The organism is Holdemania sp. 1001095H_141210_F2 (assembly GCF_015558105.1).
In the GTDB taxonomy this organism is placed as follows: Bacteria; Bacillota_I; Bacilli_A; order Erysipelotrichales; family Erysipelotrichaceae; genus Holdemania.
Map to the genome: position 1 here is coordinate 1 of NZ_JADNPO010000003.1, position 57,671 is coordinate 57,671.

Genomic DNA, 57,671 nt, shown 5'->3' on the forward strand with positions numbered 1-57,671 from the left:
TCACCCACTCCAACGTCGTATCGGAGCTGAGCGATCACCGGGTAGTTCTCAACGAAGGACAGCTGAAGGATATTCAATAAACAAGGCCGGGGAAATCCCCGGCTTTGTACTGTAATAAAATTGAAAGGAATTCCATAACCAGGAAGTCAGACTTCTGTGATACCATGAAGCCTGTAAGAGAAGCATGGCAAAATCACCATGCGGGAAAGGAGACACACGATGAATTTTTTTACACGCGCGATCAAGAATATAACGCGGCGCATGTCGAAATCAATCCTGTTGGCGATCACCTTCTTTTTGATCGGTAATTTAGTCATTATCGGATTGGGCATCAACAACGCTTCGGAACAGGCAAAGATCGAAACCCGGCGGAAGATGCGGGCCGTCGTTTCGTATGAAACGGATTACAACGCTTTCCGTGAGTATACCGAGGGGTTAGATGAAGAAGCGCAGAAGGAAGCCTATAAAAATGCTCCATCAGTAAAAATTGAAGATATTAAAAACCTGATGAGCGATGAACGGGTCAAAACCGTCAATGTCGTCAATTCGATGATGCTTTATTCCAACGGCTTTGAAACAGTGCCGCTGAACAATGAACGGGAAAACAGCGGCGGCGGAGGCTCGGTCACGTATGAGGACGGAACGACGGTGGAATATGTGGAACCGGATCTGAAATTACAGATGAACTATTTTCCGAATATGATCGAGCTGGAAGATAAGATGTATGAAATTGTGGAGGGGCGGTTCTACAATCAGGAAGAAGTGGACGAAGGCAAAATGGTCTGCCTGATCACCGATAAACTGGCCAGCCATAACAATCTGCGTGTCGGCGATGTGATTACAATCGATCTGATCAGTAAAAATGATATGCAATATTTTGAACAGACCGGCGTCACCGATGAGGATATCCACATGAATCTGGAAATCATCGGGATCTATCACAATAACGAGGAACTGGATGAGAATTCCAATGAATACAAATGGATGAGCCGCTATGATTCGCCGGACAATACGATCCTTGCCCCTACGTTAGCCTATGGCAACGCCTATTACAATCTGGGCATTAAACAGTATGAATATTCCAAAGCGCAAAATCCGGAATACTATGTCGATACGGAAACGCCAACCCCGGAAAGCTATACGTATGTCAATAAAGCGGTCTTCCTGTTAAACGATCCGCTGAATGTCGATCAGTTCGTGGCGGATCATCAGTCTGATTTGAAAGAGTTCATGAAGATTGACGCGAATAACGATACGTTTAAGAAACTGGCGCGGCCGCTGGATACGCTGTCGCTGTTCTCCAACATCATCGTTTGGATCGTCGCAATCAATGCCGTCGTCATCATCACGCTCGTTACAGCCTTAACGCTGAAAACCCGCGAGTATGAGATCGGCGTACTGTTGTCAATGGGCGTATCCAAGATGAAGATTGTGGCGCAGTTCTTTGTTGAATTGATCATCGTCGCACTGATCGGCTTCACCCTGTCAGTCGTCAGCGGTTCGTTAGTCGCCAAACAGGTTGGCAAGATGGTGATGGATTATCAGGTTGATACAGAAAGCCAATATGGAACGCTGGACGATCAGAACAACGGCACAATCTATTGGGGGGAGACGAACTACTTTACGGAAATCAGTCAGGATGACCTGTTATCGGAATATGAAGTGCAGATCAATCCGATGATCATTGGAGAAATCTATATTCTGGGCATCGGCGTCGTCTTCATCTCAATCCTGATTCCGTCGTTTATGATCATGCGGTTCAATCCGAAGAAGATCTTGATGAATCAGAATTAAGGAGGGCAGAGAATATGACAACGATATTAAAGTTAGAAAATCTGAACTATGGCTATGAAGACGGCGGTTACAAACGTCAGATTCTGAAAGATCTGTCCTATGAGTTTGAACAGGGGCAGTTCTACACGATCCTCGGTCCGTCCGGCAGCGGCAAAACGACGCTGTTGTCGATCATCGCAGGACTGGACAAGCAGGAAAGCGGGAAGATCTTTTACGAAGGCGACGATCTGGACAAGATCGGACTGTACAAGTACCGCCGCAATAAGATCGGCATCGTGTTCCAGCAATACAACCTGATCAGCTATCTGACCGGGCTGGAGAACATCGAGCTGGCGATGACGGAAACGGACAATGCCATTCCGAAGAATCAGAAGGAAGTAGCGTATGCGCTGCTGGAGAAATTCGGCATTGTGAAATCAAAAGCAGACCGTCTGGTGACGAAGCTGTCCGGCGGCGAGCAGCAGCGGGTGGCGATTGCACGGGCGATCGCGTCCAATGTCGATTTAATCTTTGCGGACGAACCGACAGGCAACCTGGACACGGCGACGGAACAGGAGATCATCAAGATCTTCCGGATGTTGACAGAGGAATTCGGGAAGACGGTTATCGTCGTCACCCACTCCAACGTCGTATCCGAACTGAGCGATCACCGGGTAGTTCTCAACGAAGGACAGCTGAAGGATAGGGAATAAAGATCAGTCAGCGCCGTTTCACCGGTATGGCGATATAAGATAAAAAAGAAGGGATCAGGGAAACCTGATCCTGTTTTGTTGAAAATTTTCAATAAAATCCGAGAAAATTGTCATGATTTTCAGAAACAGACGGCGAAACTTGCCCCGCAAGCCTGTTTTTTATGATATCCTATAATCATTCAGCGTGCCGGCGGCCGGTTTGAGCCGGAACTATCCGGCAATCAGAAACAGCTGGAAGCCAAAGCGCATGATTGACATGAAGCAGAAGCGTGGAAAGTGGGGGAAGTTCGGAAATGAGAATGTGGAAAATGACAAGACTCGTTTCCTGGATGGCCTGACGGCGGGTAATATCAGGTCATAGGAAAAAAGAAAGCGAGGAATACTCATGCAGGAGATTCAATTATTAAAAGCGATCGAACAGGATGCCCGGATATCCGTTACCGATCTTGCCGATATTTTAAACTCAACTCCACAACAGGTAGACGGCGAAATGAAGAAGCTGGCCGAGGAAAAGGTCATCTGCGGATATCACACCGTCATCAACTGGGATAAGACGAATCAGGATCACGTTATGGCGCTGATTGAGGTCAACGCTTCGCCGGAGCGCGACTGCGGCTATGATAAAGTCGCGGAGAAAATTTACCGTTACCCTGAGGTCAGCAACATGTATCTGATTTCCGGCCGGTCCGAATTCATCGTGATCGTCAAGGGCCGGACGATGCGCGAAGTTGCCGATTTTGTCGGTCAGAAGCTGGCTCCGATTGAGGGGGTCAAGGGCACGGCCACTTACTTTGTTTTAAAACAGTATAAAGTCGAAGGTGTGATCATTGATCAGCAGGAAGATGATCAGGAACGACTGCTGGTGACCCCATGAACCCCAAGTCATTGTTAAACGACGTCATCGGGACGATCCCGCCGTCAGGCATCCGCAAGTTTTTTGATCTGGCCAGTTCGATGGAAGGCGTTATTTCACTGGGCGTCGGCGAACCGGATTTTGATACTCCGTGGCATATCCGCGAGGAAGCGATCTATGCGATTGAAAAGGGGCGGACATTTTATTCCGCCAATGCCGGACTGCCGGAATTGCGCAAGGAGATCTGCCGTTATCTGAAACGGAGATTCCAGCTGGAGTATGCGTGGAACAGCGATATTCTGGTTACGGTCGGCGGCAGCGAAGCGATTGATATCGCCTTCCGCTCGTTATTGAATCCGGGAGATGAAGTGATCGTGCTGTCTCCGGGTTATGTCGCCTATGAACCATGCGTGCGTCTGGCGGGCGGTGTTCCAGTGATCGTGGAATTAAAAGAAGAAGATAAATTCAAACTGAAAAAGGAACAGCTTAAACAGGCGCTGTCCCCGAAGACCAAAGCGATTTTAATGAATTTCCCGGGAAATCCTACCGGCGGCATCATGACAAAGGAAGACTTCAGCGAGATTGTGCCGTTGATTCAGGAATCCGGGATCGCGGTGGTTACGGATGAAATTTACGCTGAGTTGACCTACAGCGGCAAGCATTGCTCAATTGCTTCCTTTAATGAGATCAAGGATCAGGTGATTTTGATCAGCGGTTTCTCCAAAGCCTATTCGATGACCGGCTGGCGGTTAGGCTATATCGCCGCTCATCGGGATTTGATCGCCGCAATGAATAAGGTTCATCAGTACGCGATCATGTGTGCACCGACAATCAGCCAGTATGCCGGCATTGAAGCGATGGCCAAGGGCGATGGGGATGTTGAAATGATGAAGGATTCGTTTGAACGCCGCCGCAATTTTATCGTCAACGGCTTAAACCGGATGGGATTGCAATGCCCAATGCCGCAGGGGGCATTCTATGTGTTCCCTTCGATCAAGCATACCGGGATGACCTCGGAAGAATTCTGCGAGAAGCTGCTGGAAAAAGAAAAGGTTGCGGTCGTACCGGGCAACGCCTTCGGCGCCAGCGGCGAAGGCTTCGTGCGGATCTCTTACGCTTACAGCATTGATGAAATCAAAGGTGCGCTAAAACGCATCGCCCATTTCCTTGAAACATGTTAAATTATAGAATTACAAAGCTCTGAATTCCTCGGTGAAGTTCAGAGCTTTGTTTTTCCTGCAGGCTTGTTCAGAACGTTGGGGGAAATAAGCAGCGAAGGCTGCGGCAGATGAAAGGTCAGGACTGCCACCAGGATGTTGGCGGCTGCTTTGTCATCAGACCTTCAATGATCCAGTCGGAAATTGAGTCTCCGTCATGATGCGTCTGACGGCGGCACCACAGCCAGCCTGTCGAGGTTCCTTTTTTCAACTGGGACATACCGGGATCCTCAACCGTGAATTGCAGCTGGAAGCAAGCCTGCTCCCGCTGAATTTGCCGCGCCGTGATTTCACAGTCGGCAATTTTGACCGTACTCCAGAACAGGAGTCCGTTGGGATCCGCAGGCACGTTATAAAGCGCGGCGAGCCGGGTGTAATCCTGAGAAAGAACCGCTTCCTGATACGCTTTGGCAAGCTGATCAGCACTTTCAACCGGACCGCGCCGGGTTTGATCGTTCGCCATCCAGCGCATCTGATCGACAAGCCAGGTCTGATCTTCGTTGACCAACGTTAAAACAAGCGCATAAGCCGCAGGCGTGTCCCCATAAGAAGCCTTGATCTGAGCCAAAACCGTGTTGTCGCTGATCGTCAGGATTTCGCAGCTTTCCAGCTTGCCTAACCGGGTCAGGCCATAATCCGTTCCGCTGACGGCTTGATTGGCAATGATAAACCGTTCGCGGCAGGCTTCGGTCAAATGGGAAGCTAAACCTTCACCTGCACGCTGAAAGCGCAGTTTGACCACATCGTTGACCAAAGCGGCGATGACTTCCGGGTTTTGTTCTGCGAATTCCGGATTTTTCTGATTTTCAGCATGCTGCTTCTGATAAACGGCAGAGACAGTGGTCAGACCGATTTCCGCAGGCTGATGCTGGCAGCCGATCAATAAAAGCAGGATCGAAAAGGCGATCCATCCCTTTCGGTATGATTTCATAACGACGCTCCTTTTTTCTAACTTTATTATATAGGAAACGTCAGGGAAAAGGCAGTTGAATACCGTAAAATCGAGGATTGCAAAGGAAAATCAGGCCGGAATGACAGGCTTATTTCAAAAATAAAATAACAAAAAAACATGTTTACTTTCGCTGGGGAGTTTGCTATACTAGATAAACGGGTAGATATAAAAAATATTTACTCCTTGCTTATCCGCCAAGCGATAAGCCAATAGACCATAAGGAGGTGTGCTACATGAAAAAGTATGAAGTCATGTACATCGTAAACGCATCCCTGGATGATGCAGCTCGTCAGCAGGTTATCGACGGACTGCACGCCATCATCACCGACAACGGAGGAAAAATCCTGAAGGTAGATGACTGGGGAGTCAAAGAGTTTGCGTATCGTATCGAAGACATGACCAAAGGTTACTACATGGTTGTAACTTTTGAAGCTGACAATGCAACGGTTAAAGAATTTGATCGTCTGTCCCGCATCAATGCGAACATTGTCCGTTACATGATCATCAAACAGGACGAAAAATAAGCGATAAAGTACTGAAGGAGGAACTGTCATGATTAATCGTGTCATTTTAGTCGGGCGTTTAACCCGCGATCCAATGCTGAGAAAGACCCAGAGCGGACTTTCTGTCGCAACCTTCACCGTCGCCTGCGACCGTCGGTTCTCCGGCGGCAACGGGCAGGACCGGCAGACTGATTTCATCAGCTGCGTGGCCTGGCGGCAATCTGCGGATTTCCTCGGCCAGTATGCGCACAAAGGGGCGCTGGTCGGCGTTGACGGACGGATCCAGACACGGAACTATGACAATGCTTCCGGTCAGAAAGTGTACGTCACAGAAGTGGTCTGTGACAGCGTACAGCTGCTGGAATCGAAATCAGCATCCGAGAATCGTTCCGCTTCGATGGGCTATCAGCCGCAGAACGCCGGCTATGCCCAGGCCAACCCGTTTGGGGACGCTGCGGCGAACGATGGATTCGATGATTTCAGCGCTGGTCCGACACTGGATATTTCCAGCGATGACTTACCATTTTAATTGAAAGGAGATCGACTATGGCATTCAAAAAACAGCGTATGGGACGCAAAAAGGTTTGCTATTTCACAAAGAACAATATCACTTCGATCGACTATAAAGATGTTGAACTGCTGAAGCGGTTTGTTTCTGCCAACGGCAAGATCATTCCACGGCGGGTTACCGGCACGCGTGCGAAGTATCAGCGCATGCTGGCGACTGCGATTAAACGCGCACGCCAGATGGCTTTGCTGCCTTACGTTAACGACTAAGTTATGAAAAAGCCTCCATCAGTGATCTGGTGGAGGTTTTTGCCATTCACAGGAGGGACAACATGAATAATAGTGTAAGAAAAATAACCGACGGCGCAATGATGGTCGCCCTGATCGGTCTGTTTCTGTTTATAAACCGGCAGCTGGCCGGGCTTTTGGATTTGTATGCCGCGTGGCTGGTGCCGCTGCCGATGGTGATGTACGCGGTGAAATACGGATGGAAAAGCGCGCTGGTTCCGTTTGTTTCCGTTATTTTTCTTTCATTTATTATCGCCGGTCCGCAAACCTGGTTTTACGTCATTACAGCCTGCGTTTGCGGCGTAGTGTATGGTCAGGGAGTGAAAAGCGGATGGAATAATCTGCGCCTGATGCTGACGACGATGATCTTTACCATTCTTTCAAATTTAATCACAACGGTTTTATTTGCGTCCTTTTTCGGTTATGATATAGCTATGGAAATTTCCGAAATGGGCAAAATGATGACGCAGATGTCGGAAAATTTCAATGTGCAGCTGCCGGCGAGTCTGGATATCACGGGATTTCTTAAAATGATCTTCGTTTTGTCAGCGGTGCTGACTGGCGTGATGGAAGGCATCATCGTCCATCTGCTTTCGAATTTCATGCTCAAGCGGATGAAGATTAAAGTCGCGCCGCCCAAGCCGTTAAGCGAGATCATGATCCCGAAGGCGCTGGCCTACGTCTGCTTTCTTCTGTTTATCGCCAGTAATTTTACCAGCCAGCTGGCAACGCTGCCGTCCTGGGCGACGGAGCTGATCCTGATCGGCGGGGTGTTGGGTGCGCTGGTACTGGTCTTTTTCGGGTATATCTGCTGCCTGGTTTACGGGGCGGTCCGCTACCATAAAAACGTCGCGCTGTTCGTCATTCTTATCACGTTCTTGATGCTGCCGATCATGCTGCCGCTGCTGGCGATCGTCGGCTTCCTGTATGTCACTACCGATATGCGGGAGAAAATTCTAAGGAGGTAACGTTTGTGTCTGAAAAAATTGGAAAGATCAAAACGCTGCTGCTGATCCTGATTGTTGTCGAAGTGCTGGGCTTAGTCTGCCTGTATTTCCTGTTCGATCTGGATATCAAGCTCGCCGCTTTATACTTCATCATCAATACCCTGACGGTGTATTTCCTCGTGCAGTATTTTCAAGAGGACAGCCAGAACCGGATGTTCGGCGTTTCCCGAATTCTGGGCAGCGAAGCCAAGGATGCTTTCCAGTTTGGTCAGATTGGAATTCTGACGTATGATGAAAACTACACGATCACCTGGATGAGCGAATTGTTCGCTGATCGCGGCATCAACCGCATCTCCAAAAAGCTGACGATGTGGCTGCCGGAGGTCAACGATCTGATTCAGGGGGATGTGGAAAAAGTCCAGGTTCAGATCGACGACCGGACCTATGAAATTGCGCGCAAGGAAGACGCCCGGATTTTGTTTTTCCAGGATGTCACCGAGCAGCAGCAGCTGGAGAAAGCGTATCAGGAAGAACAGGTCGTCGTCGGTCTGATTCATCTCGATAACTATGAAGAATCCACGCAGTATGAAGAAGAACAAGAGATCGCGATGATCAACAACAATATCCGCCAGCCGGTCGTCGAATGGGCGAAGAATCACGGCATGCTTCTGCGGCGGTTAAAGTCCGACCGGTTCCTCGTCGTTTTAAACGAGCGGATTTTCAAGCAGATCGTGGACGAGCGTTTCAGCATTCTGGCGCAGACTCGCAAAGCATCCCAGCAGCTCGACGTGGCGATCACCCTGTCGATGGGCTTTGCCCGCGGAAGCAGCGACGTGGCGCAGCTGGATGAAATGGTCAATCAACTGCTGGAACTGGCGCAGAGCCGGGGCGGCGACCAGGTGGCGATCCGCCGTCAGGGCGAGGACGTCAAATATTTCGGCGGCAGCAGCGAAGCGCAGGAAAAGCGCAGCCGCGTGCGCGTGCGGATCATGGCGCATACGCTCCGCGATCTGATCAAGAAAAGCACGAACGTTATTTTATTAGGTCATAAGGAAGCTGATTTTGACTGTCTCGGTTCGCTGATGTGCTTAAGCCGGATCGTTCAGGCATATGACAAGCCATGCTGCATCATTTCCAAATCCGGCGGGATGGAGGAAAAGCTCAGCGGCGCGATGAATCTGTATAAGAAGGAACTGGAACCGCGTCATAAATTTGTCACGGAAAACGAAGCGCTGAACCAGCTGCGGGACGGAACGCTGGTCATCATGGCCGATCACCATCACCCAAGCCAGTCCAACGGCGCGCAGGTATTGGAAAAAGCCAAGAAGATCGCGATTTTCGATCATCACCGCCGCCGTACCGATCTGGATATCAACCCGATTCTTGTCTACATCGAACCGAGCGCATCCAGCGCTTGCGAATTGATCTCGGAATTTGTGCCGTATCAGACGGGAAAAGTCGACTTTATCAGCGAGGAAGCGACGATCATGCTGACAGGGATGATGATCGACACCAACCGCTTTAAAGTCCGCACCGGCACCCGCACGTTTGAAGCCGCGGCGATGATTCGCCGCTGGGGTGCGGATCCGCAGGAAGCCGATAATTTATTAAAGGATGAATATTCTGAATTTGAAACGAAAACAAAGGTTTTAAAATTCTGTGAAAAAAGAGATAATGGTATTGTCATTTCCGCAGTGACGGACAATGAGATTCTTTCCCGCGCGATGCTGTCGCAGGTTGCCGATACGATTTTGATGATTAAAGGCGTGGAAGCCGCTTTTGTCATCGCCAGGATCAGCGATTCCCAGACGGCGATCAGTGCGCGCAGCCGCGGCCATGTCAACGTGCAGGTGATTATGGAACGGATGCACGGCGGAGGGCATTTGAGCGCCGCCGCGCTGCAGCGGGAAAATACGAGCGTGGAAGATTTACGAACCGAGTTGATCGCCACGCTGGACGAAGTAATGAAGGAGGAATAAACGATGAAAGTCATTTTATTAAGCGATGTCAGCAAGGTAGGCAAGAAAGGCGCGATCGTGGAGGTTGCCGACGGATATGCCCGCAACTTTCTGATCCGCAACCGTCTGGCTGTTCAGGCTACGGCCAAGAGTCTGGAAATTCTGGACGAACAGAAGGTTCAGGCGAAGCTGAACGAAAAGGAAATGGAAGCTCAGGCCCGCGAAACGGCGGCGAAGCTGGAAAAGATCATGCTTCAGTTCTCGGTTAAGAGCGGCAAGGAAGGCCGCGTCTTCGGTTCCGTATCGACGAAGCAGATTGCCCAGGAATTAGAGCGCAAACACGGCATTCATATCGACAAACGCAAGATTCTCGATACCGCGCCGATCCAGAGCCTCGGCGTCACCAATGTCCGGATTGAACTGTATAAGGACGTGATCGGGACGATCCGCGTCCAGGTTACAGGAAAAGAGTAATCGCGTATGCGGCAGATGCCCAGCAGTATTGACGCCGAACAGTCGTTGTTGGGTTCGCTCTTCATCTATCCCAACAGCGTCCGCATCGCGTCTGAAGAAGGACTGCGCAGTGAAGAATTCTTTTTAGAAGCACATCGCAAAATCTACGCCGCCGTGGAAACACTCAACGGCGAAGGCAAACCGGTCGACGCCGTATCGGTAGCCAGTCTTCTGACCGATCAGGGACTGTTGGCTTCAGTCGGCGGTCTGGAATACATCATGCAGCTGGCGGACAGTTCCGTAACCTCCGCCAGTACGAAATACTATATCGAGCTGATCCAGTCCAAAGCGTTATTGCGCAATTTAATTGAAACCGCGCAGAATATCGCCGAGGAAGGGATGCAGAATGCCGGCGACATGGAAACGATGATGGACATGGCGGAAAAGCAGATCCTCGACGTGACGCGCCGGCGCAAGACGACCGATTTTAAATCCAGCAACGAAGTCGTAAACGAGGTCATTGAAAATATCCATAAAATGAGCGCGCAGAAATCCGGCGTGACCGGCGTGGCGACGGGGTACCGCGATCTGGACAACACGACCAACGGGTTCCAGCGCGGCGACCTGATCATCCTGGCGGCCCGACCTTCGATGGGCAAGACTGCCTTCGCGTTAAACGTCGCAATGCAGATCGCGCAGCTCAACCATCAGGCCGCGGCGATCTTTTCTCTGGAAATGCCTGCCGAGCAGCTGATCTCCCGTATGCTTTCCGCCAAAAGCCGGGTTCCGGGCGGCCAGCTGCGCACCGGCTTTCTCAACAACAACGAATGGAACCAGCTTAACGAAGCCGCTGCCGATTTGAAGGCGACGAAGATCTTCATTGACGATTCTCCGAACGTGCGGGTTTCCGAGATTCATTCCAAATGCCGCAAGCTTCAGGCGGAGCACGGTCTGGCCGTCATCCTGATCGACTACATTCAGCTGATCACCGGCAGCGGCCGCAATCCCGATAACCGCCAGCAGGAAGTTTCGGAGATTTCCCGCGGTCTCAAAGGGCTGGCGCGTGAGCTGCAGGTGCCGGTCATCGCTTTGTCGCAGCTGTCCCGATCTGTTGAAAAACGTGAGGACAAGCGGCCGATGCTGTCCGACCTGCGTGAATCCGGAGCCCTGGAACAGGATGCCGACATCGTTATGTTCTTATACCGCGATGAATACTATCAGCGGGAAAAGAGCGAGGAAGGCACGGAAAAAACAGAAATTAACATCGCCAAGCATCGTAACGGTCCGACCCGTCAGATCGAGCTGGCGTTTGAACGCAACATCAACGCCTTTTACAACTATGAGAATCAGAATGGGTAACGACCCCGAAAGGGAGGATTGAATGAAAAAATGGATACCGATTGCCGCCGCGCTGGTTTTAAGCGCGCTGATCGCCGGGCTGTGGCCATCCCTCTCCCGGGCGAATCAGGTTGTCGCGGCACAGGGAAAGGTGGAAGAAAGTTTGCTTCCCCAGCAGGTTGTAAGTCTTTCCGCTCAGCCGCAGACGGTAAAAAAAATCTATAACGCCGGAAAACTGGTCGGCGTCGTCAACGATTACGCGAAAGTCGAAGCACTGTTGGATGAAGTCTACCACAGCGTTTATGAGGATGATTTTCCCAATACCCGTCTGGAGCTGGGGGAAGATCTGATCGTGACCGACGAGCTGAGCTACACCCGGTACGAGAATATCGACGCGGCGATTTGCGCGTACTTGAAGGAAAACGATCTGTTTTCCGTCGAAACCAACCGGATTGACTTTTCGGATGAAAACGACGTGTACGCGACGATCTACGTTAAGAATCTCCAGGATTTTTATGACGCCCGGGATCAATACCTGTTGAATTTCGTGTCCAAAGAGACGCTGGATACAGTGCGGATGGGACAATCCACACCGGAGCTGAAGACCTACGGCACCCGCGAGGTCAGCATCGACGTGCTTGAGAAAATGACCGTTACCAATGGCCGGGCTTCATCTTCCAATATTCTGAAAGACAAGCAGGAAATCCTGCACTATTTAAGCTATGGGGCCGACCCGAATCTGGAAATGAAATACTACACGGTTGTCGAAGGCGATATGATCGACGGCGTCGGCACGAAGAACGGGCTGTCCGCCCAGCAGGTCGTGTCGATCAACAGCGATCAGCTGGACAATGTCGATCAGCTGATCCAGCCGGGCATGGTGCTCAACGTCACCAATTTCCAATCTCCGATTACGATCAAGGTTACCAAGGAGCGCGTCGCCAAAGAAGAAGTTTATCCGGAGGATCCGATTTACAAGGAAGATCCGAATATGAAGGAAGGCTCCTCCGTCATTGACGTGCATGCTCAAAATGGTTCACGCAACGCGTTCTATGAGGAAGTCTGGATTAATGGCGAGAATACCGGCGGTACGCTGGTGTCCTCGATTATCACCCGCCAGCCGGTCCGCGAAGAAACGCGCGTCGGCACGAAGGTCATCCCGGGCTATGGCACCGGTACATTCCGCTGGCCGGTTGACAATCCGTCGATTACCTGCCGCTGGGGCTGTTACAGAGGGCATCAGGCGATCGACATCAAGAACTCCTATAACCGCTATGGTAATCTGTATGCGGCTGACCGCGGCACGATCGTAGAAGCCAGCTACAGCCCGATTAACGGCTACTATCAGATCATTGACCACAATAACGGCTATAAGACCTATTACGGCCACATGAATCAACCTGCCTTCTTCAAAGTCGGACAGAACGTCGAAAAAGGCGAGATTATCGGCCAGATCGGCATGACCGGCCGGGCGACCGGGCCGCACGTTCATTTCTTCATCATGAAAAACGGCGTGCGTCAGAATCCGTGCAACGGGTGGCTGCCATGTTAGGCTCGATGGAATTTTACCTGTTGGCGAGCGGTTCCAAGGGTAACTGTTTTGTGTTAAAAACCGCCGCCACGCAGATCGTGATCGACTGCGGCACGACCAGGACTTATTTAACACGCAGTTTTCACATGATCGGTGTAGACTATCTGAACACAGAAGCACTGTTGGTCACCCATGGTCACCGCGACCATACAAGCCAGCTCAAGATGTTTTCCGGTGTTGAAGCCTATGCGGCTTTCAGTCTGGAAAACCGTGCGGATCAGCACTGGATCAAGCCCTATACGCCATTTCAGGTGGGCGATCTCAGAGTGACGCCGCTGCCGCTGTCCCACGATGCTGAAAATACCGTTGGCTTCGTTTTGGAAACGGCGCAGGAAAAGCTGGTGTACATTACCGATACCGGATATGTCCGGGAGGAATGCGTGCCGTTGATCGCCGATGCGGACTATTACGTGATGGAAAGCAATCACGATGTGGGAATGCTGATGCAGACCCGCCGTCCCTATCCGATCAAAATGCGCATTCTTTCCGACAGTGGACATCTGTGCAACGAGGACTGTGCCCATCTGCTGACGCGCTTAGTCACGCCGCGGACTCGTTCGATCTTCTTGGCGCATCTCAGCGAAGAAGCGAACCAGCCGCAGCTGGCCCGGCAGGTCAGCGCCGACGCTTTGAAACAATGCGCCTGCCGAAAGGATCTGGTGCTGAAAGCCGCGGGACAGTATGAAATACTCATGGGAGGATGCCGATATGAAGAAAGGCTTGATTCTGCTTACCGCCCTGCTGGCGTGCTGGAACTTGGTTCTGACCGTTGAGCTGTGGCAGGTAAAAAAAGAGAAGTCACAGGAACCGCCGACGCAGGATCCGCAGCAGTCGACGCGCCCGGTTTCGGTCGTTACCTCGGATATCACCAAGATCGTGGAGCGCAGCGAAGCGAAGGTGACCGGCGTGTCGGTTCTGGATGAGACTGGCGAAGATCTGATCGCCAGCGGCAGCGGCACGATTTACAGTACGACCAGCGAGGCCGTGTATATCATAACCAATCAGCATGTCATCACTTCCGGCGGCCCGATCCACGTATCGTTTGCCAATGGCGAACAGCTGCCGGCGGAGTTAGTCGGAGCCGATCCCTATACCGATCTGGCCTTGCTGAAGGTGATTCCCGATTTCCGGGCCGAAGCCTTCGATCAGGGCGATTCGTCGCTGTGCAAAAAAGGCGAGTGGGTCATGGCGATCGGACATTCGATGGGGGCGGAAGCCGACGGCAGCGTGACGGTCGGCGTGATTTCCTCCAAAGACCGCACGATTTCAATGGATGTGGATAAAGACGGAACGGACGATTGGGACATGCTTGTGCTGCAGACCGACGCGGCCATCAATGCCGGCAACAGCGGCGGCCCGTTGATCAATATGAACGGCGAGCTGATCGGCATTACGACGATGAAGCTGCAGGGGAATTCTACCGAGGGCATCAGCTTCGCGATTCCGATCAACGAAGTCACGACGATTGTGGAACAGCTGAAGGCCAGCGGCAAGGTCAACCGGCCGTTTGTCGGCATCAGCGGCAAGGACGTCAGCGCTCTGACCAGCTATCAGAAAAGCTATATGGGCATCAGTCTGGATCAGACCGAAGGTCTTTTGGTCACCAAGATTGCTGAGGAATGCCCGGCTGAAAAAGCCGGCGTGCATGTCAACGACATCCTGATCCGTTTCGACGGATCGCCGGTGGACAGCTATAAAACCTTCCGCAAGCTGCTGTATGGCAAAACGATCGGCGATCCGGCTGAGCTGGTCGTTCTGCGCAACAATCAGGAAGTCAAGCTGAGCGTGACGATTGAATGATCCGGGTGATCGCCGTCGGGCGCATTAAGGAAAAACCGATGCAGCAGTGCATCCAGGAATACCTGAAACGGCTGCAGCCGTATTGTAAGACGGAGATTGTTGAAGTCGACGACATCGCCGCGCCGCAATCCAATTCCCCAGCGCAGAACGAGCAGGTGAAGCAGAGGGAAGGCGAACGGATTCTGGCGAAGCTGAAAAAAGAAGAAACCGTGGTTCTGCTCGATTTAAAAGGCAAGTCCTATACTTCCGAGCAGCTGGCAGAGCAGATCCAGCAGATTTTCAGCTACCAGGGCAGTCAGATCGCTTTCGTCATCGGCGGCTCGCTGGGCGTCAGTCCGGAAGTGATCGCCCGGGCCGATCTGCGCTGGAAGCTTTCGGATCTGACATTTCCCCATCAGCTGTGCCGTTTGTTGGTTCTTGAACAAATTTATCGAAGTTTCAGGATTTTAAATCACGAACCTTATCACAAATGAAAGCGGTGACTGAAAGCCCTATCGTTTCTTCACTTTCTTCTTGTAACACGTTCAAAAATGAGTTAAAATGAATTCAGGTAGAGCAGGAGGTAAAAAACAAAATGAAACAGATTTCTGTATTGGTTATTGATCCAGTTGGCTTACATGCACGTCCGGCAACGGTTGCAGTCAACGCTGCCAGCAAGTTTAAGAGCGAAGTGAAGGTTGCTTATAAAGGACGTTCTGTCAACATGAAATCCATCATGGGTGTTATGTCCCTGGGCATTCCGACACAGTCCGAAGTGACGGTAACCTGTGAAGGCGAAGACGAAGAAGTCGCAATCACAACAATCGAAGAAGTTCTGCGTGCACAGAAAGTAATTGCATAAGTTGGATTGAATAAGAAGATGCGCGGCATCTTCTTTTTTTTCCAAGGGCTATGTAAGCGCAAACATTGTCGAAATTGATCATCAAGGGAGGAAAAACTATGATCGAAGAATTGTATCAGCGGTGGCTGAATCATCCGCACATCGACCCGCAGCTGAAAAAAGAGCTGGCGGGCATGAGTGAGAAAGAAAAGCAGGATGCGTTCTATACGAATATTGAATTTGGTACGGCGGGCATGCGCGGTCTGTTAGGCGCGGGCACCAACCGCATCAACATCCACACGATCCGCAAGGCGAACGAGGGCTTTGCCCGCTACATCGTCGGCTGCGGCGAGGAAGCGATGCGCCGGGGCGTGGCGATTGGTTACGATAACCGCCACATGTCCAGCGAGTTCGCACGGGAATCCGCGGCGGTCTTAGCGAGCCATGGGATTACCAGCTATGTTTTTGAAACACTGCGGCCAACGCCGGAGCTGTCCTTCGCTGTTCGGAATCTGAACTGTTTTGGCGGCATCATGATCACCGCTTCGCACAATCCGCGGGAATACAACGGTTATAAGCTGTATGATGAAACCGGCTGTCAGTTAGTGCCGGATTTAGCCCAGCAGGTCATCGATCAGGTCAACGCCGTCGAGGATGAACTGGCGATCGATCCGCAGCTCACATCCGCGCAGCAGGAGCTGATCCACATGATCGGCAAAGACGTCGATGAAGCTTATTATGAAAACGTGCTTTCGATTCAGTTAAATCCGGACGTCAATCGCGATCTGGTGGAAATCGTCTTCTCACCGGAACATGGCACCGCCAACATTCCGGTCCGCGAAGTCTTTACCCGCGCCGGTTATCATTTCACGCCGGTTGAGGAACAGTGCACGCCGGATCCGGATTTCTCCTGCACCAAGACTCCGAACCCGGAAGAAAAGGGGGCTTACGAGCTGGCGTTAAAGCTGGCTGAAGAAAAGAAGGCCGATATCATTCTGGTCTGCGACCCGGATGCCGACCGGATGGGCGTCGGCGTGCTGCATGAGGGCGAGTATGTGCTGCTCAGCGGCAACCAGAGTGGTTCCGTTTTGATCGAATACATCCTTTCTCAGCTGCAGGCGAAAGGCAAGATGCCGCAGAATCCGGTGATGTTCAATACGATCGTTACCAGCGATCTGGGTGAAAAAATTGCTTCCAAATACGGTGTGGAAACGGAAAAGACGCTGACCGGCTTCAAATTCATCGGCGAAAAAGTCGCCAAGTATGAAAAGACGCAGGCCAAGAACTATGTGTTCGGGTATGAGGAAAGCTACGGTTCTCTGATCAAACCGTTTGTCCGCGATAAAGACGCGCCGCAGGCTTGTCTGATGCTGGCGGAAGCAGCTTGCTTCTATAAGGCTCAGGGCAAGACGCTGGTCGACGTGCTGAACGGTCTGTACGCCGAACTGGGCTATTACAAGGAGAGCCAGACCTCGCTGACGTTGAAGGGTCAGAAGGGTGCGCTGCGGATCAAAGAGATTCTGGACACGCTGCGCAAGGACAAGCCGGCGCAGATCGGCGGTACTGCGGTTGCCGCGATTGAAGACTATCAGGAAGCAACCCGCGAGGAAAACGGCGTGATCGCTGCTCTGGAGGGCTTCTCCAGAAGCAACGTGCTGAAATACTATCTGGCCGACGGTTCCTGGATAGCGATCCGTCCAAGCGGCACTGAACCGAAATGCAAGTTCTATTACTGCATCAAGGGAACCAGCGCGCAGGATGCCGAAGCCAAGACGGAAGTCATGCAGAAAGCGATTGCCGATTTAGTCGCATAAGTGAAGAATAAAAGAAATCAGATCCCGATAGTCAGGATCTGATTTTCTTTTTCAGCAGTTCTTTGACTTGTTTTCGCTGTTCGTTTTTGTCTTCAACCCGAGTGAGGACTCCGATCAAAGAGGTGAATTCATCCATACCGAGCATATCGACGGCATGTTCATCTCGTTCGCTCAGGTCCATCCGCTGACTCAGGACAACCTTGATCAACGCTCGCTGACCCGCTTCCCAACCCTTGTGGAAACTTTCTTCGCTTGCCCTTTCCAAGCGGCGCTGCTCGTCGACTTTATCAAACTGCGCGCGCATGCAGGCGATTGCCATCCGGGTGTTACTCAAATAATCGGCCCGGCTTTCTTTCTTTTCCTGATCGGATTTCTCAGGCTGCGGATTCAAGCGCCGCCGACTGACGAGCGCTTCGATTTGTTTTCGCAGATCTTTGCCATCTTCAAGGCTGTCCAAAATTTGCACTAAGGCGGCAATGTCGTCTTCTTCAAGCAGAAAGATCAGACGTATCTCACTTTCCGTTAACGCCATCCGCTGTTGGACAAGGTCTGTGAATAAAGCCCGCCGGCCTTCGATCAACCCTTCCGCTTTGCCCGCTTTCCAACCGTTATCCCATGCTTCTTCTTTATTGCCGCCAAGCACTAACCACTCGTCAATGTCATTAAAATAATCCCGGATCCGGCAAAGCAGCGAGTCCGTATCCTGCAAAAAGTCCAATTCCTCTTCAGTCATCTGCCAATCGCTCCTTTTATTATTAATTCATTTGAGTTTATTATAACTCAAAAAGGTTTTTGAAGCAAGCGCCTGAAAATGATTTCCTACCTGAAGCGTTGATTCTTACAGTTACAGGTGATGATGAAAACAGATTATCTGAATCCTCCCATCTGCTTTCCCGGGATTGGAGTATAAATTCCGAAAAAAATTCTTGAACTGAAAAAAGCCTTCCTGTATAATACTTCCGTTGAACGAAGGGGTTCATGAAAAGTCAGCTTTTCATGTCCCCTTTTCTTGTTGAAATTGAGGTGAAGCCGATGCTGAAAAATAAGCAAATTTCCTTCCATCCAGTTCAGGAACACGAGGTCCGGTTTAACCGGCTGATCTTTGGCGGATTGCCTGAAGAAATGTCGGGACCGGCGATGAGACGGGGATATATCCGCTGTCCGCTGTCCACACTAACAGAGGAAAGACAGGCGAAACTCAATGTTAACTGTATTGTTGGTGAATAATGCGCTGAGCGCACAGACGCGCTTAACGAGTTTAATCCGCCGCTTCGGCGGACAAATCATGGGGCAGGTCAGCACTTTGACGGCAATGTTTCCGCTTTTGAAGCAGCAGCCGATTTCGCTGGTCCTGATCGATTTGCCAACCCAGGAAGCGGCGTCGCTGTCCCGTTTGCTTCAGCAGGCGGCAAGTTATCCGGACACCTTGTTTTTATTTTGGATTGCAGCGGGAATGCAGCCTGTTTCCCCAATAGATAACGTGTTGTTCTGCCAACGGCCGGTGCGGCTGGATCCCGTGCTGAATCAAATTGTGAGTGAAGCTCCGGGTCTGCTTCAGCGAAGTTCGGCATTGAAGGCGCTGGCAGCGCAAAGCGGACAGATCCGGCGGGCGAAGCAGGTGCTGATGGAAACGGGCATGAACGAAGACGAAGCCCATCACGCGTTGGAAAAGATGGCGATGAATTTACGGATCAGCCGTGGTGAAGCGGCCCGGCAGATCTTAACTGAGAACGAACAAAAGTGAGGAGATCAAAGCAATGAAATATATTTTTGTAACCGGCGGCGTCGTATCGGGTTTAGGAAAAGGTATTACCGCCGCCTCGTTAGGACGTCTGTTAAAATCCCGGGGATTAAAAGTTGCATCCCAGAAACTGGATCCCTATATCAATGTCGATCCGGGCACGATGAGTCCTTACCAGCATGGCGAAGTGTTCGTCACTGAAGACGGGGCGGAAACCGATCTGGATCTGGGGCATTACGAACGATTTATCGACGAAGACCTGAACCGGTTTTCCAACCTGACGACCGGCAAGGTCTATTGGAACGTTTTAAATAAGGAACGCCGGGGTGAATATCTGGGGGAAACCGTGCAGGTGATTCCGCACATCACCAATGAGATCAAAAAATTTATTTATTCTGTCGGCGAATCCTCCAACGCGGACGTCGTCATCACGGAGATCGGCGGCACAATCGGCGATATCGAAAGCCAGCCGTTTATCGAGGCGATCCGTCAGATTTCATTAGAGGTGAAAAAGGAAAACTGTCTGTTCATTCATGTGACCTTGATTCCCTACATTGAAGGCAGCGGCGAACTGAAATCCAAGCCGACCCAGCATTCCGTCCGCGAGCTGCGCGCCAACGGCATCACGCCTGACATCATCGTCTGCCGCTGCGACCAGCCGCTGCCCTCCGTGCTGAAAGAAAAGATCAGTCTGTTCTGCAATGTCCAGCCGGACTGCGTGATTGAAAACCGCACTGTTCCGGTGCTCTACGAAGCGCCGCTCATGCTTCAAAAGCAGCATTTATCCGATAAGGTGTGCGAGCTGCTTCATCTGGATTGTCCGGATTGCGATCTGCGCGAATGGAATCAAATGCTCGATCGGATCCGTCAGAGCCGCAATCAGGTGACGATCGGTTTAGTCGGGAAATACGTGAAGCTGCGCGATGCTTATCTGTCAGTGGCCGAAGCGCTGCGCCACGGCGGTTATGCCAACGGAGCCCAGGTGGAAATTCGCTGGATTGAAGCGGAAACCGTCACGGAGGAAAGTGCGGAAGCGATCCTGGGGGACTGCGATGGAATTCTGGTTCCCGGCGGCTTTGGCGACCGCGGCGTCGAAGGCAAGATCATGGCGGCGCATTACGCCCGGAAGCATCAGATTCCTTACCTGGGGATCTGTCTGGGCATGCAGACGGCGGCGATAGAATTTGCCCGGTATGCGCTGGGCTATGCCGGCGCGCACTCCCAGGAATTTGATCCGGCCAGTCCGCATAAAATCATCGCTTTCATGGCTGATCAATCGGATGAACTTGAGAAGGGCGGCACAATGCGTTTAGGCGCCTATCCCTGCCTTATTCAGCCGCACTCGCGCTTAGCTTCACTCTATGGCTGCGCCCAGATCCAGGAACGTCACCGCCACCGTTATGAGTTCAACAACGCGTACCGCGAGGAATTTGAAGCACACGGAATGCGGATCAGCGGAACCTCGCCGGACGGCCATCTCGTTGAAGCAATCGAACTGGCAGATCATCCGTATTTCGTTGCGGTGCAGTATCATCCGGAATTCAAGAGCCGTCCCAACAAGGCACATCCGTTATTCTCCGGTCTGATCGCAGCGGCGCTGAAACGTCGCAACCCAAAGAACGGACAGGACTGAAACCCAAAGCGGGTTTTCGCTCAGCATTTATCCAGGAGGAATAGAAAAGAAAAATCCAATCCTGCTTAATCGAAACGGCCCAGCTGATCCGCGGAATATTTGATGGAATGAAGTTGCAATTCCTTTTGAGCAAAGCTCAAATGACAGGCAGGACAGATATTTCAATGTCCTCAGAGCACAATGTCCATGCGGGAAAAGGAGAAGTCTGGAAGCGATGCTCAGCCGTCCTCATACCGCAATAAAACAAAAACAGAATACCTTGAAAACCCTCGAGACCATCCTGAATTCAGAATGACCTCAGAGCCAGCCGGCAGTTTTAAACTGATCCGGTTTTCTTTTTGTCCCCTTTCCGATGGATAGTAACAACTTTAGTGTAAACGAGTTCTGGAAGTAGTTGACAACTTTTTTGTTTGAGCATATAATATTAACAGATTTAGACCGTTGGATGATATGATAACGCGCTGTGAGATCATGCTTCAAGAGGTGATTTCGAGCGCGTTTTAGCTTATTGACCCATTAAGTTCTAAATTCAATAAGGAGGGTATTTCATAATGAATACTGGAAAAGTAAAATGGTTTAACGCTGAGAAGGGCTACGGATTTATCTCTGACGACAACGGACAGGGTGATATCTTCGTTCATTTCTCTGGCATCAACGGCAGCGGCTACAAGTCCCTGGAAGAAGGACAGAAGGTTTCTTACGACGTTGAAAACGACGAAAGAAGCGGCAAGACACGCGCAGTCAACGTTACCGTTCTTTAATCAAAACCATCTGCTTTGAGGCCTGCGGGCCTCTTTTATTTTATCCGGATTCATGGAAAGAAGACGGAAATCCGAAGTAAGTATATTGAAGGAGGGTCTATGATCAAATCCTTAAGTGAAGCTGAAATGACCGAGGTGTATCGCCAAAGGATGAAGCGGGATTTCCCGCCGAACGAATTAAAGCCGTTAACTCGGATTTTAGCGCAGAAGCGGAAACATATCGCGCTGTGCCTCGGTTATTTCAAACAAGATCAGCTGATCGGTTATGCCGTGCTGCAACAGGACGAGCGGCAGCGCTGTCTGCTGCTGGACTATTTCGCGATATTTGACCACAACCGCGGACAGGGCGTGGGAACCTGCTTTCTCAACGAGTTGAAAACGATGTTTGCCGATCGGGAAATGATCGTTATTGAAGCGGAAGCCGCAGTCACGGAACAAGCGCGGAAACGGATTGCGTTTTACCAGCGCGCCGGGGCGCGAATAAGTGGAATTCAGCTGCATCTCTACCATGTTGATTACGCTGTGCTGACGCTGGATCTGGCGGCCGTGCTGGATGATACACAGGTGCGCCGACGGATTACAGATCTCTATCGGCGGATTTATCCGGCATTTTTCCGCAAACTCTACCTGCGCATGGAATAAAGGAGAAATGGACAATGGAGAAAAAAATGGAAGAAAAACTTCAGGTTCTGATTCAGCTGGCGACGTTATTGAACGAGAATCAGATCCTGTGGGCCGTCGGCGGATCGCTGCTGCTGTACTTCAATGGTTTGGTTTGCGACTTTCACGATCTTGATCTGATGATCGACGAACATGCGTGCGAACAGGTTGCGCGGTTGTTCAGCCCGCTTGGAATCCGGCATCCTCAGCTGCCGTCGCCGCAGTTTCATACGCAGTGCTTCATGGAATTTACGATCAGCGGCGTGGAGATTGATGTGATCGGTAATCTGGGAATCGAACATGAAGGCCAGATCGTTTCATTTCCGCTGCAAAGCGAGGAAATTGAGGGACAAATCATCCTGGGCGGCCAGCGGATACCGCTGCACTCTTTGCGGCAATGGGAACGTTGTTATGCGCTCATGGGCCGGACGGAAAAAGCGGCGATGCTGCGCCGGGCGCGGGAAGCGGAAGAATTGGGGAAGGCCATAAAAAAATCCTGACAGACAAAAAAAGAAACTGCGAAGTGGGCGATCAGCCTGTTTTCAATGAGAAGGTAATCATTTACCGGAATTTTCCATAAGCGGTAAACACCGCGAAGTCAAAGAAAAGCGGGGCTTTGAAATAAGAAAGGGCTTTCAAAAGACGACAAGAAAAGATTGAACTGTCCGGCTCAATGTTGTAATATGATAGTAGGTAAAACACAGGCGAAAGCCGCTCTCTTTTTAATTGAGATCTGGAGGAACGAAGATCATGATGCTGAAAAAACGCTGGAAGGAATAGACATGTTCAGCGGTTTTCGGCATAAAAGAAAAGAGAGAGAAACAGGAGGAAATCCATGAATCAGACAACACTCATTGAAAGCTTTCATCAAGGGCACTGCATTGACGCTTACGAGCTTTTCGGTGCTCATTTCACGTATGAACGAGTTAACGGCGTGCGGTTTACGGTCTATGCGCCGCATGCGCGCAGCATCCAGGTCGTCGGTGATTTTAACGACTGGAACGGCGAGAACGCAAACATGGAGCGGCTGCCGGAAGATCAGGGGATCTGGAGCCTGTTCATCCCGGATTTAAAAGAAGGGCAGTTGTATAAATACCGGATCGAGGATTCAGCCGGCAACGTTTTCGACAAGTCCGATCCGTATGCTTTCTACAGCGAGATGCGTCCGAACAGCGCTTCGGTCATCGTCAATCTGAAAGGCTTCCAATGGAAAGATCAGATCTGGTTGGGCGAACGTTCCAAGAATTTCTCGGAACCATTAAACATCTATGAGGTCCACGCCGGCAGCTGGAAAAAGAACGGTCCGTACTGGTTAAGCTACCGCGAACTGACGAAGGAGCTGATTCCCTACGTCAAGGAGCATGGTTTTACGCACATCGAGCTGATGCCGCTGAATGAACATCCGTTTGACGGCAGCTGGGGCTATCAGGCCAGCGGTTATTTCAGCTGTACTTCCCGCTATGGGCAATGTAAGGATTTAATGGAATTCATCAACGAATGCCACCGCCAGCACATCGGCGTCATCCTCGACATGGTTCCGGTGCATTTTGTCAAGGACAGTCATGGACTGCGTTACTTCGACGGCGAAGCGCTGTATGAATATCCGAATGTCAACGATGCGCACAGCGAATGGGGAACGATGAATTTCGACCTGTGGAAAGAGGAAGTCCGCAGTTTCTTGATGTCGTCCGCGTCGTTCTGGTGCGATCTGTATCACATCGACGGCATCCGCATCGACGCCGTCAGCAACATCATTTACTGGGGCGGAAACAAGAACCGCGGCACCAACGAAGGCGCGCTTGCGTTTATCCGCCGGCAGAACTATTATTTGTCGAAGAAATATCCGGAGGTCATGTTGATCGCGGAGGATTCCTCGGATTATCCGAAGGTTACCAAATCGACGCTCGAGCTGGGGCTGGGTTTTGATTATAAGTGGGATCTGGGCTGGATGAACGATACCCTCAAATATTACGGCCGCGATCCGATCTACCGTAAATACCATCACAACGAGCTGACCTTCTCAATGGCCTACTTCTATTCCGAACGGTTTATCCTGCCGTTAAGCCACGACGAGGTCGTCCATGGCAAGCATACGATCGTCGACAAGATGTGGGGCAGCTACGATCAGAAATTCGCGCAGGCCAAAAACCTCTATCTCTATCAGTTCACTCATCCGGGCAAGAAGCTGAACTTCATGGGCAATGAGATCGGCATGTTCCGCGAATGGGACGAAGCCCGCGAGATGGATTGGTTTCTGCTGGGGTATTCCCGCCATGCGGCGTTTGCGCGGTATTTCCAGGATATCAGCCGGATCTATTCCCATCACCGGGCGCTGAGCCGCTATGATTATGATTACCAGTATTTCCGCTGGATCGACGCGGATAACGGCGATCAGAGCGTATACAGCTATTATCGGGAAGATGAACAGAATATCATGGTCGTCGTCCTCAACATGACGCCGGCTTCCTATGAGCATTTCCGAATCGGCGTACCGCAGGCCGGCACTTACAGCGAGCTGATCAATACCGAAAAGGATATCTACGAAGGCTGCAATATGTGCAACTTCAAGCCGGTGGCGACGGAAACCGTACCGGCGCATCACTTTGAACAATCGCTGGATATCCGCGTCGCGCCGTTTGCGGGCATCCTGTTAATCTGTAAGAAAAGCGCGAAGAAAAAAGCCGCGAAGAAAGCGGAGAGGAGCGAAGCGGCAAAGCCGGAAACGGAGATGGAAAAATCGACGCCGGCGGACGCTGGTAAAACGGCGCCGAAAAAGAAGAAAACAACCGTCCGAAAGAAAGCCGAATAGGGAACGACGCATCGCCCCTGCAGCACACACGTATTGGGGAATTCGCTGCAGGGGCGATTTTGTTGAAAAATGGTCATTTATTTTTGCTTCCCTTTGCCGGAAAGAGGGAATCGTCAGCGGCATGAAGACAGGGTTAAAGCCGGGGAGCAGCCATATAAATTTGAGAAAAGATTTGAATAAACCAGAATCAGGATTAAGGAAAAAAACGAATAGTAACGCTGATTCAGGTAAAAATGAGGAAGTAACCGCTTTTATTAACAGGAAGCGATTGCGTTTTAGGGAAAAACTGGTAAAATACACGCGGGAGGAATTTTATGTTCAATAACAAACAGGAATTCGTAGAAGAATTCACCAAACGGATCGAGGAAAATTACGGACGATCTGTCGAACAGTCCCATCCGACAGAACGATTTATGGTGCTGGGCGGGATGGTTCGTGATTTTGCGGGCATCCATTGGAAAGAAACCAAAGAGAAGATCGCTGCGGATCAGGCTAAGCAGATGTATTACTTCTCGATGGAGTTCTTGATCGGCCGGCTTTTAACCAATAATTTAATGAACTTAGGCATTTATGAACTTGTCCGCGACGGCTTGCAGGATCTGGACATCGACATCAACGAGCTGGAAGACCTGGAATCCGACGCGGGTCTTGGCAACGGCGGTCTGGGCCGCCTGGCTGCCTGCTTTCTGGACTCGCTGGCGTCGCTGCAGCTGCCGGGCAACGGCAACTGCATCCGCTATCAATACGGATTATTCCGCCAGAAGATTGAAAACGGCTATCAGGTGGAGGTTCCGGATCAGTGGCTGAAACTGGGCAACGTCTGGGAAGTCCGCAAACCGAAGAGCGCGGTCGACGTGAAGTTCTGGGGTCATGTCGAAATGCGCAAGGATGAAAACGGCGAACTGATTTTCGATCATGTCGACGCGGAACACATCCGCGCCGTGCCGTATGATATGCCGGTGGTCGGTCATGGCACCAAGGAAACCAACACGCTGCGCTTATGGTCAGCGGAGGCCTCCGACATCATCCCGACCAATAAGGATTTCCGGTTATACTTACAGGAGCTGCAGGAAATCTGTCTGAACGTCTATCCGGACGATTCGACCGACGATGGCAAGATCCTGCGTCTGAAGCAGCAGTATTTCTTTGTTTCGGCCGGTGTGAAGTCGATCATCCGCTCGCATCTGCGCGTCTATCCGACGCTTGACAACCTCGGCGAAAAGATCGCAATCCAGCTCAACGATACGCATCCGGTACTGGCGATTCCGGAACTGATGCGCGTTTTGATGGACGAGTATCACTATGATTGGGATCATGCGTGGGCGATCACAAACTCCGTCATGGCCTACACCAACCATACGATCTTGTCGGAAGCCCTGGAGAAATGGCCGATCGCTTTCGTTCAGCGGCTGCTTCCAAGAATTTATATGATCATCGAGGAAATCAACCGCCGCTTCTTGAAGGAAGTCGCGGAGAAATTCCCGTATGAACGCGATATCGCCTATCGCGTCGCGATTTTAAAAGACGATCAGGTTCACATGGCGTCCCTGGCGGTCGTCGGCTCGCACAGCGTCAACGGCGTCGCTCAGCTGCACACCGACATTTTGATCAACGACCTGTTCCACGACTTTGTCCGGCTGTATCCGGATAAGTTCAATAACAAGACCAACGGCATCACGCACCGCCGCTGGCTGTTGTACTCCAACCCGCAGCTGCGGAAAATGCTCGACGAGCTGATCGGCGAGGGCTATGAGTATGATCTCAACGAAATTGAAAAGCTGATGGAGTATGTCGACGATCCGGCGATTCAGAATCAGTTTCTGGACATCAAGCGCCAGCGCAAGGAAATCCTGGCGAAGCTGGTCAAAGACCGCTGCGGCGTCGAGATCGACCCGAATTCCATCTTTGACGTTCAGGCCAAGCGTCTGCATGCTTACAAACGGCAGCTGCTCAATGCCCTGCACATCATCTACCTCTATCAGCGGATGAAGGAAGACCCGTCGTTTACGATCACGCCGACGACGTTCATCTTCGCGGCCAAGGCGGCTCCGGCCTATTATTTCGCCAAGAAGGTCATCAAGCTGATCAACAGTCTGGGCGATGTGATCAACAACGATCCGGCGGTCAATTCGATGTTAAAAGTCGTATTCATTCCGAATTACAGCGTATCCATCGCCGAAGTGCTGATGAACGCGGCGGATGTGTCCGAACAGATTTCTACGGCTGGCAAGGAAGCCAGCGGCACCGGCAACATGAAGTTCATGATGAACGGCGCGATCACGCTGGGCACGCTGGACGGGGCCAACGTCGAGATCGACGAACGCGTCGGCCGCGATAACGACGTGATCTTCGGCTTAACTGTCGATCAGGTGACGGAACTGAAGAAGAACTACAACGCCTGGGATTATTACAACGGCGACGAACGGCTGAAGAAAGCGATTGATTCGCTGGTCGACGGCACCTGGGCCGCGGATCATGACGAGTTTAAGCTGATCTTCGACGAGCTGATGTATAAGAACGACGAATATCTGCTTCTTGCGGATTTTGACAGCTATGTCAGAGCGCATGAAGAGATTCAGCGGCGCTATGGCGACCGTGGTCAGTGGGCGAAGTCCTGCCTGATCAACATTGCGAAGTCAGGCTATTTCAGTTCTGACCGCACGATCCAGCAGTACGCCGATGAAATCTGGCACATCAAGCCGGTCCGGATCGACGATAAATAAAGAGAGTTTCCCGTGTTTTTCTAAAAACGCGGGATTTTCTTTTGGCTTTCGCAAAAAAGTCGGAGGGAAATGCTTGTTGTGCAGCGGTCTTGTCCATTATAATAGAAGAACAGGCGATTTGAAAAAGTAAAAAAGACGACATCAGAAAAGAGGGAACGTATGAAAGAGAATACAAGCATGGAAGCTTTTCTGGACGATTATGGGAAAATTGTAGTCTATTTGTCACAACGGTTTTATAACGGGAAAAGCGACCGGTTTTATCTGGAGCGGCCGCAGGGGGAAGCGACGGCGTGTCAGATCCGGGAGCTGGAATCGCATGAGAGCTATACGCGGTACACGCTGACCGGCCCGGCCGAAGTCCAGATTGGCGAATCGTTGGAAATTGTGGAGGAACACGGACACCGCGCGGTGCTGCAATACCGCCGGATCGTCCAGACCGCCCGGTTTGATCAGGATTTTGCGTATGAGGGTGAACTGGGGGCGTTCTGTGAGGAAACTCAGACACGGTTCGCGTTGTGGGCGCCGACGGCTTGCGAGGTGCAGCTGGATCTGCGTTTGGCCGGTAAGCAGGTGCTGGCCGCGATGACGCGGGGGGAAAAAGGTGTCTGGCGTTTGACGGTAGAGGGGGATTGGGATGGGGGAACCTATCTGTATCAGGTCAAGGTGAACGGCGAGCTTCATCTCAGTCCGGATCCCTACGCCCTCTCTTCGACTGCCAACGGCCTTCGCAGCGGTTTGGTCAACTGGAAACGGATGGCGCAGATGCCCAATTCCGCACTGCCGCCCTTTACCAGCTATACCGACGCCGTGATTTATGAATTGAGTGTGCGCGATTTTACTCATCAGGCCCAATGCGGCACCCGCACCCACAGTCAGTACCGCTCGCTGTGCGAGGTGGGGACGACGCTGCAGGGCAAGCCGACGGGACTGGATTATCTGGCTTCCTTAGGCGTGACGCACGTGCAGCTGATGCCGGTCGCTGATTTTGCGACGGTCGACGAGGAACATCCGGATCTGTTTTACAACTGGGGCTACGATCCGCTGCAGTACGGCTGTCCGGAAGGCAGCTATGCCAGCGATCCCAACGATCCGCGCTGCCGGGTGCGCGAACTGAAGCAGCTGGTCGCGACGCTGCATGCGCGCGGACTGCGCGTGAATCTGGACGTCGTGTTCAATCATCACTACGATATCCAGTTCTCCGCATTCGGCCAGTGCGTGCCCTATTACTATTTCCGCACTACGCCGTCGGGCTTTCTGTCCAACGGTTCCTTCTGCGGCAACGATACGGATTCTCTGATGCGGATGATGCGCAAGTATATCGTCGATATCGTGTGCCGCTGGATCGAGGTTTACGACGTCGACGGCTTCCGTTTTGACTTGATGGGCATTCATGACGTCGACACGATGAACGCTGTCGTGGCGGCCGGCCGCAAGCTGAAGCCGGAGTTAATGGTCTATGGCGAGGGCTGGGATCTGCCGACGGCGCTCAACGACGATCTCAAGGCGTGCCAGCGCAACAACGCGAAAATGCCGCAGGTCGCGCATTTCAACGATTATTTCCGCGACGTCGTCAAGGGCAAGACTTCCGATTTCGACGTGCAGGCCAAGGGCTATGCGACGGGCAATTTATATCAGGCTCACGATATGCCGTCCGCCCTGTGCGCCAATACGCTGAACAAGGAAATGTATAAGATTTACCAACAGCCCTCCCAGAGCATCAACTATGTCGAATGTCATGACAACGCGACGAGCTGGGATAAGATGAAGGATTGCTGCAAGGATGAGGTGCGGGAGATCCGCGTCAAGCGTCAGAAGCTGATGATCGCCGTGACGCTGGTCGCCCAGGGCGTGCCGTTTTTGCAGAGCGGTCAGGAATTCTGCCGGACGAAATACGGCTATCACAATACCTACAATGCGCCGGACAACGTGAACCAGATCGATTGGGAACGCAAGAACCGGCACGAGGAGGTCGTGGAATATACCCGCGACTGTCTGCGGCTGCGCAAGCTGATCCGTGCGTTCCGCTTTGCCAGCGCCGAAGAAATTGAAAGCCATGTTCATTTTGAAGTGACGGAAGGCCAGATGCTGCTGTATCAGCTCAATGATGTGGAAGCCTATGGCGGCTATCAGACGATCAAGGTGTTCTTCAACCCTTCGCCGGCCGTCCAGTATGTCGAGCTGGAGGAAGACTATCAACAGATCTTCAATGAAGCCGGCCTGCTGACGACGCCGGTCATGGTCCGCAATCTGGCGGTCAATCCGATCACGATGGTGGTCGTCGTCAAATAATCTCAAGGCGCGGGCAGCCGCGCTTTTTCGTTTTTGACAATCAGCCGGTCAAAACTGCTTTCCAGACGGATCAGAAACAAGGAGAGCGAAGATGCTGAGATTTTCATAAAGAGAGGCGAAGCGGCGGCTTCGTAAGGAGGATAACGATGATTTCAAATGTTCATTCCCATTCCCGCTGGTGCCGGCATGGCCGGGGAACGCTGGAAGAGTATGTGAAGGAGGGGCTGCGCTGCGGCCTGGAAGAAATGGCGGTGTGCGAGCATGTGGCCAGCGAAGAGCCGATGGGTCCGCGGATGACCTGGGGCGAAATGCCGGCATTTCTGGCGGAAGCCGATGATGTTATTGGCCGCTATGGCGATCAGATCTCTCTTTTCAAAGCGTTGGAATGCGAATATTTCCCGGAAGAAATGAATCGGTTTGCCCAGCTGCGCGATCATCAGAATGTGAAGCTGTGGATTCTGGGGCAGCATGAAAGCGCCGATCATCGCTATGATTATTTTGCGATGCAGGACCGGGATCGGGAAACGATGCAATATACCGAAGATGTGATCGCCGCACTGAACACCGGATTTTTTCAGCTGCTTGCCCATCCCGATGTGATTATGGTGAATTACGAGCAGCCGACGCCGCTTCTGCTGGAGTGCATGGATCGGATCTTTGCGGAATGTGAAAAACGGAACGTGGCGGTAGAAATCAACGCGAATGGCCTGCGTCGCTCGGTTGGCTATCCCAACGCCAAGATCTGGCAGCTCAGCAAGCGCTACAAACTGACGACGATCATCAGTTCGGACGCTCATGATCCGCGCGATCTGGTCGACGGCGCGGTGCGTCAGGCGGAACAGCTGGCAGTGGACTGGGGAATCACAGTGACACCCAAACTGACGTTTTAAACAGGAAGCGAATCCAGTGAAACAACGCTGTTTCGTGGGATGAGACTGACTTTGCGGCGTGATTGCCAAAGCTGCTGAAACAGTGTATGATTAAACGGATATCAATTTGAAGCGGAAAGCGAAAGGAGGCGGAAGCCGATGATCCCTGCTTTTTTACGATGGCTGTCGCTGAGCTTCTGCCTGCTTTTATCCTGGGGGATGTTCGCTGTCCCGCAGACCCGGCTGCCGCAGCCGGCCCTGACGATTCAGACGGAGGCGGCCGGTGAGAAGGAAGCGCAGCTGCAAAGCGCGGAAACGCTGAATAAGAAGAAAACCACGGGGCCTTCGACGCCGTTAGCGACCGGCGGTGTTCAGCCGGTCTTGGCTTTGATGCCGGACAGCTTGTGGAACGCCGTGCCGGTGATCGAGCGGGCAGCGCAGGTGGCAAGACCGAAGATTCTGGCCGTGCCGGTCGGTCGGCTGGCCCCGCCCTTTCCTGTTTGGATCATTTAAAAAAGGAAACAAACAGGAGGAAAATCATGAATCTTTTACAATCACTAAGTCCCGACGGCCGCCAGTTAGCCAAAGCTGAGAAGCTGGCGAAGAAAATTGAAGCGCTGAGCGGGGAATACAAAGCCTTAAGCGACGCTGAGCTTCAGGCGAAAACCAGCCAGTTCCGCCAGCGCTTAAGCCAGGGCGAAAGCCTGGACGAGCTGCTTCCGGAAGCCTTCGCCACTGCGCGCGAAGCGGCTGAACGGGTGATCGGCGAGCGGCCCTATCCCGTCCAGCTGATGGGCGGCGTCCTGCTTCATCAGGGCGATATCGCGGAGATGAAAACCGGCGAAGGGAAGACGCTGACCTCAATTCTGCCCGTTTACCTCAACGCGCTGGAGGGCAAAGGCGTGCACGTCGTGACCGTCAACCCCTATCTGGCTCACCGCGACGCCCAGTGGATGGGACAAATTTATCAGTTTCTGGGGCTGAGCGTCGGCTGCAACGACCGCACTCTGACTTCAGCGCAGAAGCGCGCGGCGTTTGCCTGCGACATCACCTATACGACCAACTCCGAGCTGGGCTTCGATTATCTGCGCGACAACATGGTCATGAATCTGGAAAGCCGCGTTCTGCGCGGACTCCATTTTGCGCTGGTCGATGAAGTCGACTCCGTGCTGGTTGACGAAGCCCGCACGCCGCTGATTATTTCCGGCGCCGGGGAAATGCTGGACAAGCAATATCTGATGGCCGATCAGTTCGTCAAGGCGCTGCGCAAGGATGAGGTTGAAGTCGATCATCAGGAACGTCAGGTTTATCTGACGGAAAAAGGGATCGTGCACGCCGAGCGGTTCTTCAAGGTCGCCCATCTCTACGATCACAGCCACGCCGATCTGGTGCATTATATCCAGCAGGCGCTGAAAGCCAATTATGTCATGATGCGCGATGTCGAATATGTCGTCGAGGACGGCGAAGTGATCATCGTCGATCAGTTCACCGGCCGTAAAATGGAAGGCCGTGAGTTCTCGGATGGGCTGCATCAGGCGATCCAGGCCAAGGAAGGCGTCGGGATCAAGCAGGAAACCAAGACGCTGGCGACGATTACCTACCAGAATTTTTTCCGCCTGTATGACAAGCTGGCCGGGATGACCGGTACGGCCAAGACGGAGGAACAGGAATTCTTAAGCATCTACAATATGCGCACAATCGTTGTGCCGACAAACAAGCCGATCGCCCGGATTGATTATCCGGACGCGGTCTATAAGACCAAAGGCGAAAAATACGACGCGATCGTGGAAGAAGTCGTCCAGCTGCATGCCCAGGGCCAGCCGGTGTTAGTCGGTACCCCCTCGGTGGAAATCAGTGAAATCCTTTCCCGGCGGCTGACGCAGAAAAAGATCCCGCATCCCGTGCTGAACGCGAAGAACCATGCGCAGGAAGCCGAGATCATCGCCCGGGCCGGGCAGAAGGGCGCGGTCACGATCGCGACGAACATGGCCGGCCGCGGCACCGACATCAAGCTGGGCGAAGGCGTCGTCGAGCTGGGCGGACTGGCCGTCTTAGGTACGGAACGGCATGAATCCAAGCGGATCGACAACCAGCTGCGCGGCCGTGCGGGCCGTCAGGGCGATCCGGGCTTTTCCCGTTTCTATGTGTCGATGCAGGATGATTTCATCATTCAGTACGCTTCCGATTTGCAGAAGGAAAGCATTGCGAAGTTCTGCGAGGATAAACTGCCGGCGGAAAAGCTGCGCAAAACAATCGATCTGATACAGAAGCGCGCCGAGGATCTGCATTACGATTCCCGGAAGCGTGTGCTGGAATATGACGATGTTCTGATGGAACAACGCCGGATTATCTTCGGCCAGCGCGATCAGATTCTCATGCAGGACGACTTAAGCGAACTGGTCGGTTCCCTGATGGATCAGGCGGCCGCCAGTCTGGCCGCGTCCCTGGTGAACGCCAAACGCGCCAATCCTGCGCAATGGGAAACCGTGCTGCAGGAAGCAAGCAAGACCTGGCTGCTCAGCGAAATCGATAAGGAGCTCGATCAGGCGAAGGACGAGAAGACCCTTCAGGCCATCCTGAAGCAGGAATTCCATCGTCAGCATCAGCTGAAAAAGGATGAAGCGCCCGAACAGATCGCCCAGCTTGAAAAGATGATCCTGCTTTCCGTGATCGACCATCAGTGGAACGACCACGTTGATTCGATGAACCGTCTGCGCGAGGGCATCTATCTGCGTTCCTACGCGCAGATCAAACCCGAGGACGCCTACCGTCAGGAAGGCTTTGAGCGCTTTACAAACATGATGGCCAACATTACCGATCAGGTGGTGCTGACGCTGCTGCACATTCAGAAGCGCGAGCCGCAGCCGCCGGTCAATCCGGAAGCTTAACTCTCGAAATCATTTCAAAAAATAAAAAAGAGAACGGCCGGTTTTCCATCTGGAAATTCCGATCCGTTCTCTTTTACGTTGTCTTGACTTAAGCTGACGATCACTTTGCGGCTTTAACCCAGGCGGTCATCCCAGCATCGCCGCGTGAACCTGGCCTTCGTGGGAATAAATCCGCAGGCAGCTGCCGCCCTCGTCGCTTTTCATAAAGCAGTCGGCGATCACATCGGTTTCCGCATCGGTCCGGGTTTCGATCACCGTTTCCATGAGTGCCTGCAGCGACGATTTGTCCGTGATCACCCGGTATTCCGCCATTAAGATAAACGTCGGCTTGGATGCCTGCGATCCATCGAAGTCATAATGCACAGTGTTTAGGCAATCGTCGAAGCTGCGCAGCGCTAATTGCCGATACGGCGGATTCATCATGTGGCGCAGGAAATCATACGCCTTTTCCTTATCCGGCGCGACGACGCACAGCCGCATCAAACCCGTCACCGCTTCGGGACATTGGGCGAAATCCGCCGCGGCCGGGCGGTAATCCATCATTTCTTTTAAGGACATGGTTCTTTGAAGCATGAGTTGCGCCTCCTTTGCGTTCTTATTATACAAAAATTGAAAGGGAAACGAAAGAAAGAAATCCGCGGGACGTGGTATACTGAAAACGAGAAAGGGGACAGGCGGTATGAAAAAGAAATGGAAATGGCTTTTGGGTTTGTGTTTTATGTTGACAGCCTGTTCCGGAAAGTCGCTTGCGCTGCCTGATGTTCTGGGCGGCAAGCGGGAAACAGTGACGTTCAGCGATTCGCTTTATCGCCCTGATCAGGAATTTGAAAAGATCAGCTGCGACGTCCGTGAAGGATGTTATGCCGTGGACAGCGAGATGGAAGCAGGACTGCTGATCGGCAATCTTGTCCGCAGCGGCCAGCGGGAAGCCGCGATCGTCGCGAATGAGGATCTGGATCTGGATAAAATTTTCATCTATGCCTTAGCGCTGTCGCCTTCGACCTTTGAAGCCCAGTACACGCAGCGGCGGATGATGAATGGCACGCGCCGCACGATCTTCACAGTCACGATGGAGGATGAACAGCAGCTGCAGCGAAACCGCGTTCAGGCCCGCCGCATCGTGGAAGAAAACGTGAGTGCGGAAATGGATCAGACGGAAACGATCCGCGTGCTCCACGACTGGCTGGTGCTGCATACCCAATACGACGAGGAAGCCGTCGCCTTGAATGAAGAAGAACGCCGTCAGAGTCTTGCTTTCCGCGCCTCCGGCGTCTTTGAGCGGGGGAAGGCGACCTGTTCAGGTTATATGGAAGCGATGGATCTGCTTCTGGAGGCTGCCGGGATCGGCTCCATCCGTGTTTTCAGCAACACGATGGATCACGCCTGGAATCTGGTCAGTCTGGATGGGGAAATGCGTTACCTCGACGCGACGTTTGACGATCCGGTGCCGGATCAGCCCGGCCGGGTGATGTACGACTTTTTTCTGATCGAGCCGGATACGCTGAAACAACGGGGGAAATACGAATTCGACCCGGCCACGCCGACGACGATTTCCCAGACGGAATACGAAGCCTTTTTCAATTATTGTCTGCGGTGAAAAGCACGGTTGCGCCGTGTCTTTTTTTGGTTTAGTGGACAAGCCTGAAAGAGGTGATATACTGAAGCTAAAGAAAAAGTGGAGGTACAAAATGATCATTCAAAGCACTCACGTCTGGATTCATGATTGTCTTCAGCCCGCTCAGCTGGAAATCGCCGACGGACTCATTCAAGCGGTTTTGCCCTATGGGGAAAAACAGCCGGATCACGATTATCAGGATCTGTGGATTCTTCCGGGATTCATTGATATTCACACGCACGGCTGGAACCGCTGCGAGGCGGGCAAACCGACGCTGGAAGCGATGCGCCGCTGGCAGAAGCACATGCCGGAAGAAGGCGTAACCGCGTTTCTCGCAACCACCGCGACGCAGAGCCAGCGCCAGAACGAACAAGCCCTGCCGGTTCTTAGAGAAGCGATCGAAGCCCCGGGGGAAGGGGCGGAAATCCTGGGCATCAATATGGAAGGCAATTTCATTTCGCATCAGTTTCATGGTGCGCAGGATCTTTGCACGATCGTTAAACCCGATCCGGAGGTTCTGCTTCACTATCAGGATTTAGCCGGCGGACATATCATGACGGTGACCTGCGCTGTTGAGTTTGACGAGGATTATGCGTTTGTTAAAACGGCCGCAGCGCATCATATCCGCGTTTCCTGCGGCCACAGCGGCGCCAGCTTTGATCAGGTCAAGGACGCCGTCGCCGCCGGAGCTACCGGCATTACACACTGCGGCAACGGCATGCGCCCCTTCCATCACCGCAATCCCGGAATTTTCGGCGCAGCCTTGAATCTGGACGAACTCTACGCTGAGGTGATCGGCGACGGAATTCATGTGCATTTTGAAACGGCACATCTGATCGGAACGATGAAAGGCGCGGATAAACTGATCCTGGTCACGGATTCCGCTGAATGCAAGGATGATCCGGCGGCGGAGCAGTACAGCCGGGAAGGCGCGTTCCGGCTGCCGGACGGGACTTTATTCGGCTCTGCTTTATATGTGAATCAGGGCGTGGATAACCTGCATCGCAAAGCCCGGCTGCCGTTGGTAACGGCGATTCATGCGGCGACGATCAACCCTGCGCGCTATTTGGGGGTCGCTGAGCGCAAAGGCTCACTGGAGACGGGAAAGGATGCGGATCTGGTCGTCTGCGATGAAAACATTCAGCTAAAAGCAGTGTACTGCAAGGGGGTTCGTCAGGCTTGATAAGCAGTTTTCCCACTGCCTAAGATAATTCAAAGAGAACCGGAAAAGACGGCCTTGCCTAAAAGGATTCATTTCCGGTTTTTTTATTCATTTTCCGGATTGACAACGTGAATGGTTGTGCTATGATACTCAAGACCAAAAAGGAAATCATTTTCCAGGGGGATTGTTTTATGAAAGCGCTGAGCTCCAACGAACGTCTGTTAATCCTGATCAACTGTTTTTTCAACCTCGCCAACGCGATGTCGGCGGTCTTCATGAATGTTTATCTGTATGCTTATACCGGATCGCTGGTGGTGATGTCGATCTACACGATCGTGCGCATCGGCCTGTATCCGTTCTTCTTTACCATTGGCGGCAAGTGGGCGCAGAAGCACCGCTTCTCGCAGACGCTGACGGCCGGATTGATCCTCATCATGTTCAGCCTGTTGTTTGTGCTGGGCGCCAGCGATGCGTTTGAACGCATTCCGCAGCTGGTGTACGTCGTGGCGGCGTTAGTCGGCATGGGCGAAGGACTGTACTGGCTGAGCATCAACAGCCTGAACCAGATTGTTTCAACGGCGAAAACCCGCTCGCTGTTTATCTCCGACATTGGCATTTTCAACAACCTGTCGGCGATCATCGCGCCGTTGATCTCGACTTTTATTATTGAACTGGCCGGTACAGATACGGCGGGGTATGTCGAAATCTTCAAGATTGTCTTAGTGATCTACGGTCTGATCGCGCTGCTTTCCACACGCGTCAGCGCCCGCAGCGCCAGCCACAGCTTCTCCGTGCTCCGGCGCATGCGGCTGGACGATCCGCAGTGGCGTTACTGCATGATCTCAACGTTTCTTTATGGGATGCGTGATTCGCTGATCTTAACGCTGGCCGGTTTGTTAGTGTATAACGCGACCAACGGCAGCGGCAGCGCTTATGGCAAGCTGCTGGCGGTCTTCGCAGTGCTGACAATTCTGGCCTACGCCTGGGTATCGCGGACGATGCGCCGCAGCAACCGGATGCGCTATTATCAGATCGGTTCGCTGTTAATCGCATCCAGCACGATTGTGCTGGTGCTCTGGCCGTCGCTGGCGGGAGCCATCTATTACGGGGTCGTCAACGCGATCGCCACGCCGATGTATGCCAATCCGTATACGATCATCATGATGAATGCGATCCAGGACTACGCTGCGCAGGAAAATATCGTCGGCCGCGTGATCGCCAAGGAAGCCTATCTGTCGATCGGCCGCTGCCTGGGGATGGTGCTGATCGTGCTGTGTTCCCTCCTGTTGCCGGAAACGCTGTATCTGCCGACAGCGGTTGTGATGTGTTCGCTGTTCCCGGTCATTCTGACGCTCTATGCGACGGTTTATCATCGTGAACGCGACCGGCAGAAGCAGCTGGGTCTTGTAAAGTAGGGGTTGGTAAAGCATGCGTAAGCAGAAATTCACGCGTGATGAAACGACGACGATCCTCATCGCCTGTCTGTTCAATCTGGCCAACGCGATGTCGGCGGTGTTCATGAACGTCTATTTGTACGCCTATACCGGCTCGCTGGTTGTCATGTCGATCTACACGATCGTGCGGATCGGCTTGTTTCCCTTTTTCTTCACCCTCGGCGGCAAGTGGGCGCAGAAACACAGCTTTGCCGGACCGTTGACCACGGGGCTGGTCTTCATCATGCTCAGCCTGTTGTTCGTGCTGGGGGCGCAGGATCAGTTTGCCGTGCATCCGCAGCTGGTCTACGGCGTGGCGGCGCTGACAGGAATCGGGGAAGGCTTGTTCTGGCTAAGCCTGAACAGTTTGAATCAGATCGTGTCTTCGCCCCAGTCCCGCTCCCGCTTTCTTTCCAGCGTCGGCATCTGCAACAACATCGCCGCGATTGCCGCGCCGCTGATCTCGACGATGATCATCGACATGGCGGCTTCGGATACCGCAGGCTATGTGGAAATCTTCAAGATCGTCTTAGTGATATACGCCGGGATCGCGTTGATCTCGCTGCGCGTCAAGGCCCGCAGCGCGCCGCAGCCGTTCTCCGTGCTGAAACGGATGAAGCTGGACGATCCGCAATGGCGCTACTGCATGATCACGACGTTCTTCTACGGCATGCACAACTCACTGTCGCTGACATTGGCCGGATTGCTGGTGTATAACGCAACCCAGGGCAGCGGCAGTACGTATGGCAAACTGCTGGCGTTCTTCGCCCTGATCTCGATTATCGCGTTCGCATTGGTTTCGCGCGCCATGCACCGCCGCAACCGCATGAGGTTCTACCGGATCGGCGCCGTACTGATCGCTTCCAGCGCCGTCGTGCTGGTGCTCTGGCCGACACTGGGCGGGGCCGTCTATTACGGCGTGGTCAACGCGCTGTCGACGCCGATGTACGCCAATCCGTATCAGATCATCGTGATGAACGCGATCGCCGATTACGCCGCGCAGGAAAATATCGTCGGCCGGGTGATCGTGCGGGAAACCTACCAGTCGATCGGCCGCTGTCTGGGCATGGCGGCGATTGTGCTGTGCTCCTGGATTTTCCCGGAAACACTCTATTTGCCCGTCGCCGTGATCTTCTGTTCCCTCTTTCCGATCGCGATGGCTGTTTACGCGACGATCTATCATCACCGGCGCGATCAGCTCAAAGCGCAGGGATTGGTGAAATAGGACGAACAGTGCTATAATGAAACCGGAAAAAATCCGGTTTTTATTTTTGTCAAGAAGACCCTAAGGAGGAGCACAATGTTTCAGAATGAATGGACCCCGTTTTTGAAAGAGGAATTTCAAAAGCCTTATTTCCAGCAGTTATCCGCTTTTCTGCGCCAGCAGTATGCGACGACGAAGGTGTATCCGCCTCGTCTGCAGGTGTTCTCGGCGTTTGAATTTACCAACTATTCCGACGTGAAGGTCGTCATCCTGGGGCAGGATCCTTATCATCAGCCCAATCAGGCGCATGGAATGTGTTTCTCAGTGCGTAAGGGCGTCAAGGTACCGCCAAGTCTCGTTAATATTTATAAGGAACTGCATGACGATCTGGGCTGTACGATTCCCCATCACGGCTATCTGATGAAATGGGCTCAGCAGGGCGTGTTTCTGATGAACACCGTGCTGACGGTCGAAGATTCCAAACCACTGTCCCACCGCGGCAGGGGGTGGGAAGAATTCACCGACGAGGTCATGCGCAAGCTGAACGACCATCCTGATCCGCTGGTCTTTATCCTGTGGGGCCGCAACGCGCAGGACAAGGGCCGCTGGATCACCAATCCGAAGCATTTGATCCTGAAATCGCCGCATCCTTCGCCGTTATCGGCCAACTACGGCTTTTTCGGCACGCATCCGTTCTCCAAGGCCAATCAATTTCTGATCGATCAGGGCCGCGCGCCGATCGACTGGCAGATTGAGGATTAAGATGACGACAATTCAGGAGGCCGTCGATTGGATTACAGCCCGGCATAATTTTCACCATGGCTTCGATCACTTCCAGCGGTTTATGGCCAGCCAGGGCGATCCGCAGGACCAGTTGCGTACGATACATGTCGCCGGCACCAACGGCAAGGGCAGCACCGTCAGCTATCTCGCCAGCGTCCTGCGCGAAGCCGGCTATACCGTCGGCACGTTCACCTCGCCGCATCTGGTCGCCCATCAGGACCGGATCCGGATTCAGGAGCGCTGGATCGACGACGCCACGTTTGTCCGCTATGTCGATACCTACCGGGATTTACTGGAACAATGGGATCTGGCGATGTTTGAGATCGATTTCTTTTTCGCCTGTCTGTGGTTTATCGAACAAAAGGTTGATTTCGCGGTGATCGAGGTGGGGCTGGGCGGTCTTCTGGATTCGACGAATACGCTGCGTCATCCTCTGTGCAGCGTGATTGTGTCAATCGGCCTGGATCACATGGAACGCCTAGGCAGCACGGAGGAAGCGATCGCCTTGCAGAAAGCAGGGATCATCAAACATAATGGGCTGGTCGTCAGCGGCGTGACGCAGCCGGAATGCCAGGCGGTGATCGAAACAGTCTGCGCAAAAAAGCAGGCGCGGCTGATTTCGGTTCCCGCCGTTACGGTTCAGCCGGGATCCGAGATTCACTTTACGATGGAAGATCAGACCTATACGCTGCATACCCGTGCTCAATATCAAGCCCGCAATGCGGCGGTGGCCCTGACGTGTCTGCGGACCTTGAAGCAGCAGGGAGAGCTGACCCTCAGTGAGGAAGCGCTGCGCGAAGGACTGCGGAAAGCAGAGTGGCCCGGCCGGTTTGAAGTTCTTCAGGAGCATCCGCTGACGATCATCGACGGGGCGCACAATGCACCGGGAATCGAAGCGCTGTGTGCGTCCGCACAAGCTCTGCCCCATCCGCGCGTCATCGTGTTTACCGCGCTGAAGGATAAGGAAACTGAGGTCATGGCCAAACAGCTGAAACAGATCAGCGACACTCTGATCATCACGCAATTCGACTATTTCCGCGCCCAGACGGGTGCGCAGCTGATGATCGAAGGCAGTGAATTGATCGAAGACTGGAAAACCGCGGTCCGCACAGCCCACGACAAGGCCGGGGCTGAGGGCACGGTAGTGATCACCGGTTCGTTGTATTTTATTTCCGAGGTTCGCGCGTGGCTGATGAACGCCGGTTTGTGAGAACCGCGCGGCGCTGGCAGCTTCTGTACTGGCTGGAAGTGATTTTATTCGCAGGCGTTCTGGTGGCGGATTTTGTAATCGAGAACAGGCTGGGCATCCGCAGTCACCGCGGCACCCTCGCCGGTGGTTTCTTGTTTGCGTTTGCGTGGTGGTTTGCGATCAAACCGACCCGGCAGCGGTTTGTGAATGTATGCCATCAGGCTGGCTTTCAGGCAGAGCTGACCCGGCAGTTTGCGAATGTGAGCGCGGCGGAGCCTTCCGCACTGGATATCGGCTGGGACAGACAGCTGGGGCTGAATCCTGCCCGCTATCGCTGCGAGTGGGATTGGGCGGTTCAGGGTGAAGCGCAGGGCATCCCCTTTCAAATCGGACGCTTTACGCTGCGGCGGGAAAGCGAGAAACAGCCGGTGATCAAAAACGGATTGTGGATTCAGCTGAAGCGCTGCGGAAACAGCGGGGATGGCTGGCGGCATCTGCGCGGCGGCTGCTGGTATCCCTGCGGGCAGTCTCTGCCTTCCTTTGCGGAAGTGTTAGAGCCAAAGGAAGGTCAGGTTCTGAGGGAGTCCGGCAAGCAGACGCTGCAGGACTGCGGGTTTGGCTTGGATGAGCTGTTAGTTCGCAAACAAAACGACCGTTTGATCCTTGCCGTGCGTGAAAAACACCCGGTCCATGCCGCGGCGATGACAGGAAAGTGGGATTTATCAAAAGACGCTGACGGGACACGCTGCGCAGCGCTGATCAAAGCCTCCGCAGAAATGATCTTAAATCAGGAAATGATGCAGAAATAACGGGATTTTGACCGTTATTTTATTTTTTATCAGTCTTAAATTGGAAGCGGTTACGGCACAGGTAATCATTTTAGTCAAAAATTGAATTGATTGGGAGTAAATTGATTTTCCGTGATGGAATGTGAAAAAATTAGAAATGCGGAAAAGTCGAATTGAAACCGGTTACTTTTTTAATAAATTTGAGCTGATGTCGTTTTTTAGCAAAATTTTCCGCGAAAATGGTTTAAAAAAACGGTGAAATTGCTTCTAAACCGGATTTTCCCTGCCGTTTCGCAAATAATTTTGATTATCAACTGAAAATGTACGTTTTTCAATTTTGAAGAACATGGAAATTATGATTTTTAATCTTTGAAAAACAGACAGGAACACGCTATAATAAAATCATAAAGAAACTATGGGGGCTAAAGGTATGAAACAAAATAATATGGTTGCCATGATTTTAGCGGGAGGACGCGGAAGCCGTCTTCTTGATCTTACAAAAAAAGTCGCTAAACCGGCAGTCTACTTCGGCGGAAAGTATCGTATTATCGACTTTCCTTTAAGCAACTGTGCCAACTCGGGAATTTCCGTTGTCGGCGTTTTAACGCAGTATGAATCCGTATTGCTGAACTCTTACGTCGCACGGGATCACCATTGGGGACTGGACGCGCGCGACAGCGGCGTCTTCGTTCTGCCGCCGCGGGAAAAGGATAAGACCGGCTTGGGCTTATATCGCGGCACGGCAGATGCGATCACGCAGAACATCGACTTTCTGGATCAGATGGAAGCGGAATACGTGCTGATTCTGTCCGGCGACCACATCTACAAGATGGACTATGCCAAGATGCTGGCGCACCACAAAGCCAACAACGCCGACGCGACGATCGCCGTGCTGGCCGTTCCGTTAAAGGAAGCGAGCCGTTTCGGCATCATGAATACGGATGAAACCGACCGGATTATTGAATTTGAGGAAAAACCGGCGAAGCCGAAGAGCAATCTGGCTTCGATGGGCATCTATATTTTCAACTACAAGACGCTGCGCAAGTATCTGACCGCCGATGAAAAGGATCCGAATTCCAGCCATGACTTCGGCAAGGATATCATCCCGGCCTTCTTGCGCGACAACAAGATTCTGACCGCTTACCGCTTCAAGGGCTATTGGAAAGACGTCGGAACGATCGACAGCTTGTGGGAAGCCAACATGGACCTGCTGAATCCGGACAACGAACTGGATCTGGGCGATTCCCAATGGAAAATTTATACCGAGGACGTACCGACGCCGCCGCAGTTTATCGGCGAGGAAGCGGTTGTTGAAAACTGCTATATCAATCAGGGCTGCATCGTCAACGGCAGCGTGAAAAACTCCGTCCTGTTCACCAACGTCGAAATCGGCAGCGGCGCGCAGGTTATCGACTCTGTCATCATGCCGAACGCCGTGATCGGCGAGGGCGCGAAGGTAACCCGCTGCATCGTCGCGGACAATGTGGAAATCAGTCCGGGCGCTGTCGTGGGACACAAGGACAGCGAGCATATCGAACTGATCGCAAAAAAGAGAGTGAAATAAGGGGGACGGAAGTATGTGTGACGCATTAGGAATTATTAACTTTGAAGACGCCTGTGTCGATATCACAGGTCTGATGGATTACCGCCCGGCCTCTGCGATCTCCTTTCTGGGTCGTTACCGTTTGATCGACTTCATGCTTTCCAACATGACCAATTCCGGAATTTCCCAAATCGAAGTGTTCATCAAGGACAAACCGCGTTCCCTGATCGAGCATCTGGGCAACGGCCGGCAATACAACATCAACTCCAAGCGCGGGCGTCTGAGCATCCTGTATGGTGAAAACCGGATTATGTCGGATGTTTATAACCACGACATCGCCAACTTTATGGACAATATTCAGTATATTGAAGAAGTGAATAAACCGTATGTCATCATCGCGCCGAGCTATATGATTTATCAGATCGATTTCAACGAAGTTCTCAAATATCATGCGGAGAAGAATTCCGACGTTACCGTCATCTACAAATCGACGGATAACGCGAAGGAAGAATTCATCGGCTGCGATACGTTGTCGATGGACAAGGACAAGCGGATCGTGACGTTTGAGAAGAACCGCGGCAAATACAAGACCCGCAACGTATCGCTGGAAGCGTATGTTATGACCAAGAAGCTGTTTTTGGAATTGGTCCGCAAAGCAGCCAATACCAGCTCGCTGTATTGGTTCAAGGATATCCTGGCTGACAGCTGCGAGGATCTGCGGATCAACGGCTATGCGTTTAAGGGCACCGTTTACTGCATCAACAGCCTGCGCAGCTACTTCAAGGCGAATATCGAACTGCGCACGCACGCTAAAGCGCGTGAGTTGTTTAAAGAAGACTGGCCGATTCACACCCGCACTAACGATTCTGCGCCGTCGCAATACATGCCGGAGGCGAAAATCCGCGGCTGCTCGATTGCCAACGGGTGTCATATCGAAGGAAACGTTGAAAACTGCGTCATCGGGCGAAACGTCATTATCAAGAGCGGCGCGGTCGTTAAAAACAGCGTCATCCTGCCGGGAGCCTATATTGGCGAGGGCGCGAAGCTGGATCATGTCATCGTCGATAAGGCGGCGATCGTCAACCATATTAAAAAGTTAGTGGGGACCGATGATTCCCCGATCTATGTTAAACGCAGAGATCGGATTTAAAGGAGGGGTCTTATGAAATCAGTATTGTTTGTCGCGGCGGAAGGTTTGCCGTATATCAAGACCGGCGGACTGGCGGACGTGATCGGCTCGCTGCCGAAGATCTTAAACGAAAAGGGCATGGATGCCCGCGTCGTACTGCCGCTGTATAAACGAATTGCTGAAAAATACCGCGGCGAGTTCACGAAGCTGAAAACGATTCCGATTCATATCGGCGTCATCGACACGGTTGCGACGATTTACCAGTCGCAGTGGGAAAGCGTTACCTATTATTTCATCGAGCATGCCGGCTATTTTGAAAGAGACGGATTATATGGGTATCCGGACGATGGCGAACGTTTCGCCTTCTATCAGAAAGCAGTGCTGGAAATGCTGTGGGCGATTGATTTCTTCCCGGATATCATGCACTGCCACGACTGGCATACCGGCATGATCGCGGCGATGTGCCACATTCAGTATCCGGATGATCAGCGTTATCAGCAGATCAAACATATGTATACGATTCATAACCTGGCGTTCCAGGGCAATTTCCCAGCCGATGTGCTGACGGACTGTCTGGGAATCGACCGGCGGTATTTCGACGACGGCTCGATGCGTTTCCACAACGGCATCAGCTTCATGAAGACCGGCATTATTTTCTCGGATAAGATTACGACGGTTTCACCGTCTTATTCCCAGGAAATTCTGACGGCGCAGTATGGCGAACAGATGGACGAAGTGCTGCGTTTCAGACAGAGCGATCTGTACGGCATCGTCAACGGCATCGACACCAAGATGTGGGATCCGATGACCGACCCGGCGCTGCCGGCGCATTACAATGCGGAAACCGTATTGGAAGGCAAGCGGGCGAACAAAGCCGCTGTTCAGAAAGAGCTGGGGCTGCGGGTGGCGGACGATGTGATGATGATCGGTATCGTTTCGCGACTGACCTGGCAGAAGGGCGTCTATCTGATCATTGAAAAAATGGCGGATATCATGGGCCTGGACGTTCAGTTTGTTGTTTTGGGCACCGGTGAAACGCACATCGAAAACCAGTTTAAGATGATGGAAGACAAGTATCGCCGCCGTGCCGTGTATTACTGCGGTTACAACGACGAACTGGCGCATCGGATTTATGCCGGCTGCGACCTGTTCTTAATGCCGTCGTTATTTGAACCATGCGGAATCGGACAACTGATCGCGATGCACTACGGTTCGCTGCCGTTAGTTCGGGAAACCGGCGGTCTGCGCGATACGGTTCATCCGTACAACCAGTACACCAAGGAAGGCAACGGGTTCAGCTTTACGGCATTTAACAGCCATGACATGCTTTACACGCTGCGCTGCGCGGCTGATGCTTACTACCTCAACCGGGCGGATTGGGATCAGCTGGTCCAGCAGGCAATGGGCACCGACGTGAGCTGGAATCTGTCGGCGGATCAATATACCAAGCTTTACAACGAGATGGAATAAGGAGCGGAAACGCTCCTTTCCTTTTGAGCTGTCCGCGTCGTCAGGGAGGTGGGGGGAACGCTGGAGAAAACGGCTTGGCGAAGGCAAAAAACAACAATCCGGCAGGGTTGTCAAAAGAAAGCGCTATCACCTTGATAAGATGATCACAAGCGGCTTTTTCCTAGTTTACTTCACTTCTTTCGGGTGTTATAATTTGAAATGTAAAAGGAGGAATTCTTAACATGGCAAAACAAACTGTTCGTGACCTTGATGTTAAAGGAAAACGCGTCCTGGTTCGCGTCGACTTTAACGTACCTATCAAAGATGGAAAAATTACCAATGATAACCGGATCGTATCCGCTCTGCCGACGATTAACTATCTGACGGAGCATGGCGCAAAGGTTATCCTGATGTCGCATCTGGGCAAGATCGATCATAAAGATCCTGAAAAGTGCGAAGCAGGCAAGAAAAAGAACAACATGGCTCCGGTTGCCGCACGGCTGCAGGAGCTGGTTTCCGGCAAAGTGACCTTCGTTCCGGTAACCCGCGGCGAAGAACTGGAAAATGCGATCGCGGCGATGAACGAAGGCGATATCGTCCTGATGCAGAACACCCGTTATGAAAAGGGCGAATCCAAGAATGATCCGGATCTGGCTGCGTATTGGGCAGGCTTAGGCGATCTGTTCGTTTCCGATGCGTTCGGCTCGGTTCACAGAGCGCATGCTTCCACCGTCGGCATTGCGACGCATCTGCCAAGCGCCTGCGGCTTCCTGGTTCAGAAAGAAATCGAGAACCTGAGCGCGGCGATCGACAATCCGAAGCGTCCGTTAGTCGCTATCTTAGGCGGTGCGAAAGTTTCCGATAAGATCGCTGTCATTGAAAACCTGCTGAACATCGCGGACAAGGTCATTGTCGGCGGCGGCATGGCGTACACCTTCTTAAAAGCTCAGGGGAAAGAAATCGGTACATCCCTGTTAGAAGAAGACCGGATCGAAATGGCGAAGGAATTTCTGGCTAAGGGCGGCGACAAGCTGATCCTGCCGGTCGACTCTGTCGTTGCCAACGCGTTTGAAAACGCAACGGAAGTCAAGACGGTCAGCAATGACGAAATTCCAGCGGGCTTTATGGGCCTGGATATCGGACCGAAGTCTGTCGAGCTGTTCAAGAAAGAACTGCAGGGCGCCAAGACGGTCGTCTGGAACGGACCGATGGGCGTCTTCGAGAACCCGGCTTACGCCAACGGCACGATCGAAGTCTGCAAGGCAATCTCCGAGCTGCCTGACGCGATGACGGTGATCGGCGGCGGCGATTCCGCGGCAGCGGCGATCCAGCTGGGCTTCAAAGACAAATTCACGCACATTTCCACCGGCGGCGGCGCTTCCCTGGAATACATGGAAGGCAAGGAACTGCCGGGCATCGCAATCATTCAGGAGAAATAAATCAATGAGAAAACCAATTATTGTCGGAAACTGGAAAATGAATAAGACCTGCGCGGAAGCGGTCAGCTTCATCAATGAAATTGAACCGAAGCTGCACGACGGCGCAGATTACGGCATCGCAGCTCCGTTCACAGCGCTGAAGGACTGCGTCAACACGGCGAAGGGTCTGATCGTCGCGGCGGAAAACTGCCACTTTGAAGACAACGGCGCGTTCACTGGTGAAGTCAGCGTTCCGATGCTGGAAGAAATCGGTGTTAAATGGTGCATCATCGGCCATTCCGAACGCCGTCAGATGTTCAATGAAACAGACGAAACGGTCAACAAAAAGGCCAAGCGTTTAATCGAAGCGGGGATCACGCCGATCCTGTGCATCGGTGAAACTGAAGCTCAGTTTGACGCCGGTCAGACTGAAGAAGTCATCCGCGCGCAGCTGAAGGGCGGCCTGGAAGGGCTGTGCCCGAAGTGCGTCGCCAAGATGGTTCTTGCATATGAACCGATCTGGGCGATCGGCACCGGCAAGAGCGCAACCAAGGAAATCGCGCAGAACTGCTGCCACATCGTCCGTGACCAGGTTCGCGTGATGTTTGGCGATGAAGCGGCGGAAGGCGTCCGCATCCAGTACGGCGGATCGGTCAAGCCAAACAATATTAAGGAATACATGGCCATGGAAGATATCGACGGCGCTCTGATCGGCGGAGCTTCGTTGAAAACGGATTCCTTTGAAGAAATTATCAACGCGACAAAATAAGGTAAAATGACAAAATTCCCATCGATCCTCTGTCTATAATGAAGCCAAAAGGAGGCGTCGTTATGAAAAAGAGGATCGGCGGGATTCTGATTGTTTCCGGCGCCATCTTGTTGCTGAATCCGACTCTGGACGTCCAACAGCTGATGGCCGGTATGGAAACGATGCTGGTCAGCTACTGGCCGGTATTGCTGATCGTTCTGGGGCTGGCGCTGCAGAACGACGGCAGAAAAACAAAGAAAACACACCGTTAGCATTTGACTTTTCCCCAAATGAAAAGGGAAAAGGAAAATAGAACAGGTAATCACAAGGAGGAAATTGAAGATGCCTAGTATTATTGATGTTTACGCACGCGAAGTCCTGGACTCCCGCGGCAACCCAACTGTTGAAGTCGAAGTGACGACAGAATCCGGCGCTTTCGGACGCGCGATCGTTCCATCCGGCGCATCCACAGGCGAAAGAGAAGCACTGGAACTGCGTGATGGCGATAAGAGCCGTTTCATGGGCAAGGGCGTAACGAAGGCGGTTGCCAACGTTAACGATATCATTGCCGACGCTGTCTTAGGCATGGACGTTACCGATCAGAACGCGATCGACAAAGTCATGATCGAACTGGACGGCACCAACGATAAGTCCAAACTGGGCGCGAACGCGATCCTGGGCGTTTCCATGGCTTGCGCACGGGCCGCTGCAGATTACTATGATATGCCGCTGTACAAGTATTTCGGCGGATTCAACGGCAAGACGCTGCCAGTTCCGATGATGAACGTCTTAAACGGCGGCAGCCATGCGGATTCCACGGTTGATTTCCAGGAATTCATGATCATGCCGGTCGGCGCAACTTCCCTGAAGGAAGCTGTCAGAATGGGCGCTGAAACATTCCACAACCTGCGCAAAGTCTTAAAGGGCAAAGGCTACAACACCAACGTCGGTGATGAAGGCGGCTTCGCTCCTTCCTGCGTTGAAGGCAATGAAGAACCGCTGAAGCTGATCGTTGAAGCGATCAAGGCTGCGGGCTATGTTCCGGGCAAGGATATCTGCATCGCCATGGACGTTGCGGCTTCTGAATTCTACAATGAAGAAACCGGCAACTACGATCTGGAAAAATCCGGACAGGGCACAAAGACCACGGATGAAATGATCGCCATGTATGAAGAATGGGTTGAAAAGTACCCGATTGTTTCGATCGAAGACGGCTTAGGCGAAAGAGACTGGGACGGCTGGAAGAAACTGACAGACAAGCTGGGAAGCAAGATTCAGCTGGTCGGCGACGATCTGTTCGTTACGAACCCGGCAATCCTGAAGGAAGGCATTGAAAAGGGCATCGCCAACTCGATCCTGATCAAGGTCAACCAGATCGGTTCGCTGACAGAAACCTTCGACGCTATCGAAATGGCGAAGAAGGCGGGCTATACCTGCGTCGTTTCCCACCGTTCCGGTGAAACAGAAGATACGACCATCGCGGATATCGCCGTCGGTCTGAATGCAGGCCAGATCAAGACCGGTTCGATGAGCCGTACTGACCGTATCGCGAAGTACAATCAGCTGATCCGGATCGAAGACGAACTGGGCCCAATCGCTGAATACCAGGGCATGAACTGCTTCTACAACGTTAAGAAATAAGCAGAATACATCTTCATTTGAAAAGACAGTCTTTCACAGGCTGTCTTTTTTCACAAAAAAGGAATGTCAACAGAGAAAAGAAGTTAAGCCAGCGGATTAAATCTCTTGTTCCTGGTGAACAATAAGGAAGAAGCGCAGGGAATTCCCGCTTTCCTCCTGAAATTCAGCGGAACTGTTTGCAATTTGACTACGCCTTTGTTATAATAGAAAAGCGATAAATCTGAAAGGAGGATTAAGATGCTTGATATCTTATTGATGGTGGTGTCCGTGATTTTAATACTTCTTTCTCTGTTACAAAGTGGAAAATCAGACGGGATCAGCGGTGCTTTTACTGGGAGCGGCGGATTAAATCTGTTTGCCAATGTAAAAGAGAGAGGACCGGAGAAGATTATTTCCAATGCCACCTTGGTTGTCGGAATTTTGTTCTTCGTGCTGGTCATTGTGATTAGGGTACTGAACTAACGGCCGTCAACAGCGGCCTTTTTTCATATTATTAAAGGAAATTCGAGGTGAGGTTATGGAACAAATAGACATAAAACAACAAATTGAAACGATGATTGCCGACGAGCATTACCGACCGTTGAGTCTGGCTCAGCTGCAGGAAACGTTAGGCTTAGCAACAACAGAAGAATTCGTGGCGATGAATAAAGCGGTCAACGAACTGGCTGAACAATATGTGATCGTGTTCAGTCAGAAAGGCAATCTGATGCCGGCCAGAATGGGCGGTTACTATCAGGGAGCGTTATCCGTAAACCGCAAAGGTTTCGGCTTTCTGGATTTGGAAGGAGAGAACAGCATCCACATCACGGAAGCCAATCTGCATGGGGCGATGAACGGCGATGTGGCAATCGTCAAGAAACTGCCGTCTTTCTACGGCAGCGACGAGGGCGAGGTCATCCGCGTTCTGCAGCACAAAACAAACACGCTGGTCGGGACGTTTTTCTCTTCGCCAGGCAAGGGTCTGCAGCTGCGGCTGGACGACGAGCGGATTAAAGCCCGGCTGATCGTCAAAAACTGGCAGGCCTTTAAAATGGTCAGCGGCACGAAGGTGTTATTGAAGGTCTTGCGCTACGGTGATCCGATGGAGCTGGAAATTGTCCAGCTGTTAGGCCATATCGACGATCCGGGCGTGGATATTTTGTCGGTGCTGCTGGAATACGATATCGACCCGCAGTTCCCACAGGAAGTCATGGAACAGGCGCAGCGGACGCCATCGCGCGTATCGCCGAAAGAAAAAGAAGGCCGCCGCGACTGCACTGGGAAAATGATTATCACGATTGACGGCGAGGATTCCAAGGATCTGGACGACGCGGTCTGCGTTGAGAAGATCGCCGGCGGATACCGGCTGGGCGTTCATATTGCGGACGTTTCCCACTATGTTCCAGAGAACAGTCCGCTTGATCAGGAAGCGCTCAAACGCGGCACGTCCACCTATGTCGTCGACCGTGTGGTACCGATGCTTCCGCACCTGTTATCCAACGGCATCTGTTCCTTGAATCCGAAAGTGCTGCGGTTAACGCTGTCGTGTGAAATGGAGATCAGCGAAGCTGGGGAAATCCTCAATTATGAGATCTTTCCATCCTATATTAAGACAACGGAGCGGATGACCTATACCGCGGTGAACGCAATTCTGGAAGGCGAGGAAGAAGCCTGCCGGAAATACAAAAAGCTGACGGAGATGATCGGTTTGATGCGGGATTGTTCCCGGGCGATCCGCAAGCGCCGTCATGAGGCCGGAGCGATCGACTTTGAAACGCCGGAAGCGAAAATCATTTTAAACGAACAAAATAAAATTCAGGAAATTCAGGTGCGCGAGCGCAAGGAAGCGGAAATGATCATTGAGGATTTCATGGTCACGGCTAACGAATGCGTGGCCCGGCACATGAAATGGCTTGAGATTCCGGCCTTGTACCGGGTGCATGAAGCGCCGGAGCCGAAGAAGCTGCGGGATTTTGCGAAGATTGTCCTGTTGATGGGCAAGCGCTTTAAAGGCAGCGTTGAACAAATCCGTCCGCTGCAGCTGCAGCAGCTTTTGGATTCGTTCAAAGACGATCCGGCCTATCCGGTCATCTCGACGATGATGCTGCGAAGCATGCAGAAGGCAAAATATGATCCGCGCTGTCTGGGCCATTTCGGACTGGCGCTGGAAGAATACACCCACTTCACCTCGCCGATCCGTCGGTATCCGGATTTGATCGTTCACCGGATGCTTCACAAATACGGTTTCGGAACTGCATTGGATCAGGAGATGATGAAGCAGGACGAACTCAAAATGGAGGAATACGGCAAGCTGACCTCTGAGCGGGAACGGGCCGCGATCGAGGCGGAACGCGAAGTCGAAGACATGAAGAAAGCCGAATACATGGAGGATCAGATCGGCAAGATTGCCGAAGGCGTTATCAGCGGCGTTACGAAGTTCGGTTTCTTTGTCGAACTGGAAAACACCGTCGAAGGTCTGGTCCACGTGCAGAAGCTGACGGACGATTACTATCATTACGATCCGGATACGCTGAGCCTGAAGGGCGAGCGGACAAAGAAGATATACCGGCTGGGGCAGCGTGTCAAGATTAAAGTGACCGGCGCCAGTAAGCTCCATCAGGAGATCGACTTCGATCTCGTCCGGCCGCGCAAGGAAAAACGCGAGCCTATTCCCGCAGCGAAGAAAAAAGCCGGTCCCCGCAAGGAACCGAGCCGGCCTGCGGAACCGGCTCCGGTCAAAAGCAAACGTCGGCGCACCCGCCGGCGGAAACCGAAACCCACCCAAGCATAAGGAGGAATCACGATGAGCGGTGAAAAAATCATTGCCGTCAACCGCAAGGCGTCCCATGACTATTCGTTGGAGGAACGCTTTGAAGCCGGACTGGTCCTGACTGGAACTGAAATTAAATCGATCCGTCAGGGCAAGGCGCAGTTTAAGGATGCCTACGTCAGCTTCATCAGCGGTGAAGCCTGGATCAAGGAGATGCACATCGCGGCCTATGATCATGGCAACCAGTTCAATCATGACGAAACCCGCCAACGGAAGCTGCTGCTGCACAAGCTGGAGATCGTCAAGCTCCAGCAGAAGGTCAAGCTGAAGGGCTATACTGTCGTCCCGGTGAAGCTGTATTTAAAAAACGGCCGAGCCAAGATGGAGATCGCGCTGGCTAAGGGGAAAGCGTTGTACGACAAGCGTGAGGACGCGAAGCTGAAGGACGCGAAGCGGGAGATGGAGAAAGCGATGAAAGCACGGTGGTAAGCCGTGTTTTTTTGTTCTGCAATGGAAGTAGAAAAGCCTTTATTTTTGAGCGAATGACAGAGCATCAGCCTGAAACAAAGAACAAGATGAAAGTACTGCGCACGATAAAACGGCAATGCTGGCGGAACGAAGCTCGGCTCTTAAAGAAATAGGCGCTGCTTGTCTGAATGATCGGCAGAAGAAAAGCCGCAAGTTCTAATAATCTGCAGCTTTTGTGTTCATTGCGATTGGCGGATATTGAGATCAGAATGCGGATTGAGCTGCTTACCAGCCGCTGCCAGAGGTGCCGCCGAAGCCGCCGCCGGTAAAACCGCCGCCCCCGCCTCCGCCGAAGCTGCCGCCATGCGGACCCGAGCTTGAGGAAACCGGCGCGGAGGTCATGGCTCGCTGGAACGAATTCATATTGCGGTCCAGCCGGCTGATCATATACCACGTTGTCCAGCCATCCGGGCCGTAGTACCAGGTTGGCGGTTCCAAGGTCAGACCCCGGAAATGTTCCGCCCAGATATCCGATAAGCCCAGCGCGTAGGCATAGGGCAGAATCGAGTAGAAGTAAGTTGGATCATCTTTTACCAACATGGCCAGACGGTCCTTTTCCGCGTACAGAATGAAGTTTCGCAGACCTAAGACTTTCCCGGTTAACCGCTGTCCCCGCTCGGTCCGCTTCTTCATGAAAACCGCGCAGAGAGCGCTGATCAGCGTGCAGATGCTTAAGAAAACCGGGCAGAGCCAGCTCTGGCGTGCTGTCAGAAAGGCAATCGCCAATAACAGCGCCCACAGACCCGTAAGCAGGACCATACCGAGAAGCATACCGAATCGAAAGCCGCCGCCGGCACTGTGCCAGCGCTGCTGCAGACTGCTGCCCATGATGATGACGATGATCATCACGAAATACGGAATGATCAGGAATACGATTGCCGCGAAGCTGAATTCAACGGCATAGAACTGCAAGGCCGCCAGAATCGCAATCGGCAGCGGCGCTAACAAGGTTAAAATTACCTGTAAGGTTGAAGAGAGCTTGGTGAACAACCGCTTTTCCGGCAGCCGGTAATAAGCGGAATAATCCTGGATCGCCTGATTGAGATGGGTGTAAAACTTCTCCTCCAGCTGTTTTGTCGTCACGCTGTCGCGATTGTTAAACAGCGCGTTGAACAACCGCAGCTCCGCGACCGGCGTATCCTCCGGCAAAGCTTGCAGCTTATTCAGCTTCAAGGTCTTCTTTTGATCCTCAATCGTCAGGTAGCCGCGATTCGCCCAGTCCAGAATCAGCGACAAGACTTCCTGGTTCTGCACGGAACCGTTTAGAATCATACCGACCTCGGTGCTGGAGATCCCCTCCGGCGCTGTAAATTCGACCGGAATGATCAACGTTTCATCACGACCCCACCGCATCAGACAGAAAATGCTGAGCAGCGTGATAAAACCGCCGAGAATGGCGAGGGGCAGGGAATAATCAGCTTGTTTCGGATAGATGAAATACTGATCAGGCAAGTCCAGCTTAACCGTGATCCCCTCAAACGGAGCCAGCGCGGATAAGGTTTCGCCGCTGAAGGTCGTCCCTTCCTGCTCAAAGCGGAATTGATCCTGCGGCAGATCAGAATAGAAGTACAGCTGGCTGGCATCGAAGCTTTTTGGCATCGTGACCCGGAAGGTGACCTTCTCAATCGTTGTATCCCAGTGAACAGAAATCAGATTCCAGTAAAAACTCTGGATATTGCCCAACCTCAAATCGCGGGTATGCACCTGATAGCGGATCTGATAGGTTTCTTCAGATTGGGCGTAGGTATCGGCGCTGCCCAGGCGGAGGTTGTAGTAATCATCCTCATCGCTGAGCTTGGCTTCATGACCTGAGAGCACTTCGATGTGGTCGATCGGAAAGACGTAGCTGCGGTTTATCACGGTATCGCCAATCTGCCATGATACATTGCGGTAACGTTTGGGCAGCGTCAGATTTAAGCCGTGCAGGCGCTGCTGAAACTGAACGTCGAGCGTTTCCGTAACGGTATACACCCCATCTTCGCTGACCTCAATCTGAATGTCGTAATGGTCGATCGTGAAGCCTTCCTGAGCGTGAATCGGCTGCAGCCCGAGGAAAAGCAGAAACAGCGTCAGAACGCTGAATAAAATTCGTTTTTTCATAAATTCCACTCCTTACTGTCCGAATGCCGGCATTCCCAACTGGGTTCCGGCATCGCGCCAAGGTTTAAAAAATATCGCGGAAAGCGATATTTAGAAAGAAACTTTGACGTTTTCGCGCTGAGCTTCATCCTTAACGACAAACAACGGCATTTTCTTAAAACCGCAGATCATCGCGATCAGATTGCTCGGAATCGTTTCCGTGCGGGTATTGAAGGCTTTAACCACACCGTTGTAATACTTGCGGGCGTTGGCGATTTCCCCTTCCATGTCTTTCAGCTGCCGCTGCAGATCAATGAAGTTAGTGTTGGCCTTCAGATCCGGATAGCTCTCCGAGATCGCCATCAAACGGCCTAACAAGCCGGACAGATTCTGTTCCTGGGCGATTTTTTCATCCATCGAATGCGCGTTCATGGCCAGACTGCGGGCGGATACGACTTTTTCCAGTGTTTCCTTTTCATGCGCTGCATAACCCTTGACCGTTTCGACTAAGTTCGGGATCAGGTCGTAACGCTTAACCAGATACACATCCATCGTGGAGAACGCTTCCTCAACTTTATTTTTTAACGATACAAACCCGTTGTAGGCCGCGATAAACCAGATGACCAGCACCGCGAGCACGACCAGTAAAATAATCCACATCATGCGTATATTCCTCCTCTGCCGTCCTATGAGGACTTGGTCTTATTATAGCATAGCTTGCGCCGCAACATTCTATCCCTGCCCGCGTTTTAAGAATTCTGAAAGAAGTGGGAGAGATTGATGATTTCTGTGAATGAAGCCGGCGGCGCGAGGAAAACTAAGCGCGGCGCGGTTCAGCCGGTCGGATTTTACAGACCGGATCAGGAAGCCGATTCCTGAAAAAGGCAGTCATTCTGACGGAAATCGTAAAAAAGCAGCGAATGAAGGCAGATTAACGGAAAATTAACAGAAACTTAACAGTCATTTTCTTTTTTTCTTGGTATCTTTACCTTTGAGAGGAGTGGAAGGATGACGTTACAGGATATTCAGTGGGATATGATTTTAGGCGGCTTCGGGCTGTTCTTATTCGGCATCAAATTTATGGGGGACGGTTTAAAGAGCTTAGCCGGGGATAAGCTGCGGGATTACATTGATAAATATACGTCGAAACCGCTGATGGCGATTGTGATCGGGGCCCTGGTCACGATTATGATCCAGTCCAGCTCAGCGACGACGGCGATTACAATCGGGTTGGTGCGGGCCGGGTTAATGCGGCTGGAACAGGCGGCGGGGATCGTCATGGGCGCCAACATCGGTACGACGGTGACGGCGTTTCTGATCGGCCTGAAGGTGGAACAGTTCGCCTTGTTCTTCGTGTTTGCGGGCGGCGTGGTGATTTCGTTTGCCAAGCGGAAAAAGAGCCGCACGGTTGGCGAGATTGTGATGGGCTTCGGCTTGTTGTTTTATGGGTTGCGGATTATGGGCGATTCTTTGTCGATGCTTAAGGACATGCCGGAATTCATCGCCTTTGCGGAAATGATGGGCCGGCAGCCGCTTCTGGCATTGTTGGCAGGCACCGTGCTGACCGCGCTGATTCAGGGCTCGGCGGCGACCATCGGCGTGGTGCAGAAGTTAGTGGAAGCGGGGGCGATGTCGATGTCGGCAGCGCTGCCGTTTGTGTTCGGCTCCAATATCGGCACGACCATCACCGGCGTCTTCGCGGCGATCGGCGGCAGTCTGGCGGCCAAACGGACGGCAGGCTTACATACGTTGTTCAATGTGATCGGCACCCTGATCGGCATGCTTCTGCTTCAGCCGTACATCCTGCTGATCCAAAAGCTGTCGGCGATGCTGAACATCGCGCCGATGATGCAGATCGCTGTTGCGCATATCCTGTTTAACGTCGGGGCGACGATCCTGTTTTTCCCATTCTTAAAGCAGATGTGTCAGCTGGTCAAGAAACTGATTCCGGGGCAGGAACCGGAGCGGCTGGATATCAAAATCGACGATCTGGACGAGAAGATTATTCACGAGCTGCCGGCCTCGGCGCTGGAGCTTGTCCACAAGTCGATCTTTAAAATGGTCGACGTCGTAAGCAAGACGGTGCAGGAAGCAAAAAGTTATTTCGTCAAGGGCACCGACGAGGAGGACCGCGAGATGATCCTGCAGTCGGAGGCACTGATCAACAGTTTCGATGCGAAGATCACGCAGTATCTGATGCAGATCTCCAAGGAAAATCTGTCGGATAAGGAAATGGCGGACCTGAATCTCAATCTGCAGGTGATCAAAAATCTGGAACGGATCGGCGATCTGACCGTGAATCTCGTCGAGTTC

Annotated in this window: 53 protein-coding genes (1 of these 53 running past the window's edge); 48 read left to right on the forward strand and 5 right to left on the reverse strand. The window is 52.3% G+C overall.

All coding sequences use genetic code 11. The features are described 5' to 3' along the window. Positions 1-219 precede the first annotated feature (219 nt). The 4 genes from I2G61_RS02535 (at position 220) to I2G61_RS02550 (ending at position 4,520) form a co-directional block, all read left to right on the forward strand. Positions 220-1,794 carry an FtsX-like permease family protein gene (locus I2G61_RS02535; RefSeq protein WP_195547870.1) on the forward strand — a complete coding sequence of 525 codons (1,575 nt, stop codon included), beginning with the start codon at positions 220-222 and terminating at the stop codon, positions 1,792-1,794. 14 nt (positions 1,795-1,808) lie between these two features. Further along, positions 1,809-2,486, forward strand: coding sequence for an ABC transporter ATP-binding protein (locus I2G61_RS02540; protein WP_072685647.1), 678 nt, complete (start codon positions 1,809-1,811; stop codon positions 2,484-2,486). Positions 2,487-2,871: 385 nt separating this feature from the next. After that, positions 2,872-3,360 carry an Lrp/AsnC family transcriptional regulator gene (locus I2G61_RS02545; protein ID WP_072685648.1) on the forward strand — a complete coding sequence of 163 codons (489 nt, stop codon included), beginning with the start codon at positions 2,872-2,874 and terminating at the stop codon, positions 3,358-3,360. Then, positions 3,357-4,520 (forward strand): aminotransferase class I/II-fold pyridoxal phosphate-dependent enzyme, encoded by a 1,164-nt coding sequence (locus I2G61_RS02550; protein WP_072685649.1) that lies wholly within the window; start codon positions 3,357-3,359, stop codon positions 4,518-4,520. The genes I2G61_RS02545 and I2G61_RS02550 overlap by 4 nt, the downstream gene beginning before the upstream one ends. A gap of 115 nt (positions 4,521-4,635) precedes the next feature. Here I2G61_RS02550 and I2G61_RS02555 read toward each other — a convergent pair whose 3' ends face one another. Further along, on the reverse strand, positions 4,636-5,487 hold the full coding sequence (locus I2G61_RS02555) for a hypothetical protein (protein ID WP_195547871.1): 852 nt from the start codon (positions 5,485-5,487) through the stop codon (positions 4,636-4,638). A gap of 254 nt (positions 5,488-5,741) precedes the next feature. Between I2G61_RS02555 and rpsF the strand changes: the two genes are divergently transcribed. The 13 genes from rpsF to I2G61_RS02620 all read left to right on the forward strand — a co-directional run bounded on the left by rpsF (position 5,742) and on the right by I2G61_RS02620 (position 17,527). Then, entirely contained in the window at positions 5,742-6,032 is a 291-nt protein-coding gene (gene rpsF, locus I2G61_RS02560; RefSeq protein ID WP_006057560.1) for a 30S ribosomal protein S6, read from the forward strand. 28 nt (positions 6,033-6,060) lie between these two features. Beyond that, complete coding sequence (gene ssb, locus I2G61_RS02565) at positions 6,061-6,540, forward strand: single-stranded DNA-binding protein (protein ID WP_072685651.1); 480 nt, start codon at positions 6,061-6,063, stop codon at positions 6,538-6,540. Between the two features lie 17 nt (positions 6,541-6,557). Continuing rightward, positions 6,558-6,788 (forward strand): 30S ribosomal protein S18, encoded by a 231-nt coding sequence (gene rpsR / locus I2G61_RS02570; protein ID WP_006057562.1) that lies wholly within the window; start codon positions 6,558-6,560, stop codon positions 6,786-6,788. Positions 6,789-6,850: 62 nt separating this feature from the next. Beyond that, entirely contained in the window at positions 6,851-7,774 is a 924-nt protein-coding gene (locus I2G61_RS02575) for a DUF2232 domain-containing protein (protein WP_072685652.1), read from the forward strand. Positions 7,775-7,779: 5 nt separating this feature from the next. Continuing rightward, positions 7,780-9,732 carry a DHH family phosphoesterase gene (locus tag I2G61_RS02580; protein WP_072685653.1) on the forward strand — a complete coding sequence of 651 codons (1,953 nt, stop codon included), beginning with the start codon at positions 7,780-7,782 and terminating at the stop codon, positions 9,730-9,732. A gap of 3 nt (positions 9,733-9,735) precedes the next feature. Then, positions 9,736-10,185, forward strand: a complete 450-nt coding sequence (gene rplI, locus I2G61_RS02585; protein WP_072685654.1) for a 50S ribosomal protein L9 — start codon at positions 9,736-9,738, stop codon at positions 10,183-10,185. 6 nt (positions 10,186-10,191) lie between these two features. Beyond that, positions 10,192-11,523 carry a replicative DNA helicase gene (dnaB, locus tag I2G61_RS02590; protein ID WP_072685655.1) on the forward strand — a complete coding sequence of 444 codons (1,332 nt, stop codon included), beginning with the start codon at positions 10,192-10,194 and terminating at the stop codon, positions 11,521-11,523. A 22-nt stretch (positions 11,524-11,545) separates the two neighbouring features. Next, on the forward strand, positions 11,546-13,054 hold the full coding sequence (locus I2G61_RS02595) for a M23 family metallopeptidase (protein WP_072685656.1): 1,509 nt from the start codon (positions 11,546-11,548) through the stop codon (positions 13,052-13,054). Next, a complete protein-coding gene (locus I2G61_RS02600; protein ID WP_072685657.1) occupies positions 13,048-13,866 on the forward strand; it encodes an MBL fold metallo-hydrolase in 819 nt (272 codons plus the stop codon). The genes I2G61_RS02595 and I2G61_RS02600 overlap by 7 nt, the downstream gene beginning before the upstream one ends. Further along, positions 13,802-14,893 (forward strand): S1C family serine protease, encoded by a 1,092-nt coding sequence (locus tag I2G61_RS02605; protein WP_072685658.1) that lies wholly within the window; start codon positions 13,802-13,804, stop codon positions 14,891-14,893. Before I2G61_RS02600 ends, I2G61_RS02605 begins: the two co-directional genes overlap by 65 nt. Beyond that, positions 14,890-15,366: a 23S rRNA (pseudouridine(1915)-N(3))-methyltransferase RlmH gene (gene rlmH, locus I2G61_RS02610; RefSeq protein ID WP_072685659.1), complete on the forward strand. Its 477-nt coding sequence runs from the start codon at positions 14,890-14,892 to the stop codon at positions 15,364-15,366. The genes I2G61_RS02605 and rlmH overlap by 4 nt, the downstream gene beginning before the upstream one ends. Before the next feature lie 101 nt (positions 15,367-15,467). Continuing rightward, entirely contained in the window at positions 15,468-15,734 is a 267-nt protein-coding gene (locus tag I2G61_RS02615) for an HPr family phosphocarrier protein (protein ID WP_006057571.1), read from the forward strand. A 98-nt stretch (positions 15,735-15,832) separates the two neighbouring features. After that, on the forward strand, positions 15,833-17,527 hold the full coding sequence (locus I2G61_RS02620; protein WP_072685660.1) for a phospho-sugar mutase: 1,695 nt from the start codon (positions 15,833-15,835) through the stop codon (positions 17,525-17,527). Positions 17,528-17,558: 31 nt separating this feature from the next. On the opposite strand, the gene I2G61_RS02625 is transcribed toward I2G61_RS02620, so the two are convergent. After that, the gene (locus tag I2G61_RS02625; protein ID WP_072685661.1) at positions 17,559-18,260 is read right to left on the reverse strand and encodes a hypothetical protein; all 702 of its coding nucleotides are present in this window, start codon (positions 18,258-18,260) and stop codon (positions 17,559-17,561) included. 299 nt (positions 18,261-18,559) lie between these two features. Between I2G61_RS02625 and I2G61_RS02630 the strand changes: the two genes are divergently transcribed. The 13 genes from I2G61_RS02630 (at position 18,560) to secA (ending at position 33,900) form a co-directional block, all read left to right on the forward strand. Next, on the forward strand, positions 18,560-18,754 hold the full coding sequence (locus I2G61_RS02630; protein ID WP_139248663.1) for a hypothetical protein: 195 nt from the start codon (positions 18,560-18,562) through the stop codon (positions 18,752-18,754). Next, complete coding sequence (locus tag I2G61_RS02635; protein WP_083538665.1) at positions 18,729-19,271, forward strand: ANTAR domain-containing protein; 543 nt, start codon at positions 18,729-18,731, stop codon at positions 19,269-19,271. Before I2G61_RS02630 ends, I2G61_RS02635 begins: the two co-directional genes overlap by 26 nt. A 13-nt stretch (positions 19,272-19,284) precedes the next feature. After that, the gene (locus I2G61_RS02640) at positions 19,285-20,901 is read left to right on the forward strand and encodes a CTP synthase (protein WP_072685664.1); all 1,617 of its coding nucleotides are present in this window, start codon (positions 19,285-19,287) and stop codon (positions 20,899-20,901) included. 551 nt (positions 20,902-21,452) lie between these two features. Then, a complete protein-coding gene (locus I2G61_RS02645) occupies positions 21,453-21,662 on the forward strand; it encodes a cold-shock protein (RefSeq protein WP_006057580.1) in 210 nt (69 codons plus the stop codon). A gap of 99 nt (positions 21,663-21,761) precedes the next feature. After that, positions 21,762-22,304, forward strand: coding sequence for a GNAT family N-acetyltransferase (locus I2G61_RS02650; protein WP_072685665.1), 543 nt, complete (start codon positions 21,762-21,764; stop codon positions 22,302-22,304). Between the two features lie 14 nt (positions 22,305-22,318). After that, positions 22,319-22,822, forward strand: a complete 504-nt coding sequence (locus I2G61_RS02655) for a hypothetical protein (protein WP_072685666.1) — start codon at positions 22,319-22,321, stop codon at positions 22,820-22,822. Positions 22,823-23,157: 335 nt separating this feature from the next. Continuing rightward, positions 23,158-25,131 carry a 1,4-alpha-glucan branching protein GlgB gene (gene glgB / locus I2G61_RS02660; protein ID WP_072685667.1) on the forward strand — a complete coding sequence of 658 codons (1,974 nt, stop codon included), beginning with the start codon at positions 23,158-23,160 and terminating at the stop codon, positions 25,129-25,131. A gap of 121 nt (positions 25,132-25,252) precedes the next feature. Continuing rightward, positions 25,253-25,456: a hypothetical protein gene (locus I2G61_RS02665; protein WP_072685668.1), complete on the forward strand. Its 204-nt coding sequence runs from the start codon at positions 25,253-25,255 to the stop codon at positions 25,454-25,456. Next, positions 25,446-27,854 (forward strand): glycogen/starch/alpha-glucan phosphorylase, encoded by a 2,409-nt coding sequence (locus tag I2G61_RS02670; protein ID WP_072685669.1) that lies wholly within the window; start codon positions 25,446-25,448, stop codon positions 27,852-27,854. The genes I2G61_RS02665 and I2G61_RS02670 overlap by 11 nt, the downstream gene beginning before the upstream one ends. A 159-nt stretch (positions 27,855-28,013) precedes the next feature. Next, complete coding sequence (gene pulA / locus I2G61_RS02675) at positions 28,014-30,143, forward strand: type I pullulanase (RefSeq protein WP_072685670.1); 2,130 nt, start codon at positions 28,014-28,016, stop codon at positions 30,141-30,143. A 146-nt stretch (positions 30,144-30,289) separates the two neighbouring features. Then, the gene (locus I2G61_RS02680) at positions 30,290-31,033 is read left to right on the forward strand and encodes a PHP domain-containing protein (RefSeq protein WP_072685671.1); all 744 of its coding nucleotides are present in this window, start codon (positions 30,290-30,292) and stop codon (positions 31,031-31,033) included. 138 nt (positions 31,034-31,171) lie between these two features. Beyond that, entirely contained in the window at positions 31,172-31,525 is a 354-nt protein-coding gene (locus tag I2G61_RS02685) for a hypothetical protein (RefSeq protein WP_072685672.1), read from the forward strand. A 26-nt stretch (positions 31,526-31,551) separates the two neighbouring features. Further along, positions 31,552-33,900, forward strand: a complete 2,349-nt coding sequence (gene secA / locus I2G61_RS02690; RefSeq protein ID WP_139248664.1) for a preprotein translocase subunit SecA — start codon at positions 31,552-31,554, stop codon at positions 33,898-33,900. Between the two features lie 126 nt (positions 33,901-34,026). Here secA and I2G61_RS02695 read toward each other — a convergent pair whose 3' ends face one another. Beyond that, positions 34,027-34,473 carry a hypothetical protein gene (locus I2G61_RS02695; RefSeq protein ID WP_072685673.1) on the reverse strand — a complete coding sequence of 149 codons (447 nt, stop codon included), beginning with the start codon at positions 34,471-34,473 and terminating at the stop codon, positions 34,027-34,029. Positions 34,474-34,579: 106 nt separating this feature from the next. On the opposite strand from I2G61_RS02695, the gene I2G61_RS02700 reads away from it, so the two are divergent. The 17 genes from I2G61_RS02700 (at position 34,580) to smpB (ending at position 53,240) form a co-directional block, all read left to right on the forward strand. Beyond that, positions 34,580-35,497 (forward strand): transglutaminase domain-containing protein, encoded by a 918-nt coding sequence (locus I2G61_RS02700; protein WP_072685674.1) that lies wholly within the window; start codon positions 34,580-34,582, stop codon positions 35,495-35,497. Positions 35,498-35,588: 91 nt separating this feature from the next. Beyond that, positions 35,589-36,698, forward strand: coding sequence for an N-acetylglucosamine-6-phosphate deacetylase (gene nagA / locus I2G61_RS02705; RefSeq protein WP_072685675.1), 1,110 nt, complete (start codon positions 35,589-35,591; stop codon positions 36,696-36,698). Positions 36,699-36,868: 170 nt separating this feature from the next. After that, complete coding sequence (locus tag I2G61_RS02710) at positions 36,869-38,092, forward strand: MFS transporter (RefSeq protein WP_229100654.1); 1,224 nt, start codon at positions 36,869-36,871, stop codon at positions 38,090-38,092. A gap of 13 nt (positions 38,093-38,105) precedes the next feature. Next, the gene (locus tag I2G61_RS02715) at positions 38,106-39,335 is read left to right on the forward strand and encodes an MFS transporter (protein ID WP_072685677.1); all 1,230 of its coding nucleotides are present in this window, start codon (positions 38,106-38,108) and stop codon (positions 39,333-39,335) included. 75 nt (positions 39,336-39,410) lie between these two features. Then, positions 39,411-40,076 (forward strand): uracil-DNA glycosylase, encoded by a 666-nt coding sequence (locus tag I2G61_RS02720; RefSeq protein ID WP_195547872.1) that lies wholly within the window; start codon positions 39,411-39,413, stop codon positions 40,074-40,076. A gap of 1 nt (position 40,077) precedes the next feature. After that, positions 40,078-41,307, forward strand: coding sequence for a folylpolyglutamate synthase/dihydrofolate synthase family protein (locus I2G61_RS02725; protein ID WP_195547873.1), 1,230 nt, complete (start codon positions 40,078-40,080; stop codon positions 41,305-41,307). Beyond that, entirely contained in the window at positions 41,283-42,095 is an 813-nt protein-coding gene (locus tag I2G61_RS02730) for a hypothetical protein (RefSeq protein WP_072685680.1), read from the forward strand. The genes I2G61_RS02725 and I2G61_RS02730 overlap by 25 nt, the downstream gene beginning before the upstream one ends. 409 nt (positions 42,096-42,504) lie before the next feature. Further along, the gene (locus tag I2G61_RS02735) at positions 42,505-43,638 is read left to right on the forward strand and encodes a glucose-1-phosphate adenylyltransferase (protein WP_072685681.1); all 1,134 of its coding nucleotides are present in this window, start codon (positions 42,505-42,507) and stop codon (positions 43,636-43,638) included. Between the two features lie 13 nt (positions 43,639-43,651). Beyond that, positions 43,652-44,767, forward strand: coding sequence for a glucose-1-phosphate adenylyltransferase subunit GlgD (gene glgD, locus I2G61_RS02740; protein ID WP_072685682.1), 1,116 nt, complete (start codon positions 43,652-43,654; stop codon positions 44,765-44,767). A 12-nt stretch (positions 44,768-44,779) separates the two neighbouring features. Continuing rightward, a complete protein-coding gene (glgA, locus tag I2G61_RS02745) occupies positions 44,780-46,216 on the forward strand; it encodes a glycogen synthase GlgA (RefSeq protein ID WP_072685683.1) in 1,437 nt (478 codons plus the stop codon). A 221-nt stretch (positions 46,217-46,437) separates the two neighbouring features. Further along, on the forward strand, positions 46,438-47,634 hold the full coding sequence (gene pgk / locus I2G61_RS02750) for a phosphoglycerate kinase (protein ID WP_072685684.1): 1,197 nt from the start codon (positions 46,438-46,440) through the stop codon (positions 47,632-47,634). A 4-nt stretch (positions 47,635-47,638) separates the two neighbouring features. Further along, on the forward strand, positions 47,639-48,382 hold the full coding sequence (gene tpiA, locus I2G61_RS02755; RefSeq protein WP_072685685.1) for a triose-phosphate isomerase: 744 nt from the start codon (positions 47,639-47,641) through the stop codon (positions 48,380-48,382). A gap of 62 nt (positions 48,383-48,444) precedes the next feature. Then, positions 48,445-48,633, forward strand: a complete 189-nt coding sequence (locus tag I2G61_RS02760; protein WP_039863675.1) for a hypothetical protein — start codon at positions 48,445-48,447, stop codon at positions 48,631-48,633. Between the two features lie 70 nt (positions 48,634-48,703). Then, positions 48,704-50,002 (forward strand): phosphopyruvate hydratase, encoded by a 1,299-nt coding sequence (gene eno / locus I2G61_RS02765; RefSeq protein WP_072685686.1) that lies wholly within the window; start codon positions 48,704-48,706, stop codon positions 50,000-50,002. A gap of 237 nt (positions 50,003-50,239) precedes the next feature. After that, entirely contained in the window at positions 50,240-50,464 is a 225-nt protein-coding gene (secG, locus tag I2G61_RS02770; RefSeq protein WP_006057619.1) for a preprotein translocase subunit SecG, read from the forward strand. A 55-nt stretch (positions 50,465-50,519) separates the two neighbouring features. Continuing rightward, the gene (rnr, locus tag I2G61_RS02775; protein WP_072685687.1) at positions 50,520-52,772 is read left to right on the forward strand and encodes a ribonuclease R; all 2,253 of its coding nucleotides are present in this window, start codon (positions 50,520-50,522) and stop codon (positions 52,770-52,772) included. A 12-nt stretch (positions 52,773-52,784) separates the two neighbouring features. Beyond that, positions 52,785-53,240, forward strand: a complete 456-nt coding sequence (gene smpB / locus I2G61_RS02780) for an SsrA-binding protein SmpB (protein ID WP_072685688.1) — start codon at positions 52,785-52,787, stop codon at positions 53,238-53,240. 264 nt (positions 53,241-53,504) lie between these two features. Here the strand turns inward: smpB and I2G61_RS02785 are convergent, their stop codons facing one another. Together I2G61_RS02785 and I2G61_RS02790 are read right to left on the reverse strand one after the other, a co-directional pair. Then, entirely contained in the window at positions 53,505-55,379 is a 1,875-nt protein-coding gene (locus I2G61_RS02785; RefSeq protein WP_072685689.1) for a DUF2207 domain-containing protein, read from the reverse strand. Positions 55,380-55,469: 90 nt separating this feature from the next. Next, positions 55,470-56,021, reverse strand: a complete 552-nt coding sequence (locus I2G61_RS02790) for a LemA family protein (protein ID WP_072685690.1) — start codon at positions 56,019-56,021, stop codon at positions 55,470-55,472. 345 nt (positions 56,022-56,366) lie between these two features. Here I2G61_RS02790 and I2G61_RS02795 point away from each other — a divergent pair, with 345 nt between their 5' ends. Beyond that, positions 56,367-57,671: the 5' portion of a Na/Pi cotransporter family protein gene (locus tag I2G61_RS02795; RefSeq protein WP_072685691.1), read on the forward strand. Its footprint extends 354 nt past the window's final position; the window shows 1,305 of its 1,659 coding nt (coding positions 1-1,305); its start codon is at positions 56,367-56,369; its stop codon lies beyond the right edge, outside the window.

What these genes read in the sequence shown, in the direction of transcription:
- I2G61_RS02535 (WP_195547870.1), top strand. Translation starts at nt 220, where the DNA reads ATGAATTTTTTTACACGCGCGATCAAGAATATAACGCGGCGCATGTCG.
- I2G61_RS02540 (WP_072685647.1), top strand. Translation starts at nt 1,809, where the DNA reads ATGACAACGATATTAAAGTTAGAAAATCTGAACTATGGCTATGAAGAC.
- I2G61_RS02545 (WP_072685648.1), top strand. Translation starts at nt 2,872, where the DNA reads ATGCAGGAGATTCAATTATTAAAAGCGATCGAACAGGATGCCCGGATA.
- I2G61_RS02550 (WP_072685649.1), top strand. Translation starts at nt 3,357, where the DNA reads ATGAACCCCAAGTCATTGTTAAACGACGTCATCGGGACGATCCCGCCG.
- I2G61_RS02555 (WP_195547871.1), bottom strand. Translation starts at nt 5,487, where the DNA reads ATGAAATCATACCGAAAGGGATGGATCGCCTTTTCGATCCTGCTTTTA.
- rpsF (WP_006057560.1), top strand. Translation starts at nt 5,742, where the DNA reads ATGAAAAAGTATGAAGTCATGTACATCGTAAACGCATCCCTGGATGAT.
- ssb (WP_072685651.1), top strand. Translation starts at nt 6,061, where the DNA reads ATGATTAATCGTGTCATTTTAGTCGGGCGTTTAACCCGCGATCCAATG.
- rpsR (WP_006057562.1), top strand. Translation starts at nt 6,558, where the DNA reads ATGGCATTCAAAAAACAGCGTATGGGACGCAAAAAGGTTTGCTATTTC.
- I2G61_RS02575 (WP_072685652.1), top strand. Translation starts at nt 6,851, where the DNA reads ATGAATAATAGTGTAAGAAAAATAACCGACGGCGCAATGATGGTCGCC.
- rplI (WP_072685654.1), top strand. Translation starts at nt 9,736, where the DNA reads ATGAAAGTCATTTTATTAAGCGATGTCAGCAAGGTAGGCAAGAAAGGC.
- dnaB (WP_072685655.1), top strand. Translation starts at nt 10,192, where the DNA reads ATGCGGCAGATGCCCAGCAGTATTGACGCCGAACAGTCGTTGTTGGGT.
- I2G61_RS02595 (WP_072685656.1), top strand. Translation starts at nt 11,546, where the DNA reads ATGAAAAAATGGATACCGATTGCCGCCGCGCTGGTTTTAAGCGCGCTG.
- I2G61_RS02600 (WP_072685657.1), top strand. Translation starts at nt 13,048, where the DNA reads ATGTTAGGCTCGATGGAATTTTACCTGTTGGCGAGCGGTTCCAAGGGT.
- I2G61_RS02605 (WP_072685658.1), top strand. Translation starts at nt 13,802, where the DNA reads ATGAAGAAAGGCTTGATTCTGCTTACCGCCCTGCTGGCGTGCTGGAAC.
- rlmH (WP_072685659.1), top strand. Translation starts at nt 14,890, where the DNA reads ATGATCCGGGTGATCGCCGTCGGGCGCATTAAGGAAAAACCGATGCAG.
- I2G61_RS02615 (WP_006057571.1), top strand. Translation starts at nt 15,468, where the DNA reads ATGAAACAGATTTCTGTATTGGTTATTGATCCAGTTGGCTTACATGCA.
- I2G61_RS02620 (WP_072685660.1), top strand. Translation starts at nt 15,833, where the DNA reads ATGATCGAAGAATTGTATCAGCGGTGGCTGAATCATCCGCACATCGAC.
- I2G61_RS02625 (WP_072685661.1), bottom strand. Translation starts at nt 18,260, where the DNA reads ATGACTGAAGAGGAATTGGACTTTTTGCAGGATACGGACTCGCTGCTT.
- I2G61_RS02630 (WP_139248663.1), top strand. Translation starts at nt 18,560, where the DNA reads ATGCTGAAAAATAAGCAAATTTCCTTCCATCCAGTTCAGGAACACGAG.
- I2G61_RS02635 (WP_083538665.1), top strand. Translation starts at nt 18,729, where the DNA reads ATGTTAACTGTATTGTTGGTGAATAATGCGCTGAGCGCACAGACGCGC.
- I2G61_RS02640 (WP_072685664.1), top strand. Translation starts at nt 19,285, where the DNA reads ATGAAATATATTTTTGTAACCGGCGGCGTCGTATCGGGTTTAGGAAAA.
- I2G61_RS02645 (WP_006057580.1), top strand. Translation starts at nt 21,453, where the DNA reads ATGAATACTGGAAAAGTAAAATGGTTTAACGCTGAGAAGGGCTACGGA.
- I2G61_RS02650 (WP_072685665.1), top strand. Translation starts at nt 21,762, where the DNA reads ATGATCAAATCCTTAAGTGAAGCTGAAATGACCGAGGTGTATCGCCAA.
- I2G61_RS02655 (WP_072685666.1), top strand. Translation starts at nt 22,319, where the DNA reads ATGGAGAAAAAAATGGAAGAAAAACTTCAGGTTCTGATTCAGCTGGCG.
- glgB (WP_072685667.1), top strand. Translation starts at nt 23,158, where the DNA reads ATGAATCAGACAACACTCATTGAAAGCTTTCATCAAGGGCACTGCATT.
- I2G61_RS02665 (WP_072685668.1), top strand. Translation starts at nt 25,253, where the DNA reads ATGAAGACAGGGTTAAAGCCGGGGAGCAGCCATATAAATTTGAGAAAA.
- I2G61_RS02670 (WP_072685669.1), top strand. Translation starts at nt 25,446, where the DNA reads ATGTTCAATAACAAACAGGAATTCGTAGAAGAATTCACCAAACGGATC.
- pulA (WP_072685670.1), top strand. Translation starts at nt 28,014, where the DNA reads ATGAAAGAGAATACAAGCATGGAAGCTTTTCTGGACGATTATGGGAAA.
- I2G61_RS02680 (WP_072685671.1), top strand. Translation starts at nt 30,290, where the DNA reads ATGATTTCAAATGTTCATTCCCATTCCCGCTGGTGCCGGCATGGCCGG.
- I2G61_RS02685 (WP_072685672.1), top strand. Translation starts at nt 31,172, where the DNA reads ATGATCCCTGCTTTTTTACGATGGCTGTCGCTGAGCTTCTGCCTGCTT.
- secA (WP_139248664.1), top strand. Translation starts at nt 31,552, where the DNA reads ATGAATCTTTTACAATCACTAAGTCCCGACGGCCGCCAGTTAGCCAAA.
- I2G61_RS02695 (WP_072685673.1), bottom strand. Translation starts at nt 34,473, where the DNA reads ATGCTTCAAAGAACCATGTCCTTAAAAGAAATGATGGATTACCGCCCG.
- I2G61_RS02700 (WP_072685674.1), top strand. Translation starts at nt 34,580, where the DNA reads ATGAAAAAGAAATGGAAATGGCTTTTGGGTTTGTGTTTTATGTTGACA.
- nagA (WP_072685675.1), top strand. Translation starts at nt 35,589, where the DNA reads ATGATCATTCAAAGCACTCACGTCTGGATTCATGATTGTCTTCAGCCC.
- I2G61_RS02710 (WP_229100654.1), top strand. Translation starts at nt 36,869, where the DNA reads ATGAAAGCGCTGAGCTCCAACGAACGTCTGTTAATCCTGATCAACTGT.
- I2G61_RS02715 (WP_072685677.1), top strand. Translation starts at nt 38,106, where the DNA reads ATGCGTAAGCAGAAATTCACGCGTGATGAAACGACGACGATCCTCATC.
- I2G61_RS02720 (WP_195547872.1), top strand. Translation starts at nt 39,411, where the DNA reads ATGTTTCAGAATGAATGGACCCCGTTTTTGAAAGAGGAATTTCAAAAG.
- I2G61_RS02725 (WP_195547873.1), top strand. Translation starts at nt 40,078, where the DNA reads ATGACGACAATTCAGGAGGCCGTCGATTGGATTACAGCCCGGCATAAT.
- I2G61_RS02735 (WP_072685681.1), top strand. Translation starts at nt 42,505, where the DNA reads ATGAAACAAAATAATATGGTTGCCATGATTTTAGCGGGAGGACGCGGA.
- glgD (WP_072685682.1), top strand. Translation starts at nt 43,652, where the DNA reads ATGTGTGACGCATTAGGAATTATTAACTTTGAAGACGCCTGTGTCGAT.
- glgA (WP_072685683.1), top strand. Translation starts at nt 44,780, where the DNA reads ATGAAATCAGTATTGTTTGTCGCGGCGGAAGGTTTGCCGTATATCAAG.
- pgk (WP_072685684.1), top strand. Translation starts at nt 46,438, where the DNA reads ATGGCAAAACAAACTGTTCGTGACCTTGATGTTAAAGGAAAACGCGTC.
- tpiA (WP_072685685.1), top strand. Translation starts at nt 47,639, where the DNA reads ATGAGAAAACCAATTATTGTCGGAAACTGGAAAATGAATAAGACCTGC.
- I2G61_RS02760 (WP_039863675.1), top strand. Translation starts at nt 48,445, where the DNA reads ATGAAAAAGAGGATCGGCGGGATTCTGATTGTTTCCGGCGCCATCTTG.
- eno (WP_072685686.1), top strand. Translation starts at nt 48,704, where the DNA reads ATGCCTAGTATTATTGATGTTTACGCACGCGAAGTCCTGGACTCCCGC.
- secG (WP_006057619.1), top strand. Translation starts at nt 50,240, where the DNA reads ATGCTTGATATCTTATTGATGGTGGTGTCCGTGATTTTAATACTTCTT.
- rnr (WP_072685687.1), top strand. Translation starts at nt 50,520, where the DNA reads ATGGAACAAATAGACATAAAACAACAAATTGAAACGATGATTGCCGAC.
- smpB (WP_072685688.1), top strand. Translation starts at nt 52,785, where the DNA reads ATGAGCGGTGAAAAAATCATTGCCGTCAACCGCAAGGCGTCCCATGAC.
- I2G61_RS02785 (WP_072685689.1), bottom strand. Translation starts at nt 55,379, where the DNA reads ATGAAAAAACGAATTTTATTCAGCGTTCTGACGCTGTTTCTGCTTTTC.
- I2G61_RS02790 (WP_072685690.1), bottom strand. Translation starts at nt 56,021, where the DNA reads ATGATGTGGATTATTTTACTGGTCGTGCTCGCGGTGCTGGTCATCTGG.